Annotated in this window: 47 protein-coding genes and 1 pseudogene; 23 read left to right on the top strand and 25 right to left on the bottom strand. The window is 62.5% G+C overall.

Annotated elements, in window-relative coordinates; translation table 11 throughout:
* Positions 1-1,280, top strand: a pseudogene (locus BM408_RS21615) (peptide-binding protein); the annotation flags it as partial.
* Between the two features lie 90 nt (positions 1,281-1,370).
* Here the strand turns inward: BM408_RS21615 and BM408_RS22845 are convergent.
* From BM408_RS22845 to sucC, 10 genes are all read right to left on the bottom strand, one after another.
* On the bottom strand, positions 1,371-2,051 hold the full coding sequence (locus BM408_RS22845) for a class I SAM-dependent methyltransferase (RefSeq protein WP_139237392.1): 681 nt from the start codon (positions 2,049-2,051) through the stop codon (positions 1,371-1,373).
* A gap of 138 nt (positions 2,052-2,189) precedes the next feature.
* On the bottom strand, positions 2,190-4,595 hold the full coding sequence (locus BM408_RS21605; protein ID WP_092132679.1) for a GspE/PulE family protein: 2,406 nt from the start codon (positions 4,593-4,595) through the stop codon (positions 2,190-2,192).
* Positions 4,592-5,383 (bottom strand): 3',5'-cyclic-nucleotide phosphodiesterase, encoded by a 792-nt coding sequence (locus BM408_RS21600; protein ID WP_092132678.1) that lies wholly within the window; start codon positions 5,381-5,383, stop codon positions 4,592-4,594. Before BM408_RS21600 ends, BM408_RS21605 begins: the two co-directional genes overlap by 4 nt.
* A gap of 35 nt (positions 5,384-5,418) precedes the next feature.
* A complete protein-coding gene (locus tag BM408_RS21595; RefSeq protein ID WP_092132676.1) occupies positions 5,419-7,668 on the bottom strand; it encodes a CHASE2 domain-containing protein in 2,250 nt (749 codons plus the stop codon).
* Positions 7,669-7,729: 61 nt separating this feature from the next.
* Positions 7,730-8,392 carry an FHA domain-containing protein gene (locus BM408_RS21590; RefSeq protein ID WP_092132674.1) on the bottom strand — a complete coding sequence of 221 codons (663 nt, stop codon included), beginning with the start codon at positions 8,390-8,392 and terminating at the stop codon, positions 7,730-7,732.
* Between the two features lie 38 nt (positions 8,393-8,430).
* Complete coding sequence (locus tag BM408_RS21585) at positions 8,431-9,216, bottom strand: Stp1/IreP family PP2C-type Ser/Thr phosphatase (protein WP_092132673.1); 786 nt, start codon at positions 9,214-9,216, stop codon at positions 8,431-8,433.
* A 13-nt stretch (positions 9,217-9,229) separates the two neighbouring features.
* A complete protein-coding gene (locus BM408_RS23245; RefSeq protein WP_305790685.1) occupies positions 9,230-11,944 on the bottom strand; it encodes a CHASE2 domain-containing serine/threonine-protein kinase in 2,715 nt (904 codons plus the stop codon).
* 353 nt (positions 11,945-12,297) lie between these two features.
* Complete coding sequence (locus BM408_RS21575) at positions 12,298-13,002, bottom strand: TerC family protein (RefSeq protein ID WP_371327039.1); 705 nt, start codon at positions 13,000-13,002, stop codon at positions 12,298-12,300.
* Between the two features lie 150 nt (positions 13,003-13,152).
* Entirely contained in the window at positions 13,153-14,046 is an 894-nt protein-coding gene (gene sucD, locus BM408_RS21570; RefSeq protein WP_092132670.1) for a succinate--CoA ligase subunit alpha, read from the bottom strand.
* A gap of 19 nt (positions 14,047-14,065) precedes the next feature.
* Positions 14,066-15,226 (bottom strand): ADP-forming succinate--CoA ligase subunit beta, encoded by a 1,161-nt coding sequence (gene sucC, locus BM408_RS21565; protein ID WP_092132668.1) that lies wholly within the window; start codon positions 15,224-15,226, stop codon positions 14,066-14,068.
* Positions 15,227-15,576: 350 nt separating this feature from the next.
* Here sucC and argC point away from each other — a divergent pair, with 350 nt between their 5' ends.
* A complete protein-coding gene (argC, locus tag BM408_RS21560; RefSeq protein WP_092132667.1) occupies positions 15,577-16,488 on the top strand; it encodes an N-acetyl-gamma-glutamyl-phosphate reductase in 912 nt (303 codons plus the stop codon).
* Between the two features lie 3 nt (positions 16,489-16,491).
* Here the strand turns inward: argC and recX are convergent, their stop codons facing one another.
* Both recX and recA read right to left on the bottom strand, forming a co-directional pair.
* Complete coding sequence (gene recX, locus BM408_RS21555; protein ID WP_092132665.1) at positions 16,492-16,980, bottom strand: recombination regulator RecX; 489 nt, start codon at positions 16,978-16,980, stop codon at positions 16,492-16,494.
* Between the two features lie 95 nt (positions 16,981-17,075).
* Positions 17,076-18,221, bottom strand: coding sequence for a recombinase RecA (gene recA, locus BM408_RS21550; RefSeq protein WP_092132691.1), 1,146 nt, complete (start codon positions 18,219-18,221; stop codon positions 17,076-17,078).
* 264 nt (positions 18,222-18,485) lie between these two features.
* On the opposite strand from recA, the gene BM408_RS21545 reads away from it, so the two are divergent.
* From BM408_RS21545 to BM408_RS21535, 3 genes are all read left to right on the top strand, one after another.
* Positions 18,486-18,908, top strand: coding sequence for a MarR family winged helix-turn-helix transcriptional regulator (locus tag BM408_RS21545; protein WP_254774908.1), 423 nt, complete (start codon positions 18,486-18,488; stop codon positions 18,906-18,908).
* 108 nt (positions 18,909-19,016) lie between these two features.
* Entirely contained in the window at positions 19,017-19,691 is a 675-nt protein-coding gene (locus tag BM408_RS21540) for a response regulator (RefSeq protein ID WP_092132664.1), read from the top strand.
* Between the two features lie 51 nt (positions 19,692-19,742).
* On the top strand, positions 19,743-21,236 hold the full coding sequence (locus BM408_RS21535) for a sensor histidine kinase (protein ID WP_092132662.1): 1,494 nt from the start codon (positions 19,743-19,745) through the stop codon (positions 21,234-21,236).
* 13 nt (positions 21,237-21,249) lie between these two features.
* On the opposite strand, the gene BM408_RS21530 is transcribed toward BM408_RS21535, so the two are convergent.
* From BM408_RS21530 to BM408_RS21505, 6 genes are all read right to left on the bottom strand, one after another.
* On the bottom strand, positions 21,250-23,673 hold the full coding sequence (locus BM408_RS21530) for a GcvT family protein (RefSeq protein WP_092132661.1): 2,424 nt from the start codon (positions 23,671-23,673) through the stop codon (positions 21,250-21,252).
* Positions 23,674-23,706: 33 nt separating this feature from the next.
* The gene (locus BM408_RS21525) at positions 23,707-24,564 is read right to left on the bottom strand and encodes an EamA family transporter (protein WP_092132659.1); all 858 of its coding nucleotides are present in this window, start codon (positions 24,562-24,564) and stop codon (positions 23,707-23,709) included.
* Entirely contained in the window at positions 24,554-25,126 is a 573-nt protein-coding gene (locus tag BM408_RS21520; RefSeq protein WP_092132658.1) for a phosphonate degradation HD-domain oxygenase, read from the bottom strand. Before BM408_RS21520 ends, BM408_RS21525 begins: the two co-directional genes overlap by 11 nt.
* Positions 25,117-26,535 (bottom strand): phosphonoacetaldehyde dehydrogenase, encoded by a 1,419-nt coding sequence (gene phnY, locus BM408_RS21515; RefSeq protein WP_092132687.1) that lies wholly within the window; start codon positions 26,533-26,535, stop codon positions 25,117-25,119. Before phnY ends, BM408_RS21520 begins: the two co-directional genes overlap by 10 nt.
* A gap of 75 nt (positions 26,536-26,610) precedes the next feature.
* Positions 26,611-27,849, bottom strand: a complete 1,239-nt coding sequence (phnA, locus tag BM408_RS21510; RefSeq protein WP_092132656.1) for a phosphonoacetate hydrolase — start codon at positions 27,847-27,849, stop codon at positions 26,611-26,613.
* Complete coding sequence (locus tag BM408_RS21505; RefSeq protein ID WP_092132654.1) at positions 27,836-28,645, bottom strand: phosphonate utilization associated transcriptional regulator; 810 nt, start codon at positions 28,643-28,645, stop codon at positions 27,836-27,838. Before BM408_RS21505 ends, phnA begins: the two co-directional genes overlap by 14 nt.
* Before the next feature lie 188 nt (positions 28,646-28,833).
* Here BM408_RS21505 and BM408_RS21500 point away from each other — a divergent pair, with 188 nt between their 5' ends.
* The 5 genes from BM408_RS21500 (at position 28,834) to BM408_RS21480 (ending at position 34,456) form a co-directional block, all read left to right on the top strand.
* On the top strand, positions 28,834-29,883 hold the full coding sequence (locus BM408_RS21500; RefSeq protein WP_092132653.1) for a putative 2-aminoethylphosphonate ABC transporter substrate-binding protein: 1,050 nt from the start codon (positions 28,834-28,836) through the stop codon (positions 29,881-29,883).
* Positions 29,884-30,006: 123 nt separating this feature from the next.
* Positions 30,007-31,059 (top strand): putative 2-aminoethylphosphonate ABC transporter ATP-binding protein, encoded by a 1,053-nt coding sequence (locus BM408_RS21495; protein ID WP_092132651.1) that lies wholly within the window; start codon positions 30,007-30,009, stop codon positions 31,057-31,059.
* Positions 31,059-32,774 (top strand): putative 2-aminoethylphosphonate ABC transporter permease subunit, encoded by a 1,716-nt coding sequence (locus BM408_RS21490; RefSeq protein ID WP_092132649.1) that lies wholly within the window; start codon positions 31,059-31,061, stop codon positions 32,772-32,774. The genes BM408_RS21495 and BM408_RS21490 overlap by 1 nt, the downstream gene beginning before the upstream one ends.
* 8 nt (positions 32,775-32,782) lie before the next feature.
* Positions 32,783-33,295 carry a DinB family protein gene (locus BM408_RS21485; protein WP_092132686.1) on the top strand — a complete coding sequence of 171 codons (513 nt, stop codon included), beginning with the start codon at positions 32,783-32,785 and terminating at the stop codon, positions 33,293-33,295.
* Between the two features lie 42 nt (positions 33,296-33,337).
* Positions 33,338-34,456, top strand: coding sequence for a 2-aminoethylphosphonate--pyruvate transaminase (locus BM408_RS21480; protein ID WP_092132648.1), 1,119 nt, complete (start codon positions 33,338-33,340; stop codon positions 34,454-34,456).
* A 107-nt stretch (positions 34,457-34,563) separates the two neighbouring features.
* On the opposite strand, the gene BM408_RS21475 is transcribed toward BM408_RS21480, so the two are convergent.
* On the bottom strand, positions 34,564-35,520 hold the full coding sequence (locus BM408_RS21475; RefSeq protein WP_092132646.1) for a helix-turn-helix domain-containing protein: 957 nt from the start codon (positions 35,518-35,520) through the stop codon (positions 34,564-34,566).
* 201 nt (positions 35,521-35,721) lie between these two features.
* Here BM408_RS21475 and BM408_RS21470 point away from each other — a divergent pair, with 201 nt between their 5' ends.
* From BM408_RS21470 to BM408_RS21435, 8 genes are all read left to right on the top strand, one after another.
* Entirely contained in the window at positions 35,722-37,212 is a 1,491-nt protein-coding gene (locus BM408_RS21470; RefSeq protein WP_092132644.1) for an amino acid permease, read from the top strand.
* 30 nt (positions 37,213-37,242) lie between these two features.
* Positions 37,243-38,628, top strand: coding sequence for a glutamine synthetase family protein (locus BM408_RS21465; protein ID WP_092132642.1), 1,386 nt, complete (start codon positions 37,243-37,245; stop codon positions 38,626-38,628).
* Between the two features lie 27 nt (positions 38,629-38,655).
* Positions 38,656-39,165: a GNAT family N-acetyltransferase gene (locus BM408_RS21460; protein WP_092132641.1), complete on the top strand. Its 510-nt coding sequence runs from the start codon at positions 38,656-38,658 to the stop codon at positions 39,163-39,165.
* Between the two features lie 26 nt (positions 39,166-39,191).
* The gene (locus tag BM408_RS21455) at positions 39,192-40,325 is read left to right on the top strand and encodes an iron-containing alcohol dehydrogenase (protein ID WP_092132639.1); all 1,134 of its coding nucleotides are present in this window, start codon (positions 39,192-39,194) and stop codon (positions 40,323-40,325) included.
* Complete coding sequence (locus tag BM408_RS21450; RefSeq protein ID WP_092132637.1) at positions 40,322-41,122, top strand: gamma-glutamyl-gamma-aminobutyrate hydrolase family protein; 801 nt, start codon at positions 40,322-40,324, stop codon at positions 41,120-41,122. The genes BM408_RS21455 and BM408_RS21450 overlap by 4 nt, the downstream gene beginning before the upstream one ends.
* Positions 41,119-42,492 (top strand): aldehyde dehydrogenase family protein, encoded by a 1,374-nt coding sequence (locus tag BM408_RS21445; RefSeq protein WP_092132636.1) that lies wholly within the window; start codon positions 41,119-41,121, stop codon positions 42,490-42,492. Before BM408_RS21450 ends, BM408_RS21445 begins: the two co-directional genes overlap by 4 nt.
* A 2-nt stretch (positions 42,493-42,494) precedes the next feature.
* A complete protein-coding gene (locus BM408_RS21440) occupies positions 42,495-43,154 on the top strand; it encodes an HAD family hydrolase (protein WP_092132634.1) in 660 nt (219 codons plus the stop codon).
* A gap of 96 nt (positions 43,155-43,250) precedes the next feature.
* On the top strand, positions 43,251-44,483 hold the full coding sequence (locus tag BM408_RS21435) for an MFS transporter (RefSeq protein WP_092132633.1): 1,233 nt from the start codon (positions 43,251-43,253) through the stop codon (positions 44,481-44,483).
* On the opposite strand, the gene BM408_RS21430 is transcribed toward BM408_RS21435, so the two are convergent.
* The 3 genes from BM408_RS21430 to BM408_RS21420 all read right to left on the bottom strand — a co-directional run bounded on the left by BM408_RS21430 (position 44,477) and on the right by BM408_RS21420 (position 49,461).
* Positions 44,477-45,853: a 2-hydroxycarboxylate transporter family protein gene (locus tag BM408_RS21430; RefSeq protein WP_092132631.1), complete on the bottom strand. Its 1,377-nt coding sequence runs from the start codon at positions 45,851-45,853 to the stop codon at positions 44,477-44,479. The genes BM408_RS21435 and BM408_RS21430 overlap by 7 nt on opposite strands.
* 111 nt (positions 45,854-45,964) lie before the next feature.
* Positions 45,965-48,931 carry a DNA topoisomerase III gene (locus BM408_RS21425; protein WP_092132630.1) on the bottom strand — a complete coding sequence of 989 codons (2,967 nt, stop codon included), beginning with the start codon at positions 48,929-48,931 and terminating at the stop codon, positions 45,965-45,967.
* The gene (locus BM408_RS21420) at positions 48,928-49,461 is read right to left on the bottom strand and encodes a TlpA disulfide reductase family protein (protein ID WP_092132628.1); all 534 of its coding nucleotides are present in this window, start codon (positions 49,459-49,461) and stop codon (positions 48,928-48,930) included. The genes BM408_RS21425 and BM408_RS21420 overlap by 4 nt, the downstream gene beginning before the upstream one ends.
* A 118-nt stretch (positions 49,462-49,579) precedes the next feature.
* Between BM408_RS21420 and BM408_RS21415 the strand changes: the two genes are divergently transcribed.
* Genes BM408_RS21415 through BM408_RS21405 form a run of 3 tightly spaced genes read left to right on the top strand, consistent with a single transcriptional unit; the run spans position 49,580 to position 51,854 of the window.
* Positions 49,580-50,239, top strand: coding sequence for an SET domain-containing protein (locus BM408_RS21415; protein WP_254774907.1), 660 nt, complete (start codon positions 49,580-49,582; stop codon positions 50,237-50,239).
* 59 nt (positions 50,240-50,298) lie between these two features.
* The gene (locus BM408_RS21410; protein WP_092132627.1) at positions 50,299-51,186 is read left to right on the top strand and encodes a biotin--[acetyl-CoA-carboxylase] ligase; all 888 of its coding nucleotides are present in this window, start codon (positions 50,299-50,301) and stop codon (positions 51,184-51,186) included.
* The gene (locus tag BM408_RS21405; RefSeq protein WP_092132625.1) at positions 51,180-51,854 is read left to right on the top strand and encodes a hypothetical protein; all 675 of its coding nucleotides are present in this window, start codon (positions 51,180-51,182) and stop codon (positions 51,852-51,854) included. Before BM408_RS21410 ends, BM408_RS21405 begins: the two co-directional genes overlap by 7 nt.
* A gap of 112 nt (positions 51,855-51,966) precedes the next feature.
* Here BM408_RS21405 and ypfH read toward each other — a convergent pair whose 3' ends face one another.
* The 3 genes from ypfH to BM408_RS21390 form a co-directional block, all read right to left on the bottom strand.
* Complete coding sequence (ypfH, locus tag BM408_RS21400) at positions 51,967-52,614, bottom strand: esterase (protein WP_092132624.1); 648 nt, start codon at positions 52,612-52,614, stop codon at positions 51,967-51,969.
* 99 nt (positions 52,615-52,713) lie between these two features.
* Positions 52,714-53,643: an NAD(P)/FAD-dependent oxidoreductase gene (locus tag BM408_RS21395; protein ID WP_092132622.1), complete on the bottom strand. Its 930-nt coding sequence runs from the start codon at positions 53,641-53,643 to the stop codon at positions 52,714-52,716.
* On the bottom strand, positions 53,633-54,115 hold the full coding sequence (locus BM408_RS21390; RefSeq protein ID WP_092132620.1) for an Rrf2 family transcriptional regulator: 483 nt from the start codon (positions 54,113-54,115) through the stop codon (positions 53,633-53,635). The genes BM408_RS21395 and BM408_RS21390 overlap by 11 nt, the downstream gene beginning before the upstream one ends.
* 175 nt (positions 54,116-54,290) lie before the next feature.
* Here BM408_RS21390 and BM408_RS21385 point away from each other — a divergent pair, with 175 nt between their 5' ends.
* Positions 54,291-54,767 carry an FKBP-type peptidyl-prolyl cis-trans isomerase gene (locus BM408_RS21385; protein ID WP_092132619.1) on the top strand — a complete coding sequence of 159 codons (477 nt, stop codon included), beginning with the start codon at positions 54,291-54,293 and terminating at the stop codon, positions 54,765-54,767.
* A gap of 175 nt (positions 54,768-54,942) precedes the next feature.
* Entirely contained in the window at positions 54,943-55,344 is a 402-nt protein-coding gene (locus BM408_RS21380; RefSeq protein WP_092132617.1) for a response regulator, read from the top strand.
* Positions 55,345-55,486 lie beyond the last annotated feature (142 nt).

Genomic DNA, 55,486 nt, shown 5'->3' with positions numbered 1-55,486 from the left:
AGCTAGACCCGGACTGCGTGATAGCGCACAACAATCTGCTGTTCATCCATAACTATGTAGCCGACCAGCCCGCCGAGCTTTTGCTCGCCGACGCGCAACGCTTTGGCAACATGGCGGCGCGGCTGGCGCAGCCCTACACCGATTGGCCAAACTCACCTGATCGCGAACGGTGCTTGCGTGTGGGCTTTGTCTCCGGCGACCTGTGCGATCACCCGGTCGGCTATTTTCTGGACGGCGTGCTGGCCGCCCTCTCATCGCAAGCGTCCAGGCGGCTGGAGCTGTTTGGCTACCCCAACCGCAGCTATGACGATGCGACCAGCCAGCGCCTGAAGGCCAACTGCACGGGCTGGCATCCGACAACCTGGCTGTCTGACGAGGCAGTAGCCCAGCGTATCCGGGACGACGGCATCGATATCCTGATTGATCTGTCCGGGCATACGGCGCACAACCGCCTGTCGGTGTTTGCCTGGAAGCCGGCGCCCGTGCAGGTGAGCTGGCTCGGCTATTTCGCGACCACCGGGGTGGCAGCCATCGACTACTTCGTCGCCGATCCCTGGACCCTCCTGCCAGACCAGGAAGCTCATTTCAGTGAGCAAATATGGCGCCTGCCGGAGACCCGTTTGTGCTTTACGCCGCCGGCTGCCGATATCGCCGTCAATGAGCTGCCCGCACTAACAAATGGCTATGTCACTTTCGGGTGCTTCAACAATCTGAGCAAGATGAATGATGCCGTCGTGGCATTGTGGGCGCGGGTTCTCCATGCAGTGCCAGGCAGCCGCCTGTTTCTCAAATACCAGCAACTGGCTGAGGCGTCGGTGCGGCAACGCACTTGCGACCGGTTTGCCATTCATGGCATTGAACCCGGGCGTTTGATCTTTGAAGATTACGGGCCCAGAGCAGACTATCTGGCCGCCTACCGGCATGTGGATATTGCCCTTGATCCATTCCCTTTCCCGGGAGGCACGACCACAGTGGAGGCTCTGTGGATGGGCATTCCCGTGCTGACGCTGGCCGGCCAGAGGTTCCTGTCGCGCCAAGGCGTGGGGCTGCTGATTAATGCAGGTTTGCCCGAGTGGGTCGCCGCCGACGCGAACGACTACGTCGCGCGCGCGGTGTCCCACTGCGCTGATCTGCAGCGCCTGGCTTCGCTGAGAAACGGCTTGCGCCAGCAGGTCCTGGATTCACCCATCTTTGACGCACCGCGCTTTGCACACCACTTCGAGACCGCCCTGCGCAGCATGTGGCATATATGGTGTGCGGCGCAGCCACCTCAAACATAACTCTCGCCGGACAGAGAAAAACCCGATCTTTCTGTATATACACAGCACCCTGCAACGCCCGAAGCGAGCCGGCAAACCGAGAGATCGGAACTATGCAGGTCTGCTTATGTTCCAGGTGCTCCGAAGAAGCTCGTACTGCGCATCCGTCGGCTCAGTCTTGAATGCCAATGCATGAACTGCCAGGCGTTCCTGTTCCGTGCTTAGAAATACCAAAGGGAATCCACCATCCATCAAAATTTTTCCCAACGACTTCGGTGTAAAGCCGGTTTTATGGGCATAAAAATCCTGGCCACTAGTCTGTATTTCAATTTGCAGGCCATACACGACGTCATGTGCCGTGATAGGCCCTGCAGGACTCTGATACAAAACATCGTCCAGTTCAAGCTGCTGTTCACGCATAGCTGCCATTACCTGCTCAATATCAGGAACACGGATTTCAGCGAACCCGGTTTCATTCAAGATATGGTGAAACCCGCGAACTACGTTCAGCCCCTCGTGGCGGTAGTAGTGCTCCAGATTATGTGAGCAATAGACAGCGTCATAGCTACCCCCGGGCAACGTTCTCAACTGGCGCGCATCACATACAAGGTCGGGGGCACCCTTGGGGTCGATGTCGAGCAGGTCATGTTGCCAGCCGTCAAAATGGCTTGAAATCGGGGTTGATTTGCTACCACCCCCAACATTCAAAACACTGTTGACGCCCGGTCTCCTCTTGACAGCGTTCTGCGATTTCGAAGCAGCCAGAACATCTTTAATCAGTGAAAGCAGCATCGTAAAAAGACTCCATTTTTATGAATCTTATCGTGCCGGCCACAGTTCTCTTAAATCATCATCTTCGATGAATTTAGTTTCACCATGATTTTTGCCACTTTTCTCGTGTCAGGACGATGAGTACTTATATTCTTCCGGCTACTTGATGCACACCGAGCGAACCATCTTCAGATCGGTCATGCCCATCAGCACTTTTTCCATGCCATCCATCTTCAGAGTACGCATGCCGCTGCTGACTGCACTGGAGAACAACTCCGCCACCCGGGCACGCTCCTGAATCAGTTTTTTCGCGGCGTCGTCGGCAATCATCAACTCATGCAGGCCAATCCGGCCCTTGTAGCCGGTCTTGCCGCATTTATCGCAACCCACCGCGCGGTACAGGGTAAGTTTGCCGTCTTTGCCGTAGCGGTCCATCCAGTCTTCAAACAGCTTTTGGGATTCACCACCCTCATCCGCCTTCCAGGCGTCGGTGTGGCGCAGTTCTTCGGCGTATTCCTTGATGAAGTCCTTGATCTCCTGCGAGTTCGGCTGATACGCTTCCTTGCAGTCGCACAGCTTCTTGGCCAGACGCTGCGCCAGGATGCCCAGCAGCGCATCGGCGAAGTTGAACGGGTCCATGCCCATGTCCAGCAAGCGCGTGATGGATTCCGGCGCCGAGTTGGTATGCAGGGTTGAGAACACCATGTGGCCCGTCAGCGAAGCCTCGACGCCCATGGCCACTGTTTCCTTGTCACGCGACTCGCCCACCATGATGATGTCCGGATCGGCACGCAGAAAGGCCCGCATGACCAGCGCGAAATCAATGCCTGCTTTGCGGTTGATCTGCACCTGGCGCAGACCCTTTTGGGTAATTTCCACCGGATCCTCGGCCGTCCAGATCTTGGTGTCTGGCGTGTTGAGGAATTTCAGGATGGAATGCAGCGTCGTGGTCTTGCCGGAGCCTGTGGGGCCGCATACATAGAAAAGGCCGTAGGGCTTGGAGACGGTTTTTTCCAGCCGCTCTTTGTTGTGTGCCGTCAGCCCAAGTTTTTCAAGCGGTATCGGTTCACCCGCGGCCAGAATCCGCATGACCACGTCCTCCACGCCACCGGCGGAGGGGATCGTAGCCACCCGCAACTCGATGTCGAGCGGGCCGTATTTTTTGAATTTGATCTTTCCGTCTTGCGGCTTGCGCTTTTCGGAAATATCCAGGTCACACATGATCTTGAGCCGGGTGACCATGGCCTGGCGGAATTGCGCCGGCACTTCAATATAGGGTTGCAGCGTCCCGTCAACACGAAAGCGGATGCCGGTCTTGGCTTTGCCGGGCATGGGCTCAATATGGATATCCGACACCTTCTGGTTGTAAGCGTCGATGATCACCTTGTTGACGAACTTGACCAGTTCATTGTCCGCAGCAGCCGACTCCAGCGAGGAGTCGTCGATGGCGTCGCCCTCCAAAGGAGAGTCCATGTCCGCCAGCAACTGGTCGATGGAGCTGCCGTCTGCACCGGCGCCGAATAGTTGACCCAGGGTTTCTTCAAATTCGGTCTGCGTCGTCACACGGTACGCAAACTTCGTGATCCGGGGGAAGACTTGCGGCACGACCCGCGCACCCCGCACAGCCTCGGGGTCCACGCACATGATCACCAGCCCCTCGGGGCCGTCCTCTAGCGGCATCCAGCCCTGCTGCTCAATAAAGTCCCTTTTGAGCGGGCCATGCAACATTTCAGAGCGGATACGGCCCGGATTGAATGGCTCGTACCCGACCCCGAAAAACTTGGACAGCGACTGGCCGATCTGGGCGGGGCGGATGTGAAAGCTGCCCATCAGGATGTGTTCAACAGACTTGCCCTCTTCGCGGGCCTGCTGAATGCATTGCTGCAATTCATCCTGCGACAGCACGCCCTCGGCAACAAGCCCGTCATACTTGGTGGCCTTGCGGCGCTGAACATCGTCTGTTTTCTGCATACGCTGGCGTATGGCAATGCCGAGCGTCTTGCACAGTTGGCGCGCGCCATCCTCTTCCAGCTTTCCGAAGGGTTGGTCGCTGCGATTGTTGATGACCTGCAGAACACCATACAGGGTGTCCCCATCCATTACTGGGGCCACCAGCATCTGCTTTGTTCTGTAGCCCGACCGCTTGTCGACTTCCTGGAGGAAGCTCAGGGCCGGATGAATCTTCTTGAGGGCGTCAACATCGTAAACATCCGCGATATTGACCATCTGGCGAGCCATTGCCACGTAACCGGCAATGCTTTGCGCGCTGATCGGAAGCTTCAAATCACGACTTGTATTGAGCCCTGTTTTGACTTTGGAGATGATGGAGCTGCGATCGTCATTGACGGCGTAAAGCGTCAGCCGATCCGCGTTGAAAAGTTTGCAGATATCCTGGCTGGCCTCCAGCATGATCTGGTCAATATTTTCGGTTTCGTGAATCCGGTTGGTGACCAGTTGCAGCTGCCGGAAATACAAAGCCTCAAATGTGACGCCCCGCTCTTGCGGGGGAAGCATCTGCGAGTCGAAGAACTCGTCCTCGGGGTCACGTTGCATTACGGCGCTCATAGTTCAAACTCCTGGCCAGCCCTTAACCACCGAATGTCATGCGTTACGTTGGGGCCAAAGGGGCGGGTTTGGTCAAACCGCTGTATTTCGGCCATGATGAGATCGGTTTCTGCGGGTTTGGTGTGGGTGATGTAGATGGGATAATTTTTCCCCCGCTCAATGCAGTCCAGCTCACTGGCCAGTGCATGGGGCGAAAGATGCAGGCTGCGTTTGGCAAGGTCCCGCTCCCGGTTGCTAAAGGCAGTTTCAATCACCAGCATCGCCACGTTCATCTGGTTGATACGGGCCCATAAGGCCGGGTTTTGTTCCGTATCGCCGGTAAATACCCAGCAACCTTTTCCGGTAGCCACTGCGTAACCCGCAGCCGGCACTGTATGCACCGCCGGCAGTACCTCCACATGCTTTCCGGCCAGCAGCAAGGTCTGCCCTACTTCCAGCGGGTGAAAGCTGATAAACGGCGCTGCCGGGGTCGGGATTCTGGAGAAGTCAGGCCAGATCGTGTTGTTGAAGATATGCGCCTTGAGCGCATCGATGGTGCCTTGCAAGGCATGTATCTGGATCGGAACAGTACGTCGCGCGGCAATCGCATCCACCATCAAGGGAAGAGCTGCGACGTGGTCCAGATGCGAATGCGTCAGCAAGACGTGATCAACACCTGCCATTTCATCGAGGGTGAGATCACCCACCCCGGTTCCCGCATCAACCAGCAAGTCATGGTCGAGTAAAAAAGACGTGGTTCGGCAGTCCTTGGCAATGGCTCCCGAGCAGCCTAATACGCGTACTTTCATGAGGTTTTCCGGTTTGCCTTGACTTGGGTTTTACATTATTTGGTTTCAAAATTGGTCGCGCCATCCCACTCCGGATCAAAGGGCAACAGCCTCATGGAGGCTACACGCTCTGCATACAGGCGGTAAAGGAACTTTTTGCCATTTCCCCGCTGTAAGTTGAGCAGCTGCACATCGCACTGGTCCCAATCCTGGCTTCGATAGGCCTTTAACGCCAGGCCCCAAACCTTCAGCTCAGCCGCGTTATCCTTGTCTATCCGGTCTACCGGCGCCAATGGCCAGAAAATGGCGACGGCCTGATCTTTGCCCTTCACACGGACTTTGTCCAGCTCTTGCCATGCAAAGTCGTTGGCGAGCTTGCGGGTAGATTCGCTGACCACGATATCCACCCCATAGGTTTTTGACAGCCCCTCCAGGCGGGAGCCCAGATTCACCGAGTCACCGATGACGGTGTAGCTGCGCCGGATATCCGAGCCCATGTCGCCCACACACATCGTGCCCGTATTGAGGCCGATACCGATACCAATCTCGGGTAAACCCTTGGCCCGATGTTCTTCGTTGATATTGCGGACCGCATTCGACATTTCGAGTGCGGTTTTGACAGCAAGCGCGGCATGGTCGGGCGTATCAACGGGCGCGCCCCAGAACGCCATCACGCAATCGCCCATGTATTTGTCGATCGTGCCGCGGTTTCCGCGTATCAAGTCCGTCAGCCGGCTGAATACGCTGTTGAGCAGCGCCTGGAGCTGGGTCGGCTCCATGGTTTCCGACATTTTGGTGAACCCGCGCATGTCGCAAAACATCACCGTCAGCTCTTTGGTGGTTGCCTTCATGCTGTAACTGTCGGGATCCTTCACCATCTCGTCCACCAACTCGGGGGGGACATAGGTGCCGAAGAGATTCGCCAGCTCGCGCTTGGAACGGCTTTCCACGAAATACCCGTAACTCATGTTCAACGCAAATGCGGTGAGCCCCATCACCAAAGCGCTCGCCAGCGGCAGTACCAGGCCATAGCCGGTATAGAGCCAGAAATTAAGCCCGGCAATCGCACCTATTACCGCCAGACTCACGAGAACCGCCCGGGATGCCGAAAGCAAAGGCAGGGCGAATGCCAGCGTTAAACCCGAAAAAAGCAGGATAACGATCTCAAAACCCACGGCATAGTCGGGCTTGACGAACACCTTGCCGTCCAGAAAGCCGGAAATCACATTGGCATGTGTTTCCACCCCCGGATAGGTTTCCCCAACCGGCGTCACCCGCAAATCGAGCAGGCCAGGAGCGGTGGTGCCAATCAGAACAATCTTGTCTTTGAGGGCGCCAGGCTCAAGACGCTTCGCCAGGATGTCGGCTGCAGAGATGTAACGAAACGAGCCTCCGCTGGCGCCGCCATTGCCGCGGAAGGGCACCAAGGTGGCGACCCGGTCATCGACAGGGATGGCAAGGACTTTGCTGCCTTGTTTGAGCAGAATGCTTTCAAGCCCCTGGTAGTTGCGGGTCAGGAATTTTTCCGGCGGAAAACCGGGTTCAACCTTGGGCAAGCCCGCCAGCATGCGAAACATGGCCAGGGCCAACGATTCGTAATACTGCCCCTTGTATTCGGCCAACAGCGGAATGGAGCGCACCACGCCGTCGCCTTCAGTAATGGAGTTGAAAAAACCGCCCAGGGGAGCCGCCTTCGCCAGCGACTCTATGTTGGATCCATAGCCGTTCCAGCTGGTGAACTTGATGGGCCGCCCACCCAGTGCGTCACGGCCCATGACAGGCGCGGGAAGAGCCCCATTCACCCGCCCATCCCGGTCGCTGGTGAAGTAGTAGCCCATCACTACGGGGCGTTTTTCAATCGCCTTTGCGAAAACTGCGTCGTAATCCAGGCTGCTTTGCAGCTGGTTCACTTTTTCCGTGAATCCGGGTTGATCTTTCAGTTCGGCTTGAGCCAGTTGCTTGAGCCGCTTCAAGCCTGAGCTTTCGTCGGGCTCCGCAAATACCACGTCAAAACCCAGCAATGCCGTCTTCTGGCGATCCTGCAGTTCTTCAACCAGCTCCGCAAGCTTGTTGCGCCCCCAAGGCCAGCGCCCTACCTCGGCTAGGCTTTTTTCATCGATGTCGACAATGACAATCCGCTCATCCAGCGTGCGGGGCATGGTCGTTCGAAGCCGGGCATCGTAGATGATGTCATCCAGCCGCTGTAACACGCCGACACGCAGGACACCGCTGGCGTGCATCAACGCAAACACCAGCGGAATCAGGGTGACAGCGATGCGAGGCCAGTGCCTGGAGAGGAGTCTCATGAGACCTCGGATATGGGGTGCTTACGGTCCACGTCTCTGCGAGACCAGGCAAGCGCCCAGGTCAATGCTGGACGAACTGCATTTGTGTGCCGGCCAGCTCGAGTACGTCGCCATTTTTCAGGACGACCGGCTCGGCACCGATAGGCGCGCCATTGAGAGTCGGTTTTCCGGCTCCCTCCACGTGCGCCACAACGAAGCCCTGAGGCCGTTTCGTGATCGCCGCAACGGCAACACCCGGCTTGCCGATGGTGGTCACCACTTTGACCAGGGCCACTTCCCGCCCGGCGGCGGCGCCGGACATGACCTTGATCGCAGCGGTCAGATTGGCGCCGACTTCAGCAGCAGCTGCCGCCGCAGGCGCACCAGCCGGTGCCGGCGGAACCAGCCCGGCGGAGCCGGCCTTGATCACCATGGTTTTTTCAAACCCCGCAGCCGCGGCCTCGTTGACATACTTGATCTTGTATTTACCGATTTCCACGGTGTCACTGTTTTGCAGCAGCAGCTTTTTGACGGCCTTGCCATTGACATAGGTCCCGTTGGTGCTGTTCAGGTCTTCAAGATAGACCTCATTGCCAGACATTTGCAGGACGGCGTGTTCCCCGCTCACAGCAAGGTTGTCAATGACGATGTCGTTGTAGGGCCTGCGGCCCAGAGAGGTACGGTCCTTCGTCAGTTGGACTTCCTTGATCACAACGCCGTCAATAGAGACGATCATCTTCGGCATGGCCGACTCCTGTCTGTTTTAATGTTTCAGTCACCGCGCTATTTTCCCAGCATTCTGGACAAAAGGCCGCGCTTGGCCGAGTCTTCTTTGGCATAGGCGAGCAATACGGAAATATTATCGCGCCCACCGCCCTCATTCGCCGCCACAATTAATTGCTTGGCTTTTTGTTCCAGCGTCCCGGCGCCTGCCAGGACGGCCGAGATACCTGCATCCGACACCATATCCGAGAGACCGTCCGAGCACATCAGGTAAAGATCGCCGGCCTCCACGCGGTGTTCATTGACCTCAACCAGCACTGTGTCCTCAACGCCCAGGGCACGTGTCACCAGGTTTTTGTTCAGCGACGTCAACGCCTGCTCAGGGGTAATCAGCCCGGCGTCGATTTGCTCCTGCAACAAGGAATGGTCCTTGGTGATTTGCTGAAACTCCTGGCCCCGCAGGCGATAGCAGCGCGAATCGCCGATGTGACCCAGCATCAGGCGGCCATCCTGGAAAACACCCACAACCAGGGTGGTGCCCATCCCCGTGTACTGGGGATTGGAATTGGCCGCGTTGAAAATCGAGTGGTTGGCATTTTCCACGCAGATTTCCAGCGCACGGCGCACTTCCTTGGCGTTGGCATGCCTGCCCGCCTGGGAAAGCCAGCGGCCCATTTCCGATTTGATGAAGGCCGCGGCCATGCCGCTTGCAATTTCACCCGCGTTATAGCCGCCCATGCCGTCAGCCAGGATGCAGAGCCGTGTCGCCGCATCGAAGGCAACCGCATCTTCATTGTTGTCCCGCGTCAACCCTGGGTCGGTATGTGTGCAAATCTCGTAAATCATCTTGTTCGTGTTGTCACTGGGTATCGGTATCGGCGGCAGGCGGCTTGGAGACGATGGTTTTTTCGAACGTCTGCGCCTCGTCGGCTTTCATGACCTGGGTCGCATCATAGGCCGCTGGCTCTTGCGCCTGCGTGCCGGCAGCAGATTGAACCACAGTGGCGTCGAATTGTGCCGCGGGCGCAGCTGCCGGCGGGGCTGCATAGCTGGATACAGGTGCGGCGCCACCCAGGCCGGCAATCACCTCGCGCAGGTCGGCGGCGAACCGGTCGCCGTCCTGGTAGCGCAACTCAGGCTGCTTGGCGAGCGAAAGCGCAACCACCTCGGCCAGGCGCACGGAAAGCTCCTTGCGGACGATGCGGATATCGGGTGCGGCCTCATTCGCGATCTTGTACATGAGCTCAGCCATGGAGTCGCCCCGGAAAGGCAACACGCCTGCCAGCATCTGGAACAACATGACGCCGAGCGAGTACAAATCAGAGCGCCCGTCGACTTTTTTACCGGCAATCTGCTCGGGCGACATGAAGCTGGGCGTGCCCAGCACCAGGCCGGTCTTGGTTTTGCTCGAATCCGTGATGCGGGCGATGCCGAAGTCGGTCACCTTCACCGTATCGCTGTCAATTTCATACATGATGTTGGCCGGTTTGATGTCCCGGTGCACCACATTCTGCTTGTGCGCATAGGCCAGGGCTTCAGCCACCCGGGCAACGATAGACAAAACTTTGGGGATGGGCAAAAGGTGCCCGTCCTTGGTCACATCGGCCAGATCCTTGCCTTTGAGGAACTCCATCGCGATATAGGCCAGATCGTGCTCTTCACCCGCATCGAAGATGGTCACGATATTCTGGTGCTGCAGCCGGCCCGCGGTTTCCGCCTCACGGAAGAAACGCTCGCGGGCATCGTCGAGTTCTTCGCCCTCGAACTCCTGGCTCAGGGCCATGGTTTTGATGGCGACGACACGGCCGATCTTGGGATCCTTGCCGAGATAGACCACGCCCATGGCGCCCTTGCCGAGCTCTTTTTCCACCTGGTAGCGGCCCAGCATGGGTTTTTCGACAGCGCCGCCGTCCAGCAGCATCGTGCCGCCGGGATGCGACCCGCCGCCACCCAGGATGACCGTTTCCGAAAGGTTTTTGGCGCGGTTGAGCTTGGACTGAAGGTCTTTATGGTTCTTGTTATAGGTGGCCATGTACTCGTAAACGGCCTGGGCCTTGTTGAACTGCCGCTTTCGCTCAAAATCCAGCGCCAGGTTGTTCATGTTGTCCATCAGCGCATCGGTGAAGGGCACCCGGCGGAACCGGTCAAACGCCATGTCGAGCTGGCCCTGACCCTGCAGGGCCAGGCCCATCATGCGGTTGGTTTCGGCAGACTCTTCATCCGACTTCAGCTTGCCCGCTTCGGTCATGAGGAAGCGCTTGGTCGTCAGGGCAAGGTGCCCAATTACGAGCAGGGCCGCCGGGAATACCAGCTTGAGCCACGTTGCCGATGCCGACAGCAAACCAAACTCGGCCACCAACAACAAGATAAAGAACACCAGGGTCACGATGGCCGCTTTGCCTGCCGAAAGCCTCGGCAGGCCGGCGATCAGGTAACCCGCCACCAGCAGCAATACACCGAGCGTGGCCCACACACCCCAGCCCGGCTGCACGATGAAATGCTCGCTCAAGATGCTGGAGGTGATGTGTGCAATGGTCTCTGCCGGCGAAAGCCCCGGGCCGGCAGGCGTGGGAAACTGGGTGCCTACGCCCGCGGCGGTAGCGCCGATGATGACAATCTTGTCGGCATATTTGCTGGCCGGAATCTTGCCGGAGATCACGTCATAGAACGAATCAACCGCAAAGGCAGGGCGGCCGTCCTTACCCTTGTAAAACTGCGGCAGCATCAGGGCCGCCTCATCGGTCTTGACCATCAGCTTGCCGATCTGCACGGATTCACCCACATTGAGCTTGATGTCGGCAGGCCCGAGGTTCAGGCTCTTGGCCGCCACCAGGAGGCTCATGGAAGGCACAGCCTTGCCGTAATAGTTAATCAGCAGGGGTTCTTGCCGCACCGCGCCGTCTACATCCTGCAACTGGTTGAGGTGGGCAATGCCCGCCGCTGCCGTACCGATCAGCTCAATGGGCTGCTGGCCGCGGATCGCCGGCAGGGAAAACCCATTGGGCTCATCGACGGCGCTCTTCAGGGCATACGCCGGGAGAGGATTGTCCGGCCGGCCCTGGGGCACGCCCAGCTGGAAAACCGAGGGCACCAGCACATTGCCGGCCTTGGTCATGCTGGCGGCAAGCTTGGCGTCGGTGTCCAGGGCAATTTCGGCTTCGGCGATAACTTTGCCGAGCTGCTCGGGCAGACCGCCCTGCGGGGGCGCCGCCGGATCGGCTACCGGGCCGAGCGCTTCCTTGATTTTGCGGATAAACACCAGGCCGCGGTCTGTCTGGGGCTCGAAGAAGAAGGCCGTGTGCGCGATGGTCTTGGCCTTGGCGGCCGTCAACTGGTCGATCAGCTGGGCGTGCACATCACGCGGCCAGGGCCAGCGACCTATATTGGCAATACTCTGGTCGTCGATCGCAATGATGGCGATGCGCTCGGAGGGCTGGCGCGAGGTGCTCGTGCTGGCAAAGTCGTAATAACGGCGCTCCAGGGTGCCGAAGAAGTCCGTCAGGCCGTGCAGAAACAAGACGGCCAGCACCACCAAAACGCCCACAAACCAGTCGGCTCGCCAGAACTGACTCAATTTTCTAGATGATTTGGCCACTTCCCGTCCCTTGTCCTGATTCGCTGTACATAAGCCTTGGCTGTTTTTTTAATTGCTTTGTATTACCCGTCGCGCGGATTGCCATTTACAGGCGCTCAGCAGCACCCGCCAACTGTTTCGGCAGGTTACAAGTCTCCTGACAATGGACATTAACAGACGGGGTGCGGCTGGACAAGTGACTTTTGCATGGCAGCCGCGCGGACTGTTGCAAATACGTGGTTTTCAGCCGACACGCAGTGATCGCGCTGGCATACCAACATACATCTGGATACAGGCGAAGGGCTCGCCCGCCACCCCCGTGCATTGGCACGGGGGGATTCAGCCTGCAAACCTCAGGCGGCGGAGGAGGTGTTTTTCTGCTGCCGTTTGGCCAGGTAGGTGCCAAGAGCCACCACCAGCACGGCGCCCACAATGCCGCCAACGGTGACCGCATGCTCGTTGATGGCGCCAAACTGAGCCGTCACGGCAGGGTCGGTCAGCAGCATTTCGCCCGCCAGGAAGCCCAGCAGGGCTGCGCCTATGGTGATGATGATGGGGAAGCGCTCCATCACCTTGGTCAGCAGGGTGGCGCCGAAAATGATCAGCGGAATGCTTACCAGCAGACCCAGCACCAGCAGCGGCAGGTTGCCTTTGGCGGCGGCGGCCACCGCAAGCACGTTATCCAGACTCATCACGAGGTCAGCAACCAGGATAGTGCGGATCGCGGCCGCCATGCCGCTGACTTCCTTGCCGTGGTCATCACCTTCCTCTTCGCCCTTTAGCAGGTCCACGCCGATATAGACCAATAACACTGCGCCTATGATTTTCAGGTAAGGCAGGGTCAGCAGCTGGATGGCCACAATGGTCAGCACAATCCGCATCACGATCGCGGCGGCACTGCCCCAGAAAATCGCTTTGGCTTGCTGCTCGGGTTTGAGCGTTCGCGCAGCCATGGCGATCACCACGGCATTGTCACCCGACAGGACAATGTTGGCGATCATGATGGAGCCGAAGGCGCTCCAGAAGAGAGGGGACGCGAAGTCCAGTCCGAAAAACATGTGTTGCTCCTGTTATGAATGAAAAAAGCGCCGGAAAGCGCTTTTTTGTTTTTTGGAGAGTCTAAGCCGCAACGCAGCCACCGCGATCGGTATTACTGCGTATTTGCTTGATCGAGGTCAAGTTTGCTGAAAGTCGCTGCGCGCAGCGCCTTACAGCAGATTCTTGAGCAGCTTGCCCATTTCCGAGGGGTTGCGCGTCACGGTGAAGCCGCAGGCTTCCATGATGGCCAGCTTGGCATCGGCCGTATCGGCGCCACCGGAAATCAGCGCGCCCGCATGGCCCATGCGCTTGCCGGCCGGGGCGGTCACGCCGGCGATAAAGCCAACGATAGGCTTTTTCATGTTGGCCTTGCACCACTGGGCGGCTTCGGCTTCGTCGGGGCCGCCGATCTCGCCGATCATGATGACCGCGTCGGTGTCAGGGTCGTCATTGAAGGCTTTCATCACGTCGATGTGCTTCAGGCCGTTGATCGGATCGCCGCCGATGCCGACGGCGCTGGACTGGCCCAGGCCGATTTCGGTCAATTGCGCCACAGCTTCATAGGTCAGCGTGCCGGAGCGGCTGACCACGCCGATACGGCCCTTGCGGTGGATGTGGCCCGGCATGATGCCGATCTTGATTTCGTCGGGGGTGATGAGACCCGGGCAGTTGGGGCCCAGCAGCAAGGTTTTCTTGCCGCCGGCGGCTTCCTTGGCCTTCATGCGGTTGCGCACTTCCAGCATGTCACGCACGGGGATGCCTTCGGTGATGCAGATGGCCAGGTCCAGGTTGGCTTCAACGGCTTCCCAAATGGCGGCAGCGGCGCCTGCGGGCGGCACGTAGATGACCGACACGGTCGCGCCGGTCGCTTTGGCGGCTTCGGTCACGTTGGCATAAATCGGGATGCCTTCGAAGTCTTCGCCGGCTTTCTTCGGGTTCACGCCGGCAACGAACGCGTTCTTGCCGTTGGCGTAGTCGCGGCACATACGGGTGTGGAACTGGCCCGTCTTGCCCGTGATGCCCTGGGTGATGACTTTGGTGTTTTTGTTGATGTAGATCGACATGCTTGTGTTCTCCTGGGGCTTACTTGACGGCGGCCACGATTTTGGTCGCGGCTTCAGCCATGGTGTCTGCGGCAATGATGGGCAAACCGGAGTCCGCCAGCATTTTCTTGCCCAGGTCTTCGTTGGTGCCCTTCATGCGCACGACCAGCGGAACCGACAGGTTCACGGCCTTGCAGGCGGTGATCACGCCGTCGGCGATGGTGTCGCACTTCATGATGCCGCCGAAGATGTTGACCAGGATGCCTTTGACATCGGGGTTCTTCAGCATGATCTTGAAGGCTTCGGTGACTTTTTCAGCCGTCGCGCCGCCGCCCACGTCCAGGAAGTTGGCCGGCTCGCCGCCGAACAGCTTGATGGTGTCCATGGTCGCCATGGCCAGGCCGGCGCCATTGACCAGGCAGCCGATGTTGCCATCCAGGCTGATGTAAGCCAGGTCGAACTTGCTGGCTTCGACTTCGGCCGGATCTTCTTCGTCCAGGTCGCGGTAGCCGACGATTTCGGGGTGACGGAACAGCGCGTTGGCGTCGAAGTTGAACTTCGCGTCCAGGGCCATGACTTCGCCCTTGCTGTTGCGGTTCAGCGGGTTGATTTCAACCAGCGACGCGTCGGTTTCCATGTAGCACTTGTAGAGCTTTTGCAGGATGTCGACGGTTTGCGCCACGGAGTCGGCGGGCATGCCGATGCCGGAGGCGACTTCCTTGGCCTGGGCGTCGGTCATGCCGACCAGCGGGTCGACAAACACCTTGATGATTTTTTCGGGGTGGGAATGGGCGACTTCTTCGATGTCCATGCCGCCTTCGCTGGAGGCGATGAATGCCACCTTTTGCGATTCGCGGTCGGTCACGGCCGAGACGTAGTATTCCTTCTGGATGTCGGCGCCATCTTCAATATAGAGGCGGCGGACTTTCTGGCCTTCGGGGCCGGTCTGGTGCGTTTTGAGCTGCATGCCGAGGATTTCGCCGGCAATGCGCTTGACGTCTTCGATGGTTTTGGCGACCTTCACGCCGCCGCCCTTGCCGCGGCCGCCCGCGTGGATCTGGGCTTTGACCACCCACACCGGGCCGCCAAGCTTCTGCGCGGCTTCCACCGCCTCCTGCACCGTGAACGCCGGGATGCCGCGCGGCACAGGCACACCAAAATTGCGCAAGATTTCCTTGCCCTGGTACTCGTGAATTTTCATGAAAAACCTTCAGGATTCAGTAAAAGAGGGGGGTGCAACAGGGATTTGGGCAGGGCGATGGGGTGTCGGATAGAGGCCACACCGGCCCAAAAAACCACGTCGGCGGTCACTGCACGCAGCAACTCAGAACTGTATCATGGTGCGACGCACAACTCTTGTGCCGGCCTGACAACCCCAAATGGCCCATAAACAGCCCGCAAAGGCCTGAAATTGGGCCTTGCAAGGCGTTTTCGGACACCCCGTTTCACGGCTGGCGACCCCGGTATTTCGTTATTTCCGCATTTCGTTTTTGTTGTTCGTTCTGTTGTTTGCCCCCTTGTTCGCCCTCTTGTTTGCACCTGGAAGTTTTCATGCCCAAAGTTTTTATTGACGGAGAAGCCGGCACTACAGGCCTGCAAATCCGCGAGCGGCTGCAAGCCATGCCGCACATCGAGCTGGTCAGCATCGCGCCCGAGTTGCGCAAGGATGCAGCCGCCAAGCGCGCCCTCATGGCGCAGGTGGACATGGTGATCCTGTGCCTGCACGACGACGCGGCCCGCGAATCGGTCGCCATGATCGATTCCCTGACCGGCAAAAAGCCCAAAATCATTGACGCCTCCACCGCCCACCGCACCGTGACCGGCTGGGTTTACGGCTTTCCCGAGCTGACCCAGACCCAGCGCGCCGCCGTGGCCGCCGCCGACCGCGTCGGCAACCCCGGCTGCTACGCCACCGGCGCGATTGCGCTGATCCGCCCGCTGGTGGATGCCGGTGTGCTCCCGGCCGACTTCCCTTTGAGCCTTCCAGCCGTGAGCGGTTACTCAGGCGGCGGACGCCAGATGATCGAGGCTTACGAAGCCGGCACCGCGCCACTCTTTGAGCTGTACGGCCTGGGCCTGAAGCACAAGCACCTGCCCGAAATCATGAAATACACCGGCCTCTCACGCCGCCCGGTGTTCATCCCGTCGGTGGGCAATTTCAAGCAGGGCATGCTGGTGCAGTTGCCTTTGCACCTCGATCTGCTGCCCGGCAAGCCGACCGGCGCACAGTTGCACGATGTGCTGGCCAAGCATTACGCCGGCAGCGAATGGGTGACGGTGGAGCCCGCAGGCGACTCCGGCACGCTGGATGCGCTGGCGCTGAACGACACCAACAAGATGGAACTGCGCGTGTTCGCCAACGAAGAGCACCGCCACGCGGTGCTGGTGGCGCGGCTGGACAACCTGGGTAAGGGTGCCTCTGGCGCCGCAGTCCAGAACCTCAAACTGATGCTCGGCTTGTAGCCTTCAGTCCTCGTCCGCTTGCACTACGCGGCGGATTACATCACCGCCGAACCCCCGGGCTGCCAGAAAGCGCATCTGCCTAGCGCGGCCGGCCGCATCAGGCGCGGGGCTTTCAAACTTCTTGCGCCAGATATCCCGGGCGCGTTCCAGTTCGCTGCCTTTCAGGCTGGCCACCGCCCCGGCCACCCGGTCGGCGCTCAGGCCCTTGGTGAGCAGCTCATGCTTGATGCGCGCCGCGCCAAAGCGACCGGCGCGCCGGTTGATCACCGACTCGACCACCCGCGCTTCACTGATGAAGTCCTTGGCCTCCAGGTCGTCCAGCACCTGGGCCAACTGGCCGGGTGTTTCTTCGTGCGGGGCCAGCTTGCGCTCCAGCTCGGCGCGTGAATGTTCGCGCGCCGCGAGGTAACGCAGTGCACGGCCCTTCAGGGAAAGGCCAAAACCCGCACGGGAGGCGGGTTTGACGGGCTTGTGATCTGACGGATTTTCCATGGTCAACAGGCCAGGCCCCACGCAAACTTCAGCTTTTTAATCGCTGCGAGTGCGCGCTCCAACGGGGCTATGGCCTTATTTGGCATTGAAAAGAATCAGGCAGCGGCTTTGGCGGGCTTTTCAGCCTTCTCGGCTTTGTCGGCCTTGGGTGCTTTTTCAGCGGGGGCGGGTTCGCTACCTGCCGCCGCCTGGATCAAGGGAACACCCAGCGATTCGCGCACCTTGTTTTCGATCTCGATGGCGAGTTCGGGGTTTTCTTTCAGGAACTCACGCGAGTTGTCGCGGCCCTGGCCGATTTTTTCGCCGTTGAAGGCATACCAGGCGCCGGCTTTTTCGACGATGTGGCCGGCCACCCCCAGATCCAGCACCTCGCCCAGGCGACTGATGCCTTCGCCGTAGAGGATGTCAAACTCCGCCGTCTTGAACGGCGAGGCCACCTTGTTCTTGACCACCTTGACGCGGGTTTCGTTGCCGATCACGTCTTCGCCCTTCTTGATGGAGCCGATGCGGCGGATATCCAGGCGCACCGAGGCGTAGAACTTCAGCGCGTTGCCGCCGGTGGTGGTTTCGGGCGAGCCGAACATCACGCCGATCTTCATGCGGATCTGGTTGATGAAGATGACCATGCAGTTGGCCTTCTTGATGGTGGCGGTGAGCTTGCGCAGCGCCTGGCTCATCAGCCGGGCCTGCAGGCCGGGCAGCGAGTCGCCCATTTCGCCTTCGAGCTCGGCCTTGGGCGTGAGCGCCGCCACCGAGTCGACCACGATCAGATCGACCGCGCCGGAGCGGGTCAGCGAATCAACGATTTCAAGCGCCTGCTCGCCGGTATCGGGCTGGCTGATCAGCAGGTCTTGCAGGTTCACGCCCAGCTTTTGCGCGTACTGGATGTCCAGTGCGTGCTCGGCGTCCACAAAAGCGCAGGTGCCGCCCAGTTTTTGCATTTCGGCGATGACTTGCAGGGTCAGCGTGGTTTTGCCCGACGATTCCGGGCCGTAGATCTCAACCACACGGCCGCGTGGCAGGCCGCCGACGCCCAAGGCGATGTCCAGGCCCAGGGAGCCGGTGGAAACGACCTGGATGTCTTCAATCACCTCGCCGTCGCCCAGCTTCATGATGGTGCCTTTGCCGAACTGCTTTTCGATCTGGGCCAGGGCGGCCTGCAGGGCCTTGGCCTTTTCGGTGTTCAGGGCGGCGCTTTGTACAGGGTTTTGGGCGGGGTTCAGTTTGCTGGTCAGTTCCATGAAAAACTCCTTGAAAATCAATGATGTAAAACTTGTTGCCTTGAATTTCAGCCTCTGCTTTTATTCACAGCGCTGGATGCATGACCAGTACTTTATGGGCGCCATAAAAATAAGTAAACCCTCTTTTTAGTCAGTTTGCCTGATCAATTGGGATACCATCACCGAATGGCAGAAACGACGGATTCACCCCTTGCCTCACACCTTCTTTCCAGTCCTTTTGGCGCCACTGAAGCCGGCTGGCGGCAAACCCACCTGGGGCGCCTGATGGGCCACGCCCTGCGCCGCTTTGACGAACGCGTGCTGTCGCTGATGGCCAGCAGCGTCGAGGTGCCGCTGGCGCTCTCCAATCTGGCAGCGCGCGACCAGGTCGGCGCCGCGCACATCCACATCACGCGCCACCTGGCGGTGGGCGGCTCACGCCTGACCGACCTCGCGCAAAGCGCCGGCATGAGCAAACAGGCCATGGGCGACCTGGTGGACCAGTGCGAAGCCTGGGGCCTGGTGACACGCCAGCCCGACCCGCACGACAAACGCGCCCGCCGGGTGGTGTTCACCGAATCGGGGCTGCTGTGGCTGGAAGCTTTTCACCAGGCCGTACGGCAGGCTGAGGACGAATTTCGCCAGGCGGTGGGGCAAGATGTGGCCACTGTGGTGGCGCTGGGGCTGGAGGCGTATGCGGGAGCCTGACCACATGGCCGTGTCAGCAAACTTGCGGCTGCAAAAGCCTAGAATTTGCCTTACAACACAAACCGCCCCTCGAAGGCCTGTAACAGGGGCTGATATCTGGAGACAACCATGCGCATTCTGATTGCCGAAGACGACCAGGTTCTGGCCGATGGCCTGTTGCGTACGCTGCGCGCCTCGGGCGCTGCCGCCGACCACGTGGCCAGCGGCACCGAGGCCGACGCCGCGCTGCTCACCAACACCGAATTCGACCTGCTGATCCTGGACCTGGGCCTGCCGCGCATGCACGGGCTGGAAGTGCTCAAGCGCCTGCGCGCGCGCGGCTCGCCGATGCCGGTGCTGATCCTCACCGCCGCCGACAGCGTGGAAGAACGCGTCAAGGGCCTGGACTACGGCGCCGACGACTACATGGCCAAGCCGTTTTCGCTGCAGGAGCTTGAAGCCCGCGTGCGCGCGCTGATACGCCGCGGCATGGGCGGCGCCAGCAGCACCATCAAACACGGCCCGCTGGTGTACGACCAGGCTGGCCGCGTGGCCACCATCGACGGCCAGATGCTGGAGCTGTCGGCGCGCGAACTCGGTTTGCTCGAGGTGCTGCTGCAACGGGCCGGCCGCCTCGTCAGCAAGGACCAGCTGGTCGAGCGCCTCTGCGAATGGGGCGAGGAAGTCAGCAACAACGCGATCGAGGTGTACATCCACCGCTTGCGCAAGAAGATTGAAAAAGGCCCGGTGCGGATCGCCACAGTGCGTGGGCTGGGCTATTGCCTCGAAAAAATTCCGGGGTAGCCATTTGATATTTGCTGTCGCCGCTTCGCCGGTTTTCACCCAAAGCGCGCCATGGCATTGAGGCTCTTTCAACGTGAGCGCCGAAGCCTCTTCGGCGAAATCCTCGACTGGATGCTCACGCCGCTGCTGCTGCTGTGGCCTATCAGCCTGGCGCTGACCTGGCTGGTGGCGCAGAACATCGCCGGCAAGCCTTTTGACCGTGCGCTCGAATACAACGTGCAGGCGCTGGCCAAGCTGGTGGTGGTCAAAAACAACCAGGTGCAGTTCAATCTGACTGCGCCGGCGCGCGAAATCCTGCGCGCCGACGACACCGACCTCGTCTACTACCAGGTGATGGGCACGCACGGCGAGCACCTGAGCGGCGAGCACGATTTGCCCGCGCCGCCCGACGAAGACAAACCCACCAACGGCGAGGTGCGCCTGCGCGAAGACCTCATCCAGGGTGAAGAGGTGCGCGTGGCTTACACCTGGCTCAAGGTCGACGTCAAAGCCGCGGGGCGCAACGAGAAGGGCGCGGGCGCGCCTGACGCCGCGCCTAGCCAGATGGTGCTGGTGCAGGTGGCCGAGACGCTGGAAAAGCGCAAGACGCTGGCCACCGAAATCGTCAAGGGCACGATGGTGCCGCAGTTCGTTACGCTGCCGCTGGCGGTGCTGCTGGTGTGGCTGGCGCTGGTGCGCGGCATCAAACCGCTGGCCCAGCTCGAAAAGCGCATCCGCGCGCGCAAGTCCGACGACATGAGCCCGCTCGATGAAACCGCGGTGCCTGAAGAAGTCGCGCCGCTGGTGTCTTCCATCAACGACCTGCTGAGCCGGCTCAAGGTATCGCTGACCACGCAAAAACGCTTCCTGGCCGACGCGGCCCATCAGCTCAAGACACCGCTGGCGGGCCTGCGCATGCAGGCCGACCTGGCGCAGCGCGAAACCGACGCCGATGAGCTGAAAAAATCGCTCAAGCACATAGGCCGCGCCAGCATTCGCGCCACCCACACCGTCAACCAGCTGCTGGCGCTGGCGCGCGCCGAAACCACAGGCCGAAGCCTGGCCAAACAGCACATCGACCTGGTGCATGTGGTGTCGGAAGTGATGGCCGATTCGGTGCCGCGCGCGCTGGAAAAGCAGATCGACCTCGGCTACGACGGCCCGGAGGCCGGAGAACAGGCCACACAGCTTGAAGGCAATGCCACCCTGCTCAAGGAGCTGGTGCGCAACCTGCTGGACAACGCCATCAACTACACGCCCGAAAAAGGCCAGGTCACGCTGCGGCTGATGACAGACCGCTTCAGCGGTGTGCTGGTGCTGCTGGTGGAAGACTCGGGCCCCGGCATTCTGGAGTCTGAGCGTGAGCTGGTGTTCCAGCCCTTCTATCGCACGCTGGGCACCAACGTCGACGGCTCGGGCCTGGGCCTGGCCATCGTGCTGGAAATCGCCAAGCAGCACGGCGCGACCATCACGATTGAAGACGCCGCGCTGGCCGGGCACCCGCAAACGCCGGGCACGCGCGTCACGGTGCGTTTTGTCGGCATGGATTTGCCTGACGGGCAGTGATGGGCAGTAGCCCTCAGGTTTTGGCCGGCGGCCACCTGTCGTACAGCTTCACGCCAACGCGCTCACCCCACAGCTCAATCTCCGCTGGCGTGCCGGCATGCGGCTGGTTGGCGCTGTTGCCGCGCACATAGCCCAGCGCCACGCAGGCGCCGGCCAGCGGGCTCCAGCCGACGGACGAGATTTCGCCCACGGTCTGCCCGCTCAGCACAATCGCCTCGCCGCCCCAGGCAAAGGCTTCGGGTGTGTCGAACACCAGCGTCACCAGCTTCTTGCGCAGCGCCAGCCCCTGTGAATTGAGCAGCGCGGCTTTGCCGATAAAGTCGGCCGGCTTGTCGAGCTTGACGCTGAAAGCCAGACCGGCCTCCCACGGCGTTTCGTCCGGGCCCAGCTCCGCGCCCCAGGCACGGCGGCCCTGCTCGATGCGCAGCGCGTCCAGCGCGTAGTAGCCCGCATCACGAATGCCCAGCGCCTTTCCAGCCTCCATCAACGCCAGGTAGACATGGCGCGCCATTTCAATCGGCGTGTAGAGCTCAAAGCCCGGCCCGCCCACATAGCTCATGCGGGCGGCGCGCACGCGGGCAAAGCCCACGTCGATTTCTTTTGTCCATGAGAACTTGAGCGCCTCGGGCGACAGGTCATCCGGGCTGACGAGCGCCAGCAACTCGCGCGCCTTCGGCCCCATCACCGACAGCACCGAGTACATCGCCGACACGTCGGTCAGCACCGCATGCTCCGCTTCGCCGATATGGCGCGTGATCCAGTCAAAGTCGCGCACGGTTTGCGCGGAGCCGGTGATGATGAGGAATTGATTCGCCGCCTGTCGCATCACCGTCAGGTCGCTCTCAAAGCCGCCGCGTTCGTTGAGCATGGCGGTATAGACCATCTTGCCGACGGGCACGTCCATCTCGTTGGCGCACAGGCGCTGCAGCACGGCCAGCGCATCGCGGCCCTGCAGCAGGTATTTGGAGAAGGAGGTCTGGTCGTAGAGGGCCACGGCTTCGCGTGTGGCTTTTTGCTCTTCGATCATCCAGGGGAGCCAACCGGGTTTGCTCAAGGTGTAGTCGGGCCTGGTCTGGCCATTGGGCCTGAAATAGCTCGCCCGCTCCCACCCATTCTTGCTGCCGAACTCCGCACCTTTGGCCGAAAGAATGTCATACAGCGGCGAAGTCCGCAGCGGCCGCGCCGTTTCCAGTTCCTGCCGCGGCCAGCGCATCGCATAGTGCAGGCCCAGCGTCTCACCGGTGCGTTCGGCCAGCGCCTTGCGGTTGCCGGTGAAGCTGCCGAAGCGGCGAATGTCCACATCCCACAAATCGGTGCTGGGCTCGCCGCCCACAATCCACTCGGCCATCAGCCGGCCCGCGCCGCCGCTGTTGGCAATGCCGGCCGAATTGAAGCCCGCGCAGACAAAGTAGTTGCGCAGCTCGGGGGCTTCGCCCAGGATGAAGTTGCCGTCGGGCGTGAAGCTCTCCGGGCCGTTGAGCAGCATCTTGACTTCTGCGGTCTCCAGGCAGGGCGTGCGATGCATGGCCGCGGTCATCAGCGGTTCGAACTGGTCCCAGTCTTCATCCAGCAGTTCGAACTGGAAGGTCGAAGGAATCGGGTCCATCTTCCAGGGCTTGGCCTGGGGCTCAAAGCCGCCCATCACCAGGCCGCCGACTTCTTCCTTGTAATAGATGTAGCCGTCGGGGTCGCGCATGACCGGCAGCATGGGGTGCACGCCCGGGATCTTGCCGGTAACGATGTAGAAATGCTCGGCCGAATAAAGCGGCACATTCACACCCGCCAGCTTGCCGAACTGCCGTGCCCACTGGCCGGCACAGTTGACGAGCACTTCGCAGCGCACGTCGCCCTGCGCGGTCTTCACGCCCACGGCCTTGCCGTTTTCAATGATGACGCCGGTTACTTCAATGCCTTCGACCATCTTCACGCCGCGGTTGCGCGCGCCCTTGGCCAGCGACATGCACAAATCCGCCGGGTTGGCCTTGCCGTCGCCCGGCAACCAGATCGCGCCCTGCAGATCGTCGGTGCGCATGATGGGGTATTTCTCGCCGGCTTCCTGCGGCGAGATCTCATGGCACTCGACGCCAAAGCTGTTGGCCATGGCCACCTGCTTTTTGAGCACCTTCATGCGCTCGGGCGTGCGCGCCACATTCACGCTACCGCATTGTTTCCAGCCGGTGGCCAGGCCCGTCTCGGCCTCCAGCGAGGCGTAAAGCTCAATGCCGTACTTGCTCATCTGCGTCATGTTGCGGTTGGGCCGCATCTGGCCAACCAGGCCGGCCGCATGCCAGGTGGTGCCGCTGGTGAGCTTGCCTTGTTCCAGCAGCAGCACGTCGGTCCTGCCCATCTTCGCCAGGTGGTAGGCGACCGAGCAACCGGCAATGCCGCCGCCTATGATCACGATTTGTGCGTGGCTGGGAAGTGTCGTGGTGGTCATGGCATGGGCCTCACAGGAGATTGGGATTTTTGATCACGCTAACCGAATGGCCATGACACCACCGACGATGGCGCAGGTGCCCACAAAGCGGCGCACTGTAAAGGCTTCCTTTAGCAACCAGCAGCCGATCAGCACCGCGAAAAGCACCGAGGTTTCGCGCAGCGCCGCGACCGTGGCCACGGGCGCGCGGGTCATGGCCCACAGCGCAATGCCGTAAGAGCCCAGCGAGGCCAGCGCGCCGCCGGTCGCCACCGGCCAGCGGTGGCGCGCGTAGTCCGTCATGGCGCGTCCGCGCCGCGCCATCATCAAAAGGCCAAAGGGCCAGCCGTCGAGCAGGAAGAGGGTGGCAACGTATTGCAGTGCGTTGCCGGAAGCCCGCACGCCCAACGCATCCACCACGGTGTAGATCGCGATGATGACGGCGTTGGCCAGCGCGAAGCCGACCGCCTTGCGCGCGTGCAGCGCGTGGCGGCTCAGGCCCAATACCAGCACGCCGCTGCAAATTCCCACAATACCGGCCCATGCCAGCGGGCTCAAGGTTTCACCCAGCGTAAAGGTGGCCGACAGCGCCACCAGCAGCGGCGCCACGCCGCGCATCAACGGATAAGTAAGGCCAAGGTCGCCATGTTTGTAGGCCTGCGTGGTGGCAATGTAGTAACCGATGTGGATCAGCACCGAAGCGCCGATAAACGGCCAGGCCTCCATGCGCGGCAGGCCTACCACCAGCACCAGCGGCACTGCCAGCACCGAACCGATGAGGTGGATGACTGCCATGTCCAGCGACTTGTCGGTGCTGGACTTGACCAGTGCGTTCCAGCCCGCATGCAGTAGCGCACCGAAGAGCACGGCACACAGCACCGGCCAGGTCAGTATCAGGACTTCAGGCGGCAAGCGAAGGCCTTGAGGCGGGAAGGGCGCAACGCCGCGCCCGCGCCAGGAAGTGCGACAGCGGCGGCGTCACTTTTTTCTCGTCTTTGGCCAGGTCGTCCCACAGGCGCAGCTTCACCGCATCTTCAGCCCCGGGCTGAGCGATGAAGCGCGCGGCTTCTTCGGCCGAAAAGATGCCGCCTTGCAGCAGCAGGCTGCGTTTGGAATCGGCCGACAGGCTGGAATGGTAGCCGCGCCGCGCGGCGCAGAGGTAACGCTTGGCATCGACATGCAGTTTGATGGCGTCCAGCACCTCATCATTGAACAGGCCACGCAGAAAAGGCAGCGCGCGGTATTGATGCACATCATCCACGCCGCGCAGCGAGGGCGTCTCGCCCAGGTCATGCAGCAGATGGCCCAGGTCGTGCAGCAAGGCGGCGGTGACCAGCGCGTCACTCGCGCCTTCTGCCTCGCCCAGCGCCGCGGTCTGCAGAGCGTGCTGCAACTGCGTCACGGGCTCGCCGCTGTACTGTTCGCCGCCGCGCTCTTCAAAGAGGCGCGCGATATCCGCAAAAGTCAGAGCCATGGCATTGAGTAAGTTTTGAGATTGGTAAAGCTCTTGATCGCTTCCTGCACGCCTTCTTTATAGCCGAGGCCCGAGTCCTTGATGCCGCCGAAGGGTGTGAGCTCCAGGCGGTAACCGGGCACTTCACGCACGTTGACCGTGCCGACATGCAGCTCGCTCACAAAACGGTTGATGTAGTCCATGCGGTTGGTGCACACCGCGCTCGAAAGGCCGTAAGCCGTGCCGTTGGAAATCTGGATGGCTTCTTCAATGTTTTTGAAGCGGATCACTGGCGACACCGGGCCGAAAGTTTCCTCACGCGCCACCGTCATTTGCGGCAGCACATGGTCCAGCAGCGTGGGCGAGTACAGCGCGCCGCGGCGCTTGTTGCCGGCCAGCAGTTTCGCGCCCTGGCTCACGGCTTCATTCACACGCGATTCAAACAGCATGGCGGCCGGCTCATCGATCACAGTGCCCATGTCATTGGCCTTGTCGGCGGGGTCGCCGTATTTCCAGGCCAGGGTCTTGGCCAGCACCTGCTCGACAAACTCACCCGCCACCGCTTCATGCACCATGAGCCGCTTGATGGCGGTGCAGCGCTGGCCCGAATTTTTGTACGAACCCTGCACGGCGAGCGTTGAGGCCTCGTCGATGTCGGCATCTTCCATCACGATGATGGGGTCGTTGCCACCCAGCTCCAGCACCACGCGGCGGTAACCGGCTTTGGACGCAATGTATTTGCCGATGGCCACACCGCCGGTGAAGGTCACCAGGTCAACCATGGGGTTGGTGATCAGCTCGTCGGCAATCTCGCGCGGGTCGCCGGTCACCACGCTGAGCATTTCGGGCGGCAGGCCGGCTTCATACAGGATGTCGGCAAACAGGATGGCCGAAAACGGCACCTTCTCGGACGGCTTGAGCACCATGCGGTTGTTCGTCGCGATGCTGGGCACCACCTTGTGCGCCACCTGGTTCATCGGGTGGTTAAAAGGCGTGATGGCGGTGATGACGCCCAGCAACGGCGAGCGGTGCGTGTAAACGCGGCGCTTCTTGCCGTGGGGCGTCAGGTCGCAGCTGAAGATCTGGCCGTCGTCTTTGAGCACTTCGGTTGCGCCAAAGAGCAGCACGTCGCTGACGCGGCCGGCTTCATAAATCGCGTCTTTGATGCAAAGGCCGGCTTCCGCGGTGATGAGGCTTGCAACTTCGCTCAGCCGCGACTGGATGATGGCGGCCGCGCGATTCAGAATCGCTGCGCGTTCATAGCGCGTGAGCTGCGGCTTGTAGGCGTGCGCTTTGGCAAAAATGTCACGCACTTCCTCCAGCGTGGCCTTGGGCACGGTGCCGATGCGCTTTTCGGTGAAGGGGTTGAAGACCTCGATGGCCCGGTCGCCGCTGCGGTCAGCGCCGACCTTGCGGCCCGCCAGGCGCATGGCGTTGAGCTGGTGGTCCTGAATGTACTGGTCAATCACGCTGCTGCTTTCGGAATGAACGTTAAGGGCGCCGGACTACTGGGCGTAATTGAGCGCCAGGTCGAAGGCGTCGAAATTGCGAAAGCGCCGGCTGCGGTCCAACCCCGGGAGTTGGCGGTTGACGATCAGCGGCACGCGCTGCTCGCTCATGCCGCCGTGTGATCGCAGCGGCACTTCCAGCGCCGAAAGATCATGGCGCGAAGCCGAGGTTCCGATCACGGTGAAGCGTTCCGACACCGCCACGATGTCACCAATGCGGTCGGCCGGCAGCTCAAAGCGTTCAGCCGCCTGCTCACGCGAGAGCACGAGCTCCATGCCCTTGAGCGCCGCCAGACGCTTGCGCGCGGCCTCGATGTTGGTGCCTTCGGGCAAATACACCGTGGCAAACGATCCCAGCGCACCGTGATGCACCACATAAGGATCGGTGATCGGCAGGATCACGCGTGCGACGGCCGCGCCCAGCCAGTTGTCAAACCAGTCCTGCAGGTAGATCACATCGGGCGTGCCGTCCATGGCGACCTTGGCGTTCATGCCGTGGTCGGCGGTCAGCACAATCACACAGCCCAGGTCGTCGAGCTGCTGCATGTAGCCGTCCATCATGCGGTAGAAGGAATTGGCGCCGTCGGTGCCGGGTGCATGCTTGTGCTGCACATAGTCGGTGGTCGAAAGGTACATCACATCGGGCTTGTACTTCTGCATGATCTTCACGCCGGCCGCGAAGACAAACTCCGACAGGTCGGCGCTGTACACGCTGGGCAGCGGTTGACCCACCAGGCCCAGTACGCCCTCAATGCCGTTTTCTTCCAGCGTGACCTGGTCGGCCTTCTCGGACGAAAAGCAGATGCCCTTCATCTTGTGGCCCAGCAGCTTGCGCAGCTTGTCTTTGGCCGTCACCACGGCCAGCGACTTGCCGGCATCCGACAGCGCGGCCAGCAGCGTGGGCGCGCGCAGCCACTTGGGGTCATTCATCATGACCTCGGTGCCACTCGCCGTGTCGAACAGGTAGTTGCCGCAAATGCCGTGCACGCTGGGCGGCGCGCCGGTGACGATGGAGAGGTTGTTGGGATTGGTAAAGCTGGGCACCACGCAGTCGCCCGTCAGACCCGAGCCCAGCGCCAGCGTGCGCTTGAGCCAGGGCATCTGGCCGGTGGCCACGGCTTGCGCCAGGTAGTCTGGCTCGCAGCCGTCCACACAGACCACCACCGTGGGTTTGGCCGGGAGCTTGTAGGCCCGGCCGTTGACTTTCACTTCAGTCCCTGATTCAGCGTTTGCCACGTGATGGCCCTTCCTTGACTTTGGTTTTTTCTTTGTCTTTGTTTTTGGGTGCGCCCGTGGTGCTGGCGACCAGGCGAACGGGCTTGGCGGTGGCCTCGGCCTGTTCGGCCAGCGCGGCCTGCCTGCGCAAGTCGTTTTCTATCGTGCGCTCCTTGCTTTCGATCACGTGCTGGAACATCGCGCGGCCGGCCGCATCGGCATCGCCCGCCGCAATCGCCTTGACGATCTGCCGGTGTTCGTTGGCCGACATGGGCATGAGCCAGCCGTCGGCCAGGTTCAGCCGCCTGAACAGCGATAGCTCTTTGATCAGCTTGCGGTAGATCTCGGTCAGCTTGCGGTTACCGGCCATTTCCACCAGGCGGTCGTGAAAGGTGAGATTGAGCAGGTGGTAGGCGTGAGGGTCTTCGGCCTTCACCGCCTTTTCCATGGAGTCGACGAGCGCCTTGAGCTCCTTGACCTCGGCGGCGGTGATGTTTTCCGCCAGGCGGCGGCCGACCAGTTCGTCCATCGCGGCGCGCAGGTCAAAGATTTCGACGGCTTCATCGATGGGAATGTCCCGCACAAACACACCGCGGTTTTTCTCGTTGCGCACCAGGCCGGCTTCCTCGAGCATGCGAAAAGCTTCGCGCACCGGGCCGCGCGAGACACCCATCTTTTCGGCCAGCGTGGCCTCGATCAATTTGCTGCCGGGCTCGTACTCGCCGGCAAGGATGGCACGCTCGATTTCCTGCTGCACCACAGTGGTGAGGGAGCTGTTCTGGAGTTGCGCGATGGTGGGATGCAAAGCAGCGTTCATGCCCTGAATTGAAGCATAAAAATGTAGATTGTCAACAATCTGCAATAAACAATTGACAAGATAGAAGGGTCGGCGTCAAATAAAAAATGAGCTGGGTTGGCAGGCCTGAACACAGGCGGGTCATCACAGTGTCACTACCCCGACACGATCAAGTCACAACATTGCAGGTCTCCAATAAAGGATTTTTTATGCAACTGGCTACCCACCTCAAATCACTGTCAAAGGCCATCGCCCTTCTGGGCCTGCTCGCCGCGTCTACCGGCGCCTTCGCCCAGAAGACCCAGCTGCTGGTCTACACCGCACTGGAAACCGACCAGATCAAGGCCTACCAGGAAGGCTTCAACAAGGTCTACCCCGACATCGAAATCAAATGGGTCCGCGACTCGACCGGCGTGATCACCGCCAAGCTGCTCGCCGAAAAGTCCAACCCGCAGGCCGACACCATCATGGGTGTGGCGGCCTCCAGCCTGGCCTTGCTCGACAAACAGGGCATGCTCGAACCGTATGCGCCGATCAATCTTGACGGCATCATGAGTCAGTACCGTGACAAGAAAAAAGTCCCCGCCTGGTTCGGCATGGACGTGTGGGGCGCGACCGTATGCTTCAACACCGTTGAAGCCAAGAAGAAAAACATTCCCACGCCAGAAACCTGGCAGGACCTGACCAAGCCCATCTACAAAGGCCAGATCGTCATGCCCAACCCCGCCTCCAGCGGCACCGGCTACTTTGACGTGACCGCCTGGCTCACGCTCTTTGGCGACAAGGACGGCAAGGGCGGCGGCTGGAAGTACATGGACGCGCTGCATGAAAACATCGCGCAGTACACCCACTCGGGCTCCAAGCCTTGCAACATGGCCGCCTCAGGCGAGTTCCTCGCGGGCATCTCGTTTGAATACCGCGGCAACGCCAACAAGGCCAAGGGCGCACCGATTGATCTCGTGTTCCCGAAAGAAGGCCTGGGCTGGGACCTGGAAGCCTTTGCCATCCACAAAGGCACCAAGAAACTGGACGCCGCCAAGAAGCTGGCCGACTGGGCATCGAGCAAGGACGCGATGATGCTCTACGGCAAAAACTTTGCCATTACCGCGCAGCCGGGCCTGGCGCCGCCGCTGGCCAATGTGCCCAAGGACTATGAGTCGCGCCTGGTCAAGATGGACTTCAACTGGGCCGCTGACAACCGCGAGCGCATCCTGAATGAGTGGACGAAGCGCTACAACTCCAAAACAGAGAAGAAGTAGCCCCCTGTCAGCGGCCTTTGGCCGCTGTCTCCCCCTCAGGGGGACAGCCGCTGTGGCCCGGCTAAGCCGGTTCCACGCGGCTGCTTGGTTTTCGTATCGGCGTAGCCCAGGCAATACCCACGTATGACCCACGACACTTTTCTGAACCTGCGCCATATCCGCAAGGAGTTCGGCGCATTCACCGCACTGCAAGACATCAACCTGGATATCCGCAAGGGTGAGTTCGTGTGTTTCCTCGGCCCGTCGGGCTGCGGCAAGACGACGCTGCTGCGGATCATCGCGGGGCTGGAGGTGCAAACTTCGGGTGAAGTGCACCAGGGCGGCCGCGACATTTCGCTGCTGCCGCCGGCTTTGCGTGACTACGGCATCGTGTTCCAGAGCTATGCCCTCTTTCCCAATCTGAGTGTGGCTGACAACGTGGCTTATGGGCTGGTCAACCGCAAGACGCCCAAGGCCGAAGCCGCCAAACGCGTGACTGAGCTGGTCAAGCTGGTGGGCTTGCCGGGCAGCGAAAGCAAATACCCCAGCCAGCTCTCGGGCGGCCAGCAGCAGCGCATTGCGCTGGCGCGAGCGCTGGCTACTTCGCCGGGCTTGTTGTTGCTGGACGAGCCGTTGTCGGCGCTTGACGCGCTGGAGCGGGTGCGGTTGCGCCAGGAAATCCGCGCGCTGCAGCAAAAGCTGGGCGTGACGACCATCATGGTGACGCACGACCAGGAAGAGGCCCTAAGCGTGGCCGACCGCATTGTGGTGATGAACCACGGCCTGATCGAGCAGGTGGGCACGCCCATGGAGATTTACCGCGAGCCCGCTTCGCCTTTTGTGGCCGACTTTGTGGGCAAGGTTAATGTGATGCCGGTGCGCGTGAGCGGCGGCGAGATGAAGTTCGGCGCGTTGTGCCTGCCCTGCGACGGCGCAGACCGCGAAGCCAAAATCTATTTGCGGCCCGAAGACGTGCTGGCCCGGCCGATTGCCGCCGGCGACGCCCATGTGTTTGACGCCACCATCGAGAAGATCGAGTTCCTGGGCTCCTTCTGCCACGTGCATGTAGCCTCGCCTGCGCTGGGCGGCCACAAGCTCACGGTGTATCTCTCGCTCAATTTCCTTTCCGAGCAATCGCTTGAGATCGGCTCCTCGCTGCCGCTGAAGCTGCTGCCCGATCGCATCAAGGTGTTTTGATGCCGGTGTTCACTGCTCCCTCGCCCACCGCGGTACGCCAGCGCACCCACTGGATTGACCACCTGGCCTACGGGGCGCTTGCGCTCGTGGCGGTCGTATTGATCGTCTTCCTCGCGGCGCCCTTGCTGGCCATCCTGCAGCAAGCCCTGCTGGGCAAGTCCGGCGATTTTGTCTGGTTCGACAACTTCATCGAGTACGCCAAAACACCGGCGTTGCTGGAGAGCCTGTGGAACAGCCTCTGGGTCTCCACCGCCGTCACGCTGATTGCCGTGCCGCTGGCCTTTGGTTTTGCCTATGCGCTGACGCGCTCCTGCATGCAGTACAAGGCGCTGTTTCGCGGCATCACGCTGATTCCGCTGCTGGCGCCCTCGCTGCTGTCGGCGATTTCACTGATCTACTGGTTCGGCAACCAGGGTGTGCTGAAAAGCTGGATGCAAGGCCTGGGCATTGAGCAGATCTACGGCGCGCCCGGCATTGTGGTGGCCGAATGTTTTGCGGTGTTTCCGCATGCGCTGATGATCCTGGTCACCGCTCTCGGCTTGTCGGACGCACGCCTTTATGAGGCCGCTAACGCCATGGGTACCAGCAGCCGGCGCAAGTTCTTCACCATCACCCTGCCCGGCGCCAAGTACGGCCTGATCTCGGCGGCACTGGTCACCTTCACGCTGGTCATGACCGACTTCGGCATTCCCAAGGTGATTGGCGGCAACTTCAACGTGCTGGCCACCGACGTCTTCAAGCTCGTGATCGGCCAGCAGGACTTTGCCAAGGGCGCCGTCGTCGCCATCTTGCTGCTGGCGCCGGCCGTGCTGACTTTTGCGGTCGACAAATACGTCAGCAAGCGCCAGACCGCCATGCTGACGGCACGCGCCGTGCCCTATCGGCCCACGCCCTCGCGCGGCTACGACTGGGTCATGACGCTGTACTGCTGCGCCATCGCCTTCCTGGTGCTGGCCATGCTGGGCATGGCGGTGTTCGCTTCTTTCGCCAGTTTCTGGCCTTACAACCTCACGCCCAGCCTGCGCCACTACACCATGGGGCTGGTCGATGCCGAAGTCGGTGTCGGTTTTGTCAACAGCCTGAAGATGGCCGCGGGCACCGCCTTCTTCGGCACGGCGCTGGTGTTTGTCAGCGCCTACCTGCTGGAAAAAACCAAGGGCATGGACGGCCTGCGCGGCTTTGTGCGCATGCTGGCCATGCTGCCCATGGCCGTGCCCGGGCTGGTGCTGGGCCTGGGCTACATCTTCTTTTTTAATGCGCCCGACAACCCGCTGAACGGCCTGTACCACACGCTGACGCTGCTGACGCTGTGCACCATCGTGCACTTCTACACCACCGGCCACCTCACGGCGGTGACGGCCCTCAAGGCGCTGGATGGTGAATTCGAAGCCGTCAGCGCTTCGCTCAAGGTGCCCTTCTTCAAGACCTTCTGGCGCGTCACCCTGCCGATCTGCACGCCGGCCCTGGTCGACATCGCGCGCTACTTCTTCATCAACGCGATGACGACGATCTCCGCCGTCGTCTTTCTCTACTCGCCTGAAACCAAGGTCGCCTCCATCGCCATCCTGAATCTGGACGAAGCCGGTGAAATTGGCGCTGCCGCCGCAATGGCGGTGCTGATCGGGCTCGCTTCGACGATTGCCACGCTGCTGTTTATGGCGCTGGCCTGGTGGATCAACCGCCGCACGCAGGCCTGGCGAAGCGGCGCACGCTGAACACACGCATGCAAGACCACCGCAACCTTCGCATGCTCACGCGCTACACGGCCTGGGCGAATGACCGCCTCTTCACCGCGCTGGGCCAATTACCGCCAGGTGAAGTGACGGCACCGCGCGCGACATCCTTTGGCAATATGCTCCGCACGCTAAACCATGCCTATGTGGTGGACATGATCTGGCAGGCGCACCTGCAGGGCCGGCCGCATGGCTTCACCTCCCGCAACACCGACGGCACTCCCGCACTGGCGCAGCTGCGCGAGCAGCAGCAGGCGCTCGACGACTGGTACATCCTTTACGCAGACGGCCTGACCGGCAGACTGCAAAGCGAGGTCGTGCATTTCAGATTTGTTGATGGCGGCGAGGGCGCCATGACGCGCGGCGACATGTTGCTGCACGTCGTCAACCACAAGACGTTTCACCGGGGCTATGTGGCCGACATGATGTACCAGGTGCCGGCAAAACCGCCCAGCATGGACCTGCCGGTTTTCCTGCGCGACGCCGCTCCCGACCTGAGTTGAACTCAACTGAACCGATCCCCACAAAAAACAAAGAGGCAAACCATGGACAGAGACAAAATCCTTTTGACCCCGGGCCCACTGACGACCACGCTGCGCACCAAGCTTGCGATGCTCAAAGACTGGGGCTCTTGGGACAGCGACTTCAACGCCGTCACGGCGAGTGTGCGCAAAAGCCTGCTGGCCGTCGTTCATGGGCAAGACTCGCACGTCGTTGTGCCCTTGCAAGGCAGCGGTACCTTCAGCGTTGAGGCGGCGGTGGCCACCGTGGTGCCGCGCGACAGCCATGTGCTGGTGATGGACAACGGCGCTTACTGCAAACGCGCGGCCAGGCTCACCACGCTAATGGGCCGGCGCTGCACCGTCATGCCCTTTGACGAGGCGGCGCAGGTGTCGCCCGCTGCACTGGCCGACCAGCTCAAGGCCGACGCCAGCATTACCCACGTCATGCTCATCCACTGCGAAACCGGCGCGGGCGTGCTCAACCCCTTGCAGGAAGTGGCCGATGTCTGCAAGGCCCACGGCAAGGGCCTGCTGGTGGACGCCATGAGTTCTTTCGCCGCCATCGAGATCGACGCACGCAAGGTGCACTTCGATGCGCTGGTGGCGGCCAGTGGCAAATGCCTTGAAGGCGTGCCCGGCATGGGCTTTGTGTTTATCCGCAAGGCCATCCTCGACGGCTGCGCCGGCCGCAGCCAGTCGCTGGCGATGGACCTGCACGATCAGTACGTCTACATGGAAAAAACCACGCAGTGGCGCTTCACGCCGCCCACCCACGTGGTGGTGGCGCTGGCCGAGGCCATTGCCCAATTTGAAGAAGAAGGCGGCCAGCCCGCGCGCCTGGCCCGCTATGAAAGCAACTACCGCACATTAATCGCGGGCATGGCCAAGCTCGGCTTCAAGCCCTTCCTGGATCCGGCCATCCAGGCGCCCATCATCGTGACCTTTCACGCACCGGCCGACAGCCGCTACGACTTCAAGAAGTTTTATGCCGCTGCACGAGATCGCGGCTTTGTCCTATACCCGGGCAAGCTCACCCAGGTGGAAACTTTCCGGGTGGGTTGCATCGGTGCAATAGGCCCGAATGAGATCGAACAAGCCGTGCTGGCCGTGGCGGGCGCCTTGCAGGACATGGGCATCACGTCCGCCGCACCTGCCGCCTGAGAACGTCTCCTCACCAGCATGAGCCCCGGAACCGGCTTTGCCGGGCCGTAGGGCGGGCGGCCCCCTCGGGGGGCAGCGACCCACACGAAGTGGGGGAGCGTGGGGGCTTAGTGATATCGACGGAACGCTTCGGAGGGAAGCTCGCCAAACATCTGCTGGTAGTCGTGCGCAAAATGACCAAAATGCCAAAACCCCAGGTCGGTTGCAGCCGCCGTCACCGACGTGGCGGTTTTCAGCGCCTGCCTGGCGGCATTCAGGCGCACGGCGCGCAGATACGCCAGCGGGCTGATGCCCAGCGCCGTCTGAAAACCATTTTGCAAGGTTCGCCGGCTCACACCAAGCTGTTCGCACAGCGCCAGCACCGTGGGCGGCTGGTCGAGCTGCGCATGCACCAGCTCCTGGGCGTGGCGCGTCAGCGCCCAATGCCCGTGGGCACCGACGGAATCAACGCCACCCACCGGTGCAAGCACCCGGCCGAGCTGCTCCATCACGGTGTCGAGCATGGCGGCCTGCACGGCGGGCGACTGCAGCAGGGCCGGCGCCGCCTCCACCGTATCCAGCACACCCGTCAGGCACTGCCTGAGCCCAGCCTGCGCTGCGCCATCGAGCCGGCGCAAGCCGGCCTGTGCACCGAGCCGGGCCTGCAGCGCCGGGTCATGCTCACCGCAACGCCGCCAGGCCGCCTCATCCAATTCGAGGCCCAACATCACATGGCGGCGGGACGAGCGGAACTCAAAGCCCGACGCACCCGAGAACACATGCAGCGCATCCGAATCGCTGGGGGCGCCGCAAAACACACTGGGCCCCTCGACCTGCAGCGGCAAGCCCAGGGCAAGCGCGCCGTCCCGGATCTGGCCGGTCTGGTAGACCGACTCCCGCAGGCTTTCCACAAAAAGGCGCAGGCCCGCGAACTCCAGCTGGCGCACTTCACCACCGAAGGCCCCGCGCGAGAGCTGCAGGTAGCTCTGGTTCCAGCCCGTGAGCGCCGCGGCCTGCTCGTCCGCGTCGGCGAACGACGCGCGGGACAACAGCGCTGGCTGGGCGGTATCGGAAGGATGTGCCATCGCCGCATTCTTGCAGGATTCGTGCCGCGCGCAAGCTACGCTTTGAAACAGTTCGACTTACTTGCCCCGGCTTCCCGAACAGCTTCCCGAACAAACCCTATGCGCCATTTGCCGAAATGGGATTTCAGCGCACCCACCCCCGCCCTAGGATGCGAAACAGCCCTGCCGGGCCTCCAACCTCGCAACCTATAGGGAGCCACCATGTCAGAACGTTCCAGCGTCCAGTACGCAAAAGTCGACGGCAGCTATTTTGAAAAGAGGGGGCTGCGCCGCTATGCCGGCGTCTGGTCGCTCTGGGCGCTCGGGGTGGGCGCGGTGATTTCCGGCCACTTCGCCGGCTGGAACCTGGGCCTGGCCAACGGCTGGGGCAGCATGCTGCTGGCCACCATCATCATTTCGGTGATGTACCTGGGACTGACCTTTTCGCTGGCTGAAATGTCGCCCGCATTGCCGCACACCGGCGGTGCCTATTCCTTTGCGCGCACCGCCATGGGGCCCTGGGGCGGCTTTCTCACCGGGCTCGCCGAAAACGTGGAATACGTGCTGACGCCGGCCGTCATCGTGTTTTTCATCGGCAGCTATATGGGCAGCATCTTCGGCACGCCGCCGGCCTGGCAGCCTTTGTGGTGGATCGGTTTTTACATCGTCTTTATCGGCCTGAACATCATCGGTGTCGAGCTGTCTTTCAAAATCACGCTGGCCGTCACGCTGCTGGCGCTGGCTTGCCTGGTGGCTTTCTGGATCAGCGCCCTGCCCAAGATCGACTTCGCACGCTGGGCCATGAATGTGGGCGCCGGCGGCGCCGTGCTGCCCGAGGGCCGCGGCCCCTTCCTGCCGCTGGGCTTTGCCGGCGTGCTGGCGTCGCTGCCCTTTGCGGTGTGGCTGTTCCTGGCGATCGAGCAGCTGCCCCTGGCGGCTGAAGAGTCGGTCGACCCGCGCCGCGACATGCCGCGCGGCATCATCGCCGGCATCTTCACGCTCATCCTGTCGGCCTTCATGATTCTGTGGCTCAACCCGTCGGTCGCAGGCATAGGCTCCCACGCGCTCAGCACCTCGGCCGAACCGCTGCTGGACGGCTTCAAGGCGATCTACGGTGACGGCATCGCCAAGGTGCTGGCGCTGGTGGCCGTGCTGGGCCTGGTAGCAAGCTTTCACACTATCATCTTCGCCAAGGGCCGGCAGATCTATTCACTGAGCCGGGCCGGCTACTTTCCTTCCGCACTGTCAGTCACACACGGCAGCCGCAAGACGCCGCACATCGCCATGATCGTCGGCTCGGTGGTGGCGCTGGTCGTCATGTTTGTGCTGTGGTTCACGCTGGGTGTCGACAAGGGCTCAGCCGTCATCGGCGGCACCTTGCTCAACATGGCGGTGTTCGGCGCCATGTTCTCTTATGTGATGCAGGCCTTGTCGTTCATGCGCCTGCGCAGCAAGCTGCCGCACATGGAACGCCCCTACCGCAGCCCGCTGGGCGTGGCGGGCGCGGCGCTCACGCTGCTCATCGCATTGGTCACCATTTACTTCCAGCTCAGCGACCCGGTCTACCGCGTCGGTGTGCTGTGGGTTGCCCTGTGGTTCGCCATCGGCATCAGCTACTTCGCGGTGATGGGCCGGCACCGGCTGATCCTCTCGCCGGAAGAAGAATTTGCGATTGGCCTGGCCGAAAAAGGCCGCGCAGGCGCCCACACCTAAAACCAACAGGACCACCAGGCACCCACGACCATGCCCCAAAAAACTCCAAAATCCTCCGCACCCCATCCTGCCCTGGCGGCGCTGCGCAAGTCGGGCGCCAACAAGATGAAGGTCGCCGTCAGCGACATCGACGGCGTGCTGCGCGGCAAGTACCTGCACAAAGACAAGTTCTTCGGCGCGGCCGAACCCTACCCCTCTGGCGGCTTTGGCTTTTGCGATGTGGTGCTGGGCTGGGACATGATGGACAGTTGCTACGACAACACCTCGGTGACGGGCTGGCAGCACGGCTTTCCGGATGCGCTGGCGCGGCTGGACATGGCCACCCTGCGCCACGTGCCCTGGGACAACAAGGTGCCCTTTGTGCTGGGCGAGTTCGTCAACGCCGACGGCACGCCGCACGCTGTGTGCCCGCGCCAGACGCTCAAGCGCGTGCTCAAGCGCGCCGAAAAAATGGGCGTCATGCCCATGACGGGCATGGAGTTCGAGTGGTTCAACTTCCTGGAGACGCCGCACAGCTGGGCCGCCAAGAAAGGCGTTGGCGCGGAGCAGCTCACGCCCGGCATGTTCGGCTATTCGCTGCTGCGCATGAACCAGAACCAGAGCTTCTTCAACGCCATCATGGACGAGATGCTGGCCTTCGGCATCCCGATTGAAGGCCTGCACACCGAAACCGGCCCGGGTGTGTACGAAGTCGCCATCGGCTTCAGCGAGGCGCTGGAACAAGCCGACCGCGCCATCCTGTTCAAGACCGGCGCCAAGGAAATCGGCGCGCGTTTCGGCATCATGCCAAGCTTTATGGCCAAGCCCAACCAGCAGCTACCCGGCTGCAGCGGCCACATCCACCAAAGCCTTTCCGATGGCAAGACCAACCTCTTCTACGACGCGAAAAACCCGCGCAAGATGAGCAAGATTTTTGAAAGTTATGTGGCCGGCCAGGTCGCCTGCATGATGGAGTTCGGCCCCATGATCTGGCCCACCATCAACAGCTACAAACGCCTGGTCGACGGCTTCTGGGCGCCCGTCAAACCCACCTGGGGCATGGACAACCGCACCGCGAGCTTTCGCGTCATCGCCGGCAGCCCCAAGGCCACCCGTCTGGAGACCCGCTGCCCCGGCGCCGACGTGAACCCCTACCTGGCGATGGCGGCCGTGATCGCGGCCGGCCTGCATGGCGTTGAAAAAGGCCTGAAACTGGGCGCGCCCATCACCGGCACCAACAGCGGCGCCGAGCACATTCCCCGCGCGCCGCGCACCTTGATTGAAACCACCCGGATTTTCCAGAAATCCGCCATCGCGCGCGACTGGTTGGGCGATACTTTCGTGGATCACTTTGCGGCTACCCGCGAGTGGGAGTGGCGGCAATGGCTTGACGCCGTGACCGACTGGGAAATGAAACGCTATTTCGAAATCATTTAAACCTTGAATCCTCACTCAAATCCATTAATGCAAATCCGGCGGCTTGAAATATCCGATGCACCGGTTTACCGGGAGCTGCGCTTGCGCGGCCTGCGCGAGCATCCTGACGCCTTTACCTCCAGCTTTGAAGAAGAAAACCGGCGCTCGCCGGCCGACACGGAAAAGCGCCTGTCCCCCACGTCGGACACCGTCATGTGGGGCGCGTTTGTCGAAGGCACGCTGGCAGGCGTGGTCGGCATGACGCGGGAGACGCGCCTCAAAAACCGCCACAAGGCCACGCTGGTCGCCATGTATGTCGCGCCCGAATATGCCGGGCAGGGCCTGGGCCTGGCGCTGGTCCAGACCGTGATTCAAGCGGCCAGGGCTGCCCAGGTGGAACTGCTGGTCCTGACCGTGACCGACACCAACCGGCAGGCCGCCGCCCTCTATGCCCGCGCCGGCTTTGCGTCCTTCGGCGTGGAGCCCGACGCGATCCGCGTGAACGGCGTACCGTTCGGCAAGCAGCACATGTATTTGCAACTTACCTCGGCTACTTAAAGCCGCCTTCACAAGAAAACACCCCCATGAGCACCACCAATTTTTCCTTTCCCACCGCCATCCGTTTCGGCGCCGGCGCCCGCAAGCAAGTCGCGCAGGCGCTGCTGGACGCCGGCTGCAAGCGCCCGCTGATCGTGACTGACAAGGCGCTGGGCGCGCTGCCGGTGCTGGCCGAGTTCAAGACCCATCTGGCGGGCCTGGATGTGGCGGTGTTCTCGGGCGTCTTCGGCAACCCGACCTGCAGCCAGGTGATGGACGGCGCTGCGGCGTACAAAGCCCACAAGGCAGACTGCGTGATCGGCTTTGGCGGCGGCGCGGCGCTGGATGTGGCCAAGGTGGTGGGTGTTGCCGCCACGCATGAAGGCGACATTCTCGAGTACGTGTGGGACCACCCGAAGGTTCGCCCCATCGTGAACGAGCTGCCTTACTTTGTGGCCCTGCCGACCACGTCAGGCACCGGCTCCGAGGTCGGTCGCTCCTCGGTCGTCAGCGAGAACGACACACACATCAAGCGCGTGGTGTTCAGCCCCAAGATCCTGGCCAAAATAGTATTTGCTGATCCGGAGCTCACACTGGGCCTACCGCCGCATGTGACAGCCGCCACCGGCATGGATGCGCTCACACACAACATCGAGAGCTACCTCTCGCCGGCCTACCACCCGCTGTGCGACGGCATCGCACTCGAAGGTACACGCATCGCGGCCCGCGCGCTGCTGACCGCAGTGAAAGAGCCTTCCAACCTGCAGGCACGCAGCGACATGATGATGGCCTCCATGATGGGCGCCATCGCCTTCCAGAAAGACCTGGGCGCCGTGCATTCCTGTGCACATGCCTTGGGCACCGTATGCGACCTGCACCATGGCCTGGCCAACGCCCTGATGATTGACACCGTGCTGGCCTGGAACTACGAGTCAGCACCCGCCAAATTTGACGAGCTGGCCCACGTGTGCGGCGTCGCCGGCGGCGGCAAGGCTTTGGTGCCCTGGCTCAAGCAGCTGAAAGAAAGCGTGGGCATCACCGGCTCACTGTCGGCCCATGGCGTCAAAAAAGAACACCTGCCACGCCTGGTCGAGATCGCCACCGCTGACATTTGCCACCAGACAAATCCGCGCCCCTGCAAATCAGAGGACTTCCAGCGATTGTTTGAGGCCGCCTTATGATCGCCGCCTCTCGCCTCAAGATCGGGCTCTCGGCCTGCTTCTCGCACGCCGACCCGACGCGCTCTTTCTTCACCGGCAAGACGCTGCAGTATGTTGAGCAGTCGATTGCGCACTGGGTGATGTCCTCGGGCGCCATGGTAGTCATGGTGCCCTGCCCCACGGGCAGCACGCAGCGCGGCGACGTCACTTACGAACACTATGCACAGTGGCTGGACGGCCTGGTGCTGCATGGCGGCGCTGATGTCTGGCCCGGCAGCTACGGCGAAGAGCCGCTCGACGAAAAATGGTCGGGCGACCGCATCCGTGACGAGTACGACAAAGCCCTGGTGGCCGCGTTTGAAAAACTCGGCAAACCCGTCTTTGGCGTCTGCCGCGGCCTGCAGCTGCTGAATGTGGCTTTTGGCGGCACGCTGTACCAGGACATCAACACGCAGGTGCCCGAGTCCTTTGTGCACCGCGACGCCGTGACCTACGACCAGAACTTTCACAGCGTGAACATCGTGCAAGGTTCAAAACTCTCGTCCATGTACCCCGGTGTGGAGCGCGTGCGCGTCAACAGCATTCACCACCAGGGCATCAAGGATTTGTCGCCCGAGTTCGAAGCCGAGGCTTTCAGCGTGGACGACGGCATCGTGGAGGCGATCCGCCGCAAGGACAAGACCAAGAGCTATATCGCCGCGACCCAGTGGCACCCCGAATTCCATCAACCCGGCTCCGACACGATTGACGACGCCGCCGTGCTCGACGATTTCCTGACCGCCGTGGCCGAAGCCAAAGAGAAAGCCAAGCAAGCATGAACACTCTCGCCATCCACAACCCCGCCACGGGCGCGCTGATCACCGAGCTGCCCGCGGATGACGCGGCCTCGGTGGCCGCCAAGGCCCAGCGCGCGCGCGCCGCACAGCCCGCCTGGGCGGCTGTGCCCATGGTCGAGCGCAAGGCCTGCATCACGCGCTTTCGCGCGGGCATTGTGGCCGAGCTGGACTCGCTCGCCGCCATCATGACGGTTGAGACCGGCAAGCCCATCAAGATGTCGCGCAACGAGCTCAACGGCTTGCTGGGCCGCATTGATTTTTTCCTCGCCGAAGTGGGCGGCGCCACCGGTACACAAACCGTCTTCAACGACGGTGGCATGACCGAGCAGATAGAGCACACACCGCTGGGCGTGGTAGCCAATATCTCGGCCTGGAACTATCCCTGGTTTGTGGGCGGTAATGTCTTTATCCCGGCGCTGCTGACGGGCAACGCGGTGCTGTACAAACCTTCGGAATACGCCGCGATGTCTGGCCTGGCCATGGCGCGCCTGCTGCACGCGGCCGGCATTCCGCAAGACGTGTTTGTGCCGCTGATAGGCGGCGGCGCGGTGGGCGCCGCGCTGATGGAGCAAAAAATCGACGGGCTCTTTTTCACCGGCTCGCACGCCACCGGCGCAAAAATCGCGCAGGCACTGGGCCCGCGCCTGGTCAAGCTGCAGCTCGAGCTGGGCGGCAAAGACCCGACGTACGTGACCGAAGATGCCAATGTGAAGAACGCCGCCGAGTCACTGGCTGACGGCGCGATGTACAACACCGGCCAGAGCTGCTGCTCGGTCGAGCGCATTTATGTGCATGAAAAGATCTACGACAGCTTTGTCGCTTCCTTCATCGACACGGTCAAAACCTTCAAGACAGGCGACACCCTGAGCGACGACACTTATATCGGCGCCATCACGCGCGCGCCGCAGCTGGATGTGCTGGACGCGCAGGTCGCCGACGCCAAGGCCAAGGGCGCGACCTTGCTGGCCGGCGGCAAGCGCGGCGCCGGCCCAGGCAACTGGTATGAGCCCACCGTGTTCAGCAACGTGAACCACAGCATGGAGCTGATGCGCGAAGAAAGCTTCGGCCCCATCATCGGCATCCAGAAGGTCTCGGGCGACACGGAAGCCGTCAAGCTGATGAACGACACACGCTATGGCCTGACCGCAGGCGTCTTCACGCCCGACGAGGCACGCGCCAAAACCCTGCTGGCCCAGGTCAATGCCGGCAGCGTCTACTGGAACTGCTGCGACCGCGTGAGCCCGCGCTTGCCGTGGAGCGGTTATGGCGATTCGGGCGTTGGCCTGACGCTATCAACCTACGGCATCCAGACCTTCACCCGCCCCAAAGCGTGGCACCTCCGTCAGGCATGACCATGAAGCTCACCCTCTTCGACCTGGACCACACCGTGCTCAACGGTGACAGCGATGTACTCTGGTGCGACTTCCTGATCGAAAAGGGCATTCTGGGCAAAACCGAATTCACCGCACGCAATGCCGACATGGCCGCGCGCTACCGGGCCGGCACTGTGGGCCTGAAAGAATTCGCCGACTTTTATGTGGGCACGCTGGCCGGCCGAACGACGGATGACTGGGAGCCGCTGCGCCAGGAGTTCCTGGCCGACTGGATCGTGCCGCGCGTCTCACCGGCCGCCCTGGCGCTGGTCGACAAGCACCTGGAGGCCGGCGACCTGGTGGTGATGACCACCGCCACCAATCGCTTCATCACCGAACTGACGGCGATTTACTTCGACATCGAGCACCTGATCGCGACTGAGCCCGAGATGCAAGGCAACCTTTTTACCGGCAGCACCACCGGCGTACTCAATATGCGCGAAGGCAAGGTCGAGCGCCTGCATGCCTGGCTCACGGCGCGGGGCCTGCACTTCAAGGATTACAAAACCACCGCCTACAGCGACTCGATCAACGACTTGCCGCTGCTGGAAGCGGTCAAGCACCCGGTGACGGTGAACGCCGACCCCACGCTGGCAGCCATAGGCGGCAAGCGCGGCTGGCCGGCGCTGCAACTGCATTGATGCATTGAGAGCGGCCCTCGGGGCATCGCTGGTCCGGTAACGGCCAGCAAGACGAGGCCGTCTCACGCAGAATGGCAGTCTTATCCGGCTCGCCACATGCAACCTCCACTCCCCGTTCCCTTCCAGCGCCTGGCCTGGTCCAACCTCGCCGCGCAATCCGCCGAACAACTCAGCCTGGCCGCCGTACCGCTGGTGGCGGTGTTAATGCTGGGCGCCGGGCCGGGCGAGATAGGCCTGTTGGCGGCGCTGCAGACTCTGCCGTTTTTGCTGTTGTCCATTCCCCTCGGTTTGCTGGCCGACCGCGTCTCGCGTTGCCGCCTGATGGTGGCGGCCGAAACCCTGCGTGCGCTGTCTTTGCTGGCGCTGCTGGCCATGGTGCTGACCGGCCAGCTGTCGATCGCGGGGCTGGCGCTGCTGGGCTTTATCGGCGCGGTGGGCACGGTTTGTTTCAGCGTAGCGGCGCCCGCGCTGGTGCCGGCCATCGTGCCGCGCGCAGCGCTGGCGCGCGCCAACGGCCGGCTGGAACTGGCGCGCAGCATGGCCTTCGCGGGCGGGCCGGCGCTGGCCGGGGCGCTGGTGGCCTGGGCCGGTGCGTCCTCGGCCTTTGTGCTGGCGACGCTGCTGTCCGGCGCGGCCGTAGCCCTGCTGCTGGGTCTGGCCGAGCCGGCGCGCATGCCCGCCGCCAGGCGCCATGCGCTGCTGGAGATTCGCGACGGCGCGCAGTTTGTCTGGCGTCAAACCTATTTGCGGCCCATGGTGATTGCCGGCACGGTCTGGAACATCGCCTGGTTTGTGCTGCAGGCGGCTTATGTGCCTTACGCGGTGCGCGTGCTGGGCCTGACGGCGCAGGGCGTTGGCATCACGCTGGGCGCCTATGGCGCGGGCATGGTGATAGGCGCGCTGCTGTCGCCGCGCGTGGTGGCGGCCATGCCCTTTGGCCGCGCCATCCAGCTGGGCCCGGCCGTGTCGGTGCTGGCCGCCGCAACCATGGTGGCCACACTTTTTGCACCCAGCGGTGTGCTGGCGGGCCTGGCGTTTTTCCTGTTCGGTGTCGGGCCCATCGTCTGGACCATCACCTCCACCACCCTGCGCCAGAGCGTGACGCCCCATGCCATGCTCGGGCGCGTCTCGGCGGTGTTCCTGGCTGTCAATGCCGGCTCACGCCCGATAGGTGCGGCGCTGGGCGGTGTGGTGGGCGCATCCATGGGTGAAGCCGCCTGCCTGTGGCTGGCGCTGGCCGGCTTTGTGCTGCAGGCTGCGGTGATCTTTGCCTCGCAGCTGCATGCCCTGCGGCAGCTGCCCGAGCCGGTGGCCGCCGCCGGTCAGTGAAAGTGCGATAGCGCGATCAGCACCACGGTCACCGTCACCGCGCCGCCTATGCGCGTGGCGATCTGCGCAAAAGGCATCAGCGTCATGCGGTTGGCGGCTGTGAGGATGGCCACGTCGCCGGTGCCGCCCTGGCCGCTGTGGCAGGCGTTCACGATGGCGGCTTCGATCGGGTACATATTCATCCAGCGGCCGACCAGCGCGCCGGTAGCCATCAGCGTAACAACGGTGGCCACGATGGTGATGAGGTTGGGCACCGTGAAGGCGGCAACCAGCTTGTCCCAGGGCGTGAGCGACACGCCGATCGCAAACAGCAGCGGATAGGTCACCGCCGTTGAAAAGAACTTGTAGACCACATGCGCGCCGCTTTGCAGCTGGGGCGACACCGCCTGCGTGAGCTTGACCAGCACGGCAATGAAGAGCATGGCCACCGGCGCGGGCAGGCCGAAGAGGTGAAAGCACATCACGCCCAGCAGGTAGAGCGTGAGCGCGGTGATGCCGGCGGCGGCGATGTGCGTCACATCCATGTGTCCGCTGATTTCTTCCTGCTTGGGGTTCATGTCGCCCTGCTCACCCGGCTGCAGCCGGCCTTCACCGGTGAGGTGTGGCTTCTTCTTGCCGATGTAGTTCAGGAGGCCCGCCAGGATGATGGCCGTCAGGCTGCCCAGCATCACAGGCGGCAGCACGGTGGCAAACATGACGCCCGAATCCTGGTGCAGGATTTGCGCATAACCGATGGACAGCGGGATCGCGCCTTCGCCAATGCCGCCCGCCATGATGGGCACCACGATAAAAAAGAAGGTGTGATGCGCGCCCAGGCCCAGTGCCGTGCCCACAGCGGTGCCGACAGCCGCCGCGGCAACCGTGCCTGCGGCCAGCGGCACAAAAATCTTGAGGAAACCCTTGATGAGCACCTGGCGGTCCATGCCCAGAATGCTGCCGACGATGATGCAGGCGATAAAGAGGTAGAGGAAGTTGGTCTGGTGAGTGAAGTCCGTCGTCACCTTCACCACGCCGGCGGGCAGCCACTGGTAATACACCATGGCCGACGGAATAAAGGTGGCGAAGATCGCGCCCGCGCCGATGTTGCGCAGCACCGGCAGGCGCTTGCCGATTTCAGCGAAGGTGAAGCCGAAGAAGGCAAACATCACGATCACCAGCGAAATCTCGCCCGACAAATCACCACGGGCAACAAAACCGGCAATCAACGCACCGGCCAGCAGGTAGACGGGCAGCGGCAGGATGCCGATGCGAAATTCCATCAGGCGCCACCAGCCTTGCGGCCAGAAGCGTTCAGGTGTTGCGGCAATGGACTTGGCGCCGGACGCGCGGGCCAGATCTTCAGCCGGCGTGACTGGGGGTGTCGGTTCCATGGGGCCTCCTCGTTTTTGTGTGCGCCGGCAACCCACACGGCGAATTTGCCAATGGACCGCGGAGCCTCGGCGCCGCGGTTTTTTTATCAAATCACGCCTTGGCCTGAGGTTCTATTCCGCGCTCAGGTGCTTGCCGACAATCCCGGCCAGCTCAAACATCGTCACCTGCGGCTTGCCAAACACCGGCAGCAGTTTGGCGTCGGCATTGATGGCGCGCTTGTTGGCGGCGTCCTGCAGGCCCTCGGCCTTGATGTAGTCCCAGAGCTTTTTGATGACCTGGGTGCGCGCCACCGGCTCGGCGCCAATCACCGCGGCCAGTGCGTCGCTGGGCTTGAGGCCTGCGCCCGGCTTGGCGACTCTTGGTGTTTTGGGCTTGGCGGTTTTGGCGGCCGGTGTTTTCTTGGCGGCGACTTTTTTGGCCGCCACTTTTTTCGCGGCCGGCGTAGCACCCTTGGCCGCGACCGTCTTGCCAAAAGGTGTTTTCACCGTGCCCGTCTTGGCAGCCGCCGGCTTGCGCGGCGGGAACTTGGACGGCGCGAACTCAAAATTCACCTTGTCAGCTTCCTTGTCCCAGGCCAGCATGGCCTTGAAGGGGCGGCGCGTGCGCATGGAGACAAACTTGTCGAGCAGATCGGTCTTGCCGGTTTCCAGCAGCTTGTGCATCTGCTCGCGCTCAATCGGTTGCTGCAGGATGACCTGGCCGGTTTTGAAGGTGCAGCTGGGCGTGGGCTGCTCCAGCGTGGGCACCGACTTTTCGCAGACGTAGTTTTTGCCCAGCTCAAACACACGCGAGGCGCAGCGCGGGCAGGGGCCCAGCGACTGCTGGCCAGCAAAGTCGATGATCTCGCCGGTCTCGCCGTTCTTGTCGTCGCCGAAGTCAAATTCGAGCTTGTAGTTCTTGGTCTCTTCGTCGAACTTGATCACCATCTCGGCGGTGAACGGCCAGCCGGCCTTGGAGCGGAAACCGTCCAGCGGGCCGATCTTTTTGTCGCGCAGAAACTGCTCGACCTCGGCCACTTCAAAGGTGCGGCCGGCCGGCGTCTTGCCGAAGCTGAAGCCGCAGCCGTCGTCACCCTTTTTGCCGGTGCAGGTGTAGCGGCGGTAGTTCTCCTTGATCACACCGCCGCAGTTGGGGCAGGGCGCCGACAGTGTGGCGTAGTCGCCGGGAATCGTATCCTTGTCGTAGCCCTTGGCCTTGTTGACGAGGTTTTCCGTCATGGCGGCGATCTCGGCCATAAAGGTTTCGCGGCTGAGCTTGCCGTGCTCCATCTGCGCCAGCTTGTGCTCCCACTCGCCGGTCAGCTCGGCCTTGGAGAGCTCTTCCACGCCCAGGCCGCGCAGCAGCGTCATCAGTTGGAAAGCCTTGGCCGTTGGGATCAGCTCGCGGCCTTCGCGCAGCATGTATTTCTCGGCGATCAGGCCTTCAATCGTGGCGGCGCGGGTGGCTGGCGTGCCCAGGCCTTTTTCCTGCATGGCTTCACGCAGCTCGTCGTCGTCGATGGTCTTGCCGGCGCCTTCCATCGCGCCCAGCAGGGTGGCTTCTGAATAGCGGGCGGGCGGCCGGGTCTTCAGACCCTTGGCCTCGACCACTTCGGCGCGCACCATCTCGCCGGGCTTGACCGGCACCAGGCTCTGGCCCTTGTCGCCGTCCTTGGCGTCGGCCACTTCGTCAGCGGCTTCCTTGCCGTAAATCGCGAGCCAGCCCGGCTTGACCAGCACCTTGCCCTCGGTCTTGAAGCTGTGGCCCACGGCCTGCGAGATGCGGGTCGTTACCAGGTATTCAGCGCTCGGGAAGAACACCGCCATAAAGCGGCGCACCACCAGGTCGTACAGTTTTTGCTCGGCCTCGCTCAAGCCGCTGGGCGCCTGCAGCGTCGGGATGATGGCGAAGTGATCGCTGACCTTGGCATTGTCGAAGATGCGCTTGCTGGGCTTGATGTAGTTGCCCTTGAGCGCCGTGGCCGCATGCGGCGCCAGGTGCTTCATGCTGCTGGTGGCCAGCATTTCAAAGGTCTGCTTGACCACCGGCAAATAGTCTTCGGGCAGCGCGCGCGAATCGGTACGCGGGTAGGTCAGCGCCTTGTGGCGTTCATACAGGCTTTGCGCGATGGAGAGCGTGGTCTTGGCCGAGAAGCCGAACTTGCCGTTGGCCTCGCGCTGCAAAGACGTCAAGTCAAACAGCAGGCCCGCTGCCTGCGTGGTGGGCTTGCTTTCTTCCGTCACGGTGGCGGCCTTGCCGCGCACGGCTTCGGCAATCGCCATCGCCTCGCGCTCGGACCACACACGGTCGGCCTTCAGCTCGGCATCGGGCTCGGCGTTGTCAGCATTGGCCGCGGCCTTCTTCCACTTCGGGTCAAACCACTTGGCGGGGTACTCGCCAGCTTCGGCCAGAAAGGTCGCGTGGATTTCCCAGTAATCGCGGCTCACGAACTTGCGGATTTTTTCTTCGCGCTCGACCACCACCGACAGCGTCGGCGTCTGCACGCGGCCCACGGTGGTCAAAAAGAAACCGCCGTCGCGCGAGTTGAAAGCCGTCATGGCGCGCGTGCCGTTGATGCCGACCATCCAGTCGGCTTCCGAGCGCGAACGCGCTGCGTCGGCCAGGCCCTGCATCTGCTTTTCGCTGCGCAGGCTGTCAAAGCCTTCGCGGATCGCCGCCGGCGTCATGGACTGCAGCCACAGGCGTTTGACCGGCAGCTTGCTGTTGGCGTATTGCTGGATCAGGCGGAAGATCAGCTCGCCTTCGCGGCCCGCGTCGCAGGCGTTGACGAGGGCGCCCACGTCCTTGCGTTTGGCCAGCTTGACGACGGCATTGAGCCGCGTCTTGGTCTTGTCGATGGGTTTGAGGTCAAAGTAAGGCGGAATGACAGGCAGGTTGGCAAAGCTCCACTTGCCGCGCTTGACGTCGAACTCTTCGGGCGCCTGGATTTCAACCAGGTGGCCGACGGCAGAGGTGACCAGCCATTCGTCACTCTCGAAATATTCATCGTGTTTTTCGAACTTGCCCGCCGTAGGCGTGATGGCGCGGACGATGTCCTGCGCCACCGAGGGCTTTTCTGCTATCACAAGGGTTTTCATAGGTACTTCTTCAAACCTTCTACATCTTCGGGGAACATTTCCCCGCTTTCCGCAAATACGACTTTGCCTTCACGGCTGCCCGCCGGCACCTTGAGCACCACCACCACGGGCAGACCCACCGGCTTGGGCAAAAATTTCGCGACTTCGGGGCTCAGCATCCCGGCGGGAAAACTGTAGCCCTTGGCCTTCATATATGTAGCGGCCGCCGCCGGCTGCTTGTCGATTGACAGCGCCAGCACTTCCAGCCCCTGGGCCTTCTGGGCACGCCACAAGGCTTCTATATGGGGCGACTGCACCGCACAAAAAGGGCACCAACTGGCCCACCAGTACACCACAAGCGTCTTTGCCGAGGCCGTGGCGGGCGTCCAGCTGCTGCCGTCCAGCAACGTCAAGGCCGGCAGCTTCAGGCTGCTGCCGGCCTTGGGCAGGGGGCTTTCGCCGCCCTTGGCCCACGCCGGCAGGCCCAGCCCGGCCGCGGCCGGCAAGGCCAGGGCGGCAGAGGTCTGCATCAGGTTTCGGCGGTTGATCACGTGGGACTCCTTGGGCGCATCACTACAATAGCGGCTCTCGCGCATGTACGCGCGCGGGTGCGCACGCATGCGCACGCACGCGCACATGCATGAATTAACCATACCAAAAAAATACGTCGTGTCAAAAAACCAGGCTTCTGCGACCCCCGCACCGCTTTCTTCTTCGCCCGTGGAGCCGGCAGCGGCCGCCGACGGCCGCCGTATTCAAACGCGCCGCTCCGGCGTGCACGGCAAGGGCGTGTTCGCCGTGCAGGACCTCGCCGAAGGCGAGACGCTGATCGAGTACGTCGGCGAGATCATCAACTGGAAGGAAGCGCTGCGCCGCCACCCGCACGACCCGAAGGACCCCAACCACACCTTCTACTTCCACATCGACGAAGACCATGTGATCGATGCCAAGCACGGCGGCAATTCCTCGCGCTGGATCAACCACAGCTGCAAGCCCAACTGCGAAGCCGACGAAGTGGAAGGCCGCGTCTTTATCAAGGCGCTGCGCAACATCAAGGCGGGCGACGAGCTGTTTTACGACTACGGCCTGATCATCGACGCGCCGTACACCAAGAAGCTGCTGGCAGAGTACCCCTGCTGGTGCGGCGCCAAGAACTGCCGCGGCACGCTGCTGTCGCCCAAGGACGACGAGAAAAAGGGCAAGAAGTCCAAAAAGAAGTCCGATAAAAAGTCCGGCAAAAAGGCAGAAGCCAAGGCTGACAGGAAAAAGGCTGAAAAGAAGGCCGATAAAAAAGCCGACAAGAAGCCCAAAAAGAAAAAGAAAGACTGATCAGGCCTTTCATCCGCTTGCCTGCCGCCGGGCAGCCAGGCCTCGCGTCCTGAGCTTTCATGACCACACCCCCCACCAACCCCATCCGATGGCCCGCCGAGGCCCTCTGGGAGGCCGTGGCGCCCTCCTTGCCGGGTTTTACGGTCGAGGTGCTGCCCGAGATTGACTCCACCAACACCGAGCTGATGCGGCGCTTTCGCGGCAGCGCCACGGTGGAGCCCCGACCCGAGCCGCTGCTGCTGGTGGCCGAGCAGCAAACCGCCGGGCGCGGCCGGCTGGGCCGCCAGTGGCAAAGCCGGCGCGGCGACAGCCTGATGTTCTCCCTCGGCCTGCCGCTGGCGCCTGCCGACTGGTCGGGCCTGTCGCTGGTGGCCGGCATCAGCGTGGCCGAAAGCCTGGAGCCGCTGCTGGCAGGCAGCAGCGCCAAACCCCGCATCGGCCTGAAATGGCCCAATGACCTGTGGCTTTCAACGCCGGACGGCGAGCGCAAGCTGGTCGGCATCCTGGTCGAAACCGCCAGCTGGGAAGGCCTGCGCTACGTCGTGATCGGCATCGGTATCAACATCCGCCCGGTGACGCTGGACCCTACACTGCCTGCGTCGGCCCTGGCCAGCGTGCCGCCGGGCGGCCTGCAGGAGCTGCTGCCCGACGTCGACGCGCCGGCCGCGCTGCTGCGCGTCATCCCGCCGCTGGTGCAGGCGGTGCAGGCTTTTGCGCAGTTCGGCTTTGCGCCTTTCCAGGCCCGTTTTGCGGCGCGCGACGTGCTCGCCGGCCGGGCCGTGCAGCTGTCCGACGGCACCACGGGCACGGCCCACGGCGCGGGCGAAAACGGCGCACTGCTGGTGCATACTGCGGCTGGCATGAAAGAAATCACCAGCTCCGAAGTCAGCGTGCGGCCCCTTACCGCCAGCCCAGGCTCCGCCGCGGAAGGCGCGCGCCCATGCTGAGGCTGGTGGTGCTGGCGCTGCTGCTGGCCAATGCCGGCTACTTTGCCTGGACGCACGGCCTGCTGGCCGACTACGGCTTTGCCCCCGCCGCGCAGGCCGAGCCCCAGCGCCTGGCCCAGCAGATCCGGCCCGAAGCGATGCGCCTGTTGACGGCCGCCGAGGCTCGCCAGCTCGACAGCACCCCCGTGGCCGCAGCCCCAGCGCCCGCACCGGCGCCCGAATGCCTGCAGGCCGGCCTCTTCACCCCCGAACAAACCGCCGCCCTGCGCGCAGGCCTGGAAAACAGCCTGCCCATCGGCAGCTGGTCGCTGGAAAGCAGCACCGAACCCGGCCGCTGGATCGTCTACATGGGCAAATACAACAGCGAAGACGCGCTGGCCAAAAAACGCACCGAGCTGCGCGGCCTGGGCGTGTCGTTTGAGCCGCTCATCAACCCGGCCCTGGGCCCCGGCCTGTCGCTGGGCCACTACGGCTCGCAGGCCGAAGCCGAACGCGGGCTGGCCGGCGCCGCCACACGCGGCGTGCGCACCGCCAAGGTGGTGCTGGAGCGCCCCGAGGCCCGCGGCCAGCTGCTCAAGCTGCCGGCGGCCGACGCGGCCATCAAAGCCAAGCTGGAGCCCCTCAAAGCGCAGCTAGCCGGCAAAACCCTCCAGGCCTGTAACAGCTAGGCCTAGGCCCCACACCAGCAGGGGCCGAGGGCCCGGCTCCGCCGGCCCCAGGCGCCGCCCCCTCAAGGGGGGAACAGGCTACACGCAGTGAGCCTGGACAGGGGTGGGATTTCTACACCGCTTTCCAGTGCCGCAGCGGCACACAGGTTTGCAACCGGGTCACGGCCTGGTCCATCAGCGCCGGGTGCAGTTCATGGCCTAGCTTGGCGGCCACGTCCAGCGTGGCGTCGGCGCCCAGTTCCATCAGGTGTTCAAAGTCGCTGCGGGTGCGCGCCAGCGGCACGACGGCGTCGTTTTGCCCGTGCAGCAGGTGCAAGGTGGTGAGCGCTGGCGCCCGGGCCGGCCAGATCTGGTAGCCGCCGCCGAATGACAGCAGCCGGCCGGCCAGGCCGTCGTGGGCGTCGCTCAGGGCCAGCGCCAGGCTGGCGCCCGCGCCAAAACCGGCCAGCGCAGTGTCGGACTGCAGGATGTCAAAACGCTCCTGCTGCGCGCGGATAAACGCCGCCAGGGCCTCCACACGGGCCGCCAGCGCCTGGGCATCGTCCAGCCCGGCCGCGTTGGCGCCCGCCGCATCGGCGTGCGGGCCGGTCAGGCCCTGCGGCATCAGTACGGCGGCTTCGGCAAAGGCGCCGCCCAGCAGGTTGCCCAGCTCCAGCATGTCGGCCGCCATGCCGCCCGCGTCGTGCAGCAGCACAAACAGCTGGCGGGGGGCGCCCGTGGCGGGCAGCAGTTCAATGGTTTCGGTGTCTGGCGGGTTCATGGCAAGGCGTCTGCAACAGTGGAAAGAGGCAACTGGGGCCTTTCCAGGCTCTTTCAACCACTTTAACGGCCCGCTGCCTGTCTGTCTTTACGCCGCCGTTTACGCCGCCGCGGTTTCCCCGCGCTGCGCGTCTTCCGTGATCAGCGATGCATGCAGCCGGATGCCGGCCGCCACACCGCTGGCGGTGGCAAAGGTGATGCTGTGCGGCACGCGGGCCATGTCGCCGGCCGCGTACACACCCGTCACGCTCGTCGTGCCCCAGGCGTCGACGCACACGATGGGGCCGAAGGGCGAGTCCTCAAACGCGCAGCCCAGCGCTTCGGCCAACGGGCTGGCCATGCGCACCTGCGTGCCCACCAGCAGCGCCTTGAGCGCCACGCGCCGGCCGTCCTGCAGCAGCGCGCCATCCAGCGCGGGTGCGGCGCCCTGCAGTTCGGCGATGGGGCTCAGCTCAACCCTGACTTTGCGTGCCGCCAGCTGTGCTTGTTCTTCGGCAGACACCTCGACCACGCCCTGGGTGAAGAGCGTCACCTCGCCCCAGTCGGCAAACATCTGCGCCTGATGGACCGACATCGGCCCCGTGCCCAGCACGCCGATGGCGCCGCCGCCGATTTCATAGCCGTGGCAATACGGGCAGTGCACCACGGTTTGGCCCCAGCGCTCCCGAAGGCCGGGTATTTCGGGCAGCACATCAGTCACGCCGGTGGCCAGCAGCAGGCGGCGGCCGGTGAACCAGCGCAGGCCATCCTCGGCCTCCACGACAAAACCCGCCTCACCGGATTGCACCCGGCTCACGCGGCCGCTGAAGACTTTGGCCGTGGGGTAGGCCAGCAATTGCTGACGCGCCTCGGCCAGCAGTTGCGCGCCCGGTTTGCCGTCATGGCCCAGCACGCCATGCGATTCAGACGCAAAGCGGTTGCGCGGCAGGCCGGCATCGATGACCAGCACGTTTCTTCGCGCGCGCGCCAGTTGCAGCGCGCCCGAAAGGCCGGCAAAGCTGCCGCCCACAATGATCGCGTCATACAGCATGGTGGGCCTCCGGCGGCAAGACCTGCGCGGCGTGGCCCGCATGGCCCACGTGCGCCGCCATGGCGCGGTTGAAATCGGCCGACAAATCGGCCAGTGTGACCTCGCCCAGGCGTTTGGCCAGCAGCGCCTCGGCCTCACGCAGGCTGCCGGCCAGCGCGCGCTGCACCGACTGCTCGATCACGCAGCCGCCGGCATGGCCCTCGCCATCGGCGGGCGCTTCTTCGGCGCCAACCGCCATCTGCACATCCAGCAAAGTGACGGAGGCCAGGTCCCGCGCCAGCACCCAGCCGCCGCCGTGGCCGCGCTCCGACACCACAAACCCCGCCTCACGCAGGCCGGCCATGGTGCGCCGCACCACCACCGGGTGGGTGCGCAGGCAGGCCGCCAGCTCGTCGGACGTCATCGGCCCCTGGCGGTGCGCCATGTGCAGCAGGGCATGCAAAACGGCTGAAAGCCGGCTCTTTGATTTCATGTAACTTATCATGTTGCATGATTCTACGGATCCCAAAAACCGCGGCCGGCAAGCCGCTCCAAACCCCTACGCGCCGGTGGGGCAATTGCGCCCACGCCCGGCCGCGGCGGCAGCCTGACGCCGACTGGGCGAAAATCAGCGCTTTTACGCATCCCGGGCCCTCCGGAACCACAACATGAAAATCGCAAAAGACACCGCCGTCACCCTCAGTTACAAGGTGGCGGATGCCCAGGGCAAGCTGGTCGAGCAAAGCAATGCGCCCATGGTTTACCTGCACGGCGGCTACGGCAACACCCTGCCCAAGATCGAGGAAGCTCTGGACGGCCAGGAGCCGGGTTTCCAGACCGTGCTGGCGCTGGAGCCGCAAGATGCGTTCGGCCTGCGCGACGAAAGCCTGGTGCGCACCATCCCCCGCACGCAGTTCCCGCCCGGGGTCAAGGTCGGCGGCCAGCTTGAAGGCCGCGGCGAAGACGGCCGCCAGCATGTTTTTAACGTGATGAAGATCAAAGGCGACACCGTCATGCTGGACGGCAACCACCCGCTGGCCGGCAAGGCCCTGCGCTTTACCCTGAAGGTGACCGGCGTGCGCGCCGCCTCCGAGGAAGAAATCGCCCACCGCCACGTCCACGGCGAGCACGGCCACCACCACTAATCCGCGCCGGACAACCGCCGGGCGGATTCACATCCCGGCGTTACCCCCCGTTACCGCTTGATGACACCCGCTGTTCTACAGTGGGCATGAGCCTACACACCCCGCTGAAAACCGACGACACACGCGGCACCGGGTGCTGGCTAACTTCGTGGATTAACTTCGGGGGTTAGGTTCCATGGTCATCAGCGCGTTTCTTGTCGAGGACAAGCCGGACATACGCAGAACTTTGGTGGAAGCCATGGAAGAGATCGCGCCCCTGCGCTTTGTCGGCCATGCAGATTCCGAGACCGGCGCACGCCAGTGGCTGGGTGCGCACAAGGCCGACTGGGACCTGGCCATCGTCGACCTCTTCCTCGCCGAAGGCACGGGCTTTGGCGTGCTCAAGGACTGCCAGCGGCGCACAGCCCGCCAGAAAGTCATCGTGCTGACCAGCCACAGCCAGGAGAATATTTTGTCGCGCTGCCGGGAGCTGGGGGCGGATGAGGTGTTTGACAAATCGCATGATGTGGAGAAGTTGGTTCGGTTTTGCCGGGATCATGCTCAGAGTCTGGACGGGGTTCTGCCGCCGACGCAGTAGCCGGGTCTTGCTCCGCCCTCTCGCGCTTATCTGAGTTCTGCTGGCCGGGGGTTGCCCGGCGGCAACTCACTTTCTTTTGCTTCGCCAAAAGAAAGTAAGCAAAGAAAAGGCGACCCTGCTGTCTGCGTCCCTCCGCTTCGCT

Source organism: Polaromonas sp. YR568, assembly GCF_900116715.1.
Classification (GTDB): Bacteria; Pseudomonadota; Gammaproteobacteria; order Burkholderiales; family Burkholderiaceae_C; genus Polaromonas.
Note: the sequence above shows the minus strand (reverse complement) of the source record. Positions and strands in the feature narration are given on the sequence as shown.

What these genes read in the sequence shown, in the direction of transcription:
- BM408_RS21385 (WP_092132619.1), top strand. Translation starts at nt 54,291, where the DNA reads ATGAAAATCGCAAAAGACACCGCCGTCACCCTCAGTTACAAGGTGGCG.
- BM408_RS21465 (WP_092132642.1), top strand. Translation starts at nt 37,243, where the DNA reads ATGCCCCAAAAAACTCCAAAATCCTCCGCACCCCATCCTGCCCTGGCG.
- BM408_RS21595 (WP_092132676.1), bottom strand. Translation starts at nt 7,668, where the DNA reads ATGAGACTCCTCTCCAGGCACTGGCCTCGCATCGCTGTCACCCTGATT.
- BM408_RS21500 (WP_092132653.1), top strand. Translation starts at nt 28,834, where the DNA reads ATGCAACTGGCTACCCACCTCAAATCACTGTCAAAGGCCATCGCCCTT.
- sucC (WP_092132668.1), bottom strand. Translation starts at nt 15,226, where the DNA reads ATGAAAATTCACGAGTACCAGGGCAAGGAAATCTTGCGCAATTTTGGT.
- BM408_RS21475 (WP_092132646.1), bottom strand. Translation starts at nt 35,520, where the DNA reads ATGGCACATCCTTCCGATACCGCCCAGCCAGCGCTGTTGTCCCGCGCG.
- ypfH (WP_092132624.1), bottom strand. Translation starts at nt 52,614, where the DNA reads ATGAACCCGCCAGACACCGAAACCATTGAACTGCTGCCCGCCACGGGC.
- BM408_RS21520 (WP_092132658.1), bottom strand. Translation starts at nt 25,126, where the DNA reads ATGGCTCTGACTTTTGCGGATATCGCGCGCCTCTTTGAAGAGCGCGGC.
- BM408_RS21425 (WP_092132630.1), bottom strand. Translation starts at nt 48,931, where the DNA reads ATGAAAACCCTTGTGATAGCAGAAAAGCCCTCGGTGGCGCAGGACATC.
- BM408_RS21495 (WP_092132651.1), top strand. Translation starts at nt 30,007, where the DNA reads ATGACCCACGACACTTTTCTGAACCTGCGCCATATCCGCAAGGAGTTC.
- BM408_RS21405 (WP_092132625.1), top strand. Translation starts at nt 51,180, where the DNA reads ATGCTGAGGCTGGTGGTGCTGGCGCTGCTGCTGGCCAATGCCGGCTAC.
- BM408_RS21605 (WP_092132679.1), bottom strand. Translation starts at nt 4,595, where the DNA reads ATGAGCGCCGTAATGCAACGTGACCCCGAGGACGAGTTCTTCGACTCG.
- recX (WP_092132665.1), bottom strand. Translation starts at nt 16,980, where the DNA reads ATGGAAAATCCGTCAGATCACAAGCCCGTCAAACCCGCCTCCCGTGCG.
- BM408_RS21590 (WP_092132674.1), bottom strand. Translation starts at nt 8,392, where the DNA reads ATGCCGAAGATGATCGTCTCTATTGACGGCGTTGTGATCAAGGAAGTC.
- argC (WP_092132667.1), top strand. Translation starts at nt 15,577, where the DNA reads ATGCCCAAAGTTTTTATTGACGGAGAAGCCGGCACTACAGGCCTGCAA.
- BM408_RS21440 (WP_092132634.1), top strand. Translation starts at nt 42,495, where the DNA reads ATGAAGCTCACCCTCTTCGACCTGGACCACACCGTGCTCAACGGTGAC.
- BM408_RS21540 (WP_092132664.1), top strand. Translation starts at nt 19,017, where the DNA reads ATGCGCATTCTGATTGCCGAAGACGACCAGGTTCTGGCCGATGGCCTG.
- BM408_RS22845 (WP_139237392.1), bottom strand. Translation starts at nt 2,051, where the DNA reads ATGCTGCTTTCACTGATTAAAGATGTTCTGGCTGCTTCGAAATCGCAG.
- BM408_RS21575 (WP_371327039.1), bottom strand. Translation starts at nt 13,002, where the DNA reads ATGTTTTTCGGACTGGACTTCGCGTCCCCTCTCTTCTGGAGCGCCTTC.
- BM408_RS21535 (WP_092132662.1), top strand. Translation starts at nt 19,743, where the DNA reads ATGGCATTGAGGCTCTTTCAACGTGAGCGCCGAAGCCTCTTCGGCGAA.
- BM408_RS21445 (WP_092132636.1), top strand. Translation starts at nt 41,119, where the DNA reads ATGAACACTCTCGCCATCCACAACCCCGCCACGGGCGCGCTGATCACC.
- BM408_RS21530 (WP_092132661.1), bottom strand. Translation starts at nt 23,673, where the DNA reads ATGACCACCACGACACTTCCCAGCCACGCACAAATCGTGATCATAGGC.
- recA (WP_092132691.1), bottom strand. Translation starts at nt 18,221, where the DNA reads ATGGAACTGACCAGCAAACTGAACCCCGCCCAAAACCCTGTACAAAGC.
- BM408_RS21485 (WP_092132686.1), top strand. Translation starts at nt 32,783, where the DNA reads ATGCAAGACCACCGCAACCTTCGCATGCTCACGCGCTACACGGCCTGG.
- BM408_RS21435 (WP_092132633.1), top strand. Translation starts at nt 43,251, where the DNA reads ATGCAACCTCCACTCCCCGTTCCCTTCCAGCGCCTGGCCTGGTCCAAC.
- phnY (WP_092132687.1), bottom strand. Translation starts at nt 26,535, where the DNA reads ATGCGCCTGGCGGGCCGCAAGGTCGGCGCTGACCGCAGCGGCGACCGG.
- BM408_RS21395 (WP_092132622.1), bottom strand. Translation starts at nt 53,643, where the DNA reads ATGCTGTATGACGCGATCATTGTGGGCGGCAGCTTTGCCGGCCTTTCG.
- BM408_RS21600 (WP_092132678.1), bottom strand. Translation starts at nt 5,383, where the DNA reads ATGAAAGTACGCGTATTAGGCTGCTCGGGAGCCATTGCCAAGGACTGC.
- BM408_RS21460 (WP_092132641.1), top strand. Translation starts at nt 38,656, where the DNA reads ATGCAAATCCGGCGGCTTGAAATATCCGATGCACCGGTTTACCGGGAG.
- BM408_RS21470 (WP_092132644.1), top strand. Translation starts at nt 35,722, where the DNA reads ATGTCAGAACGTTCCAGCGTCCAGTACGCAAAAGTCGACGGCAGCTAT.
- BM408_RS21455 (WP_092132639.1), top strand. Translation starts at nt 39,192, where the DNA reads ATGAGCACCACCAATTTTTCCTTTCCCACCGCCATCCGTTTCGGCGCC.
- BM408_RS21505 (WP_092132654.1), bottom strand. Translation starts at nt 28,645, where the DNA reads ATGAACGCTGCTTTGCATCCCACCATCGCGCAACTCCAGAACAGCTCC.
- BM408_RS21490 (WP_092132649.1), top strand. Translation starts at nt 31,059, where the DNA reads ATGCCGGTGTTCACTGCTCCCTCGCCCACCGCGGTACGCCAGCGCACC.
- BM408_RS21480 (WP_092132648.1), top strand. Translation starts at nt 33,338, where the DNA reads ATGGACAGAGACAAAATCCTTTTGACCCCGGGCCCACTGACGACCACG.
- BM408_RS21390 (WP_092132620.1), bottom strand. Translation starts at nt 54,115, where the DNA reads ATGAAATCAAAGAGCCGGCTTTCAGCCGTTTTGCATGCCCTGCTGCAC.
- BM408_RS21450 (WP_092132637.1), top strand. Translation starts at nt 40,322, where the DNA reads ATGATCGCCGCCTCTCGCCTCAAGATCGGGCTCTCGGCCTGCTTCTCG.
- BM408_RS21585 (WP_092132673.1), bottom strand. Translation starts at nt 9,216, where the DNA reads ATGATTTACGAGATTTGCACACATACCGACCCAGGGTTGACGCGGGAC.
- BM408_RS21430 (WP_092132631.1), bottom strand. Translation starts at nt 45,853, where the DNA reads ATGGAACCGACACCCCCAGTCACGCCGGCTGAAGATCTGGCCCGCGCG.
- sucD (WP_092132670.1), bottom strand. Translation starts at nt 14,046, where the DNA reads ATGTCGATCTACATCAACAAAAACACCAAAGTCATCACCCAGGGCATC.
- BM408_RS21410 (WP_092132627.1), top strand. Translation starts at nt 50,299, where the DNA reads ATGACCACACCCCCCACCAACCCCATCCGATGGCCCGCCGAGGCCCTC.
- BM408_RS21545 (WP_254774908.1), top strand. Translation starts at nt 18,486, where the DNA reads ATGGGCCACGCCCTGCGCCGCTTTGACGAACGCGTGCTGTCGCTGATG.
- BM408_RS21380 (WP_092132617.1), top strand. Translation starts at nt 54,943, where the DNA reads ATGGTCATCAGCGCGTTTCTTGTCGAGGACAAGCCGGACATACGCAGA.